Source organism: Zavarzinella sp., from assembly GCA_041399155.1.
Lineage (GTDB): Bacteria > Planctomycetota > Planctomycetia > Gemmatales > Gemmataceae > JAWKTI01.
The window spans coordinates 115,344-173,014 of the sequence record JAWKTI010000007.1; the positions used below are offsets into that span (position 1 = coordinate 115,344).

Here is a 57,671-nt window from a genome sequence, read left to right on the forward strand (position 1 = left end):
TGTTTTTCCGGTGTTAGGAGATTCTGAGATTTTTCAGAGTTGGTAACATACCACAGATATTTTCAGAAATTGTGGTAGAAAAAATGAAAATCCTGCTGGCAACCGATGCCTGGCGGCCTCAGGTCAATGGTGTGGTCCGCACGTGGGAAACCAGCATTCACCTGCTCGAACAGCGTGGGCACGAAGTATTGGTGCTGCACCCAGGGTTGTTTCGGTCGTTCCCCGCACCCCGTTATCCGGAAATCCGTCTGGCGCTACCCAGCCGCCGCCAGATCAGTCAGGCGATTGCCAGTTTTCAGCCCGATGTCATCCATGTGGCCACCGAAGGCCCCATCGGACTGGCCGTGCGTGGCTATTGCATCCGGCGAAACCTGAAGTTCACCACCACCTACCACAGTCGCTTTCCGGAATACCTGAACCAACTGCTCCACGTGCCCCTGAAGTGGGGCTATCGCTTCATGCGCTGGTTTCATGATGCCTCTTCGACGCTGATGGTGGCCACACCCAGCCTGGAAAACGAACTTAACCAACGTGGATTCAAGAACTTACGACGATGGTCGCGTGGGGTCGATCTCAGCCTGTTTTCCCCAGGTGCCAGCATGCTGGATTACCCCAGACCGATCATGCTGTACGCGGGACGTGTTTCCAAAGAAAAAAATATCGAAGCTTTCCTGCAGGCGAATGTGCCTGGCACCAAGATCATTGTGGGGGATGGCCCCCACCGGAAGACGCTGGAAGCCAACTTTCCCAATGCCCTGTTTCTGGGTTACCGGAAAGGTGCGGCACTGGCCGACCTCTACCGTGGGGCCGATTTATTCGTCTTTCCCAGCCGCACCGATACGTTTGGCCTGGTGATGATTGAAGCAATGGCGTGCGGCACACCCGTAGCAGGCTACCCAGTCACCGGACCAGTTGATATCGTTACTCATTCCGCTGTGGGGGCCCTGCACGACGATCTGGAGCAGGCGATTTCCCAGGCACTCCGCAAGGGTGATCGCACAGCCTGCATTGCCCACGCCCAGCAGTTCAACTGGGAGCGGTGCACGGATCAATTATTAAGTAACTTTCATCTTTGTAATTCAAAAGAATGAAGGAACATTCATGGATTTATTGACGAAAACTGCCACGCACCGGCTGCAATTTCATGCTGTCAAACAGGATTTACCTGATCCGGCAGCATCACTTTCAGCAATCACGACGCTACCTGATGGCACACTCTGGCTGGCAGCAGACGAAACCTGCAGTATCGAACGGTTACTCCCACAGCACGGTGGGGGGTATGCCCAGCACATTTCCTACCCACTGACCGATCTTTTTGGCCTGCCCGGAAAGTCTGGCATCGAAATTGACATCGAAGGGCTATGTTACCACGATCCCTACCTGTGGATTGTGGGCTCCCACGCATCGAAGTTTCGCAAAAAAGCGGGTGAACTGGATTTTCGTGCGGACAAAGCCCGCCTGGAACCACGTCGGTGCTTTCTGGCACGGGTGCCGATTCATCAGGGCTGGCCGTGCCGAGTCTCACCCCACGGTGCCACGGCTGCCATGCTGAAAATCAGTCGGCAGGGGAATCGCCTGCGGGCATTGCTGGCTGAGGATCCCATTCTGCACCCTTACTGCCATCTGCCTGCCAAGGCGAACGGTCTGGACGTGGAAGGGATTGCGGTGATGGGTGATACGATCTTTTTGGGACTGCGAAGCCCCGTACTGAGCCACCAGGCGGTGGTGGTTGAAGTAAAACTGGAGACGCACCGCCACGATGCTTCCCGCCTGTCGCTGCGACGACTGAATCGCCGCCAGGTGCGTTATCGCCTGCACTTTCTGGACACCAGTGGCCTGGGAATTCGCGACTTACTGGTGCGGGATCAGGAACTGTTTTTCCTGCTGGGTCCTGCCATGTCCAGCGATGGCCCATTCCGCCTGGGGATCGCCAGCACCAGCACATTAGGGAATTATCCCGTCCGCATCATTGGCGAAATCCCTTGCAGCACCGGTGGGGACCGTCCGGAAGGGATCTGCTGGGCACCGAATGATCCCACCTCGTCGATCATGGTGGTGTACGATTCCCCCGCCCACGACCACCACCCGCAGGCATTTCAGGGCATCGCCGACCAGTTTTCGATTTGATTTATGGGGGGTGCTTGTGCAATTATTCTGATGAATTTGGCGTTTTTTCGACAGTTGCGTTTTTGGCAACAAATTACTTCTCGAAAGAACTTTTATAGTCATGAATATGGAGGTAGTGAAAAACTTAGACACTACCAAAATATTGATAACTGTCGCTAGTCTGAAACAAGTGGACTAAACTCGTCATATGTTAAGATCTTTTACATAGTTGAGTACTTTCTCCAGCAGATATTTCTGGATGTGCCCTACTGTAAGCGTGTTTTGTTTCGACTCCAACTCACCTTCAATACCTTTGCCGGTCGAGCGCCATGTCGGTTCAAGACATATCACTCGTCCCGTTGAGAAAGAGATTCGTATATCCGGTTTCAAATTACCCTGCGGGGCTTTGACTTCTGATGCAACTTGTACATCTACATTATCATCCTCAAGAATCCGTGAAAGCGCATTTCCTAGTGCCTTGTTGAACTTCTTGTCTTCCCCACGTGCTCGCGATTGCAATCTTCGGTACTCATTAGCAGTCTCTTCTTCAGTTGTACGAAGATAGGCACGGCTACTGAGGTCCTCACCCTTGATTGCACGTACGAATCCGGCATTTGAAAAAGTGCTGTCAGCGGCAGTCGGGTTGACTGTTTTCAGTTTCAGGTTCCTTTTCGCCTCATCGCTACCATGCGCCCTTACGGCGGCAAGTGCAACGTTGGGAGGAAGTTCAAATATGCGCACATCGAGCAAACGCATTAAATAAGCTAGCTCAGCTCGGCGTTTTTTCCACTCTTTCAAGTATCCTGCATCAAGTTCAGGATCGTCCAAGAATGTGAGTAGTCGGTCAATATCTACTTGCTTCTGAGTACCTTGTGTGAGCGTTGCGATCGTTAGGTTTAAGTCCCTAGCATCATCGCCTCCGACGAGAATCCAGACACTGGGGACAGTTTTGTCTTTTAGAATCTCGCGGTAATGCTCGTTAATCTCAGCTGATTTTTGTTCAAGCCTTGTGTAAAACTCTGCGATAGTTTGAGATTCTACGGCTAGAGGTTCGGCAACATCCTTTGTTAGACCAAATACTTCCAAGGAACCACCGCGAAGAGACCGGGAAGTGATGTCAGCGATATCGTAGAAATGTTGTTTGGGTACGCCAGTAAAGTTGTAAACTCCACGATCAAGATCTACGACGCTATCTCGCCCAATTGCCCATGCAATATCCGAGATCTCTCTCGCTTTATCCTCATCTGTGATTGGCCAACATAGTACAATTCGACCTGCATCCTCCCGGAATAGAACGCGAAGCGATTCGCAGAATTGGCGGATCGTGTCCTTGTCCTCTGCTGGGTTGTCACGATCGTACATCACCCAAATGACGGGCGTATTTTGCCATTGGCTATGTGCTCGTATATGATTTGCCACTTCGGTAAGCGGTACATCATTAGGGACAGAGGCAACTCGTATGCCCTCAAAGAATCGTTGCAGAGTTCGAAAAAAAGTCGTTTTACCAGATCCGGACTTTCCAAGAACGAGTTCAAATCTTCCTAGGCCACCATCCCGGACCTGCCGCAGTAGGTTTTCAATACGATTGGCCGCAGTGTCGATTCGTTGAATGATTCGTGAGAGTTCTAAATCCGAATCCCTAGCTTCACGCTCGAGTGCCTCGTAACGCTTTGGTAGCACTAATTTTTGCATCTTTCCTCGTTCTTTCAACCGAAATAATGTGTAACGCGACCATTCGCTTGCGCAATCTAACCATATTTCAAAGCGTAGATGGGACCATCCCACCTGACTACGTACATCGTCAAAATTTGCATTCAACCAATGCCTCAATTCAGCGATAGATAATCTTCTGATGAACATTTTAATAAGTTATTCAACTAAATTATCGTTAGTGTATTTTTCATTTGTTGAACCCTTAAGTTTTAATCGTCGTTGTCGGTATTGGCATGGTCTACTTCTCATTGGACAGTCAGTATTGTATCCCGCTTTTAGCACAATCGGGCAGAAACCGAACCCAAAAACGGTGGTCATTCCAAAAAATGAGACAACTCTCACAAAATCCTCGAGAGATTCTCCCAACAGTTTGTCTTGTTGCTACTGTGGGTGGCACCAACTTGCTCATATTCTTTTAATGGGTTGTAATACCGAACTTGAAAAAGGCATTTCATGGGGCCAAACGACTTAAGCATGGGTTTGCTGGGAGATTCTATACTGACAAATGATGGGTTTTTAAATTTGTTCTCGGTGAATTGAGGTTTCATCATGCCCACAGTAACAATTTCCGGTCCGGCACAGGCATTCGCCAGGAACCCACGAGCATCGAAGCCGATTTCAGATCCGAAAACACTGATGCGGTTTCACGGATTGGTGTCAGAACAATCATGTGCTGATATCTTCGAAGATCGAGTTCTTGCCAAGCTTGGTCTATCGGGCGGACAGCTAAGAATCGTTTTTGATGAGAAAACGTCGTCACTCCGGATCATCACAACGTTTCGAGTTGCGAAACGATTAACCGAGGAGCAAACCGAGCGACTTGTTGAGGCAACGAAGGAGCAATGGAGCGACGGGATTGGTAGTGGAAGTTTTGACAACTTTCATGGAACGGTTCTTTCTACTGCTCTCGCAATCGCTCTCCTGAATTCTGGCGAGTCGAAGGATAATATCGGCGAGTATTTTGTCGATGTATTTCCTTTGTTCGATGATGATGAGGAAACAACCGTTGAGTTCTCAAATGCGGATATCGAAAAAACAGACCTCGACTATTTATTGGAGGCAGCCGAATTTGGGGAATCGCAAGCACAATTCGTATTGGGTCGACAACTGGAAGAGGGCGATAGCTTCGAAAAAAATGACCGGCTTGCATTTGTAAATTACCAAAAAGCGGCTGATCAAGGTCACCTGTCGGCACTGACGTTTCTTGGCTTGTGTTATCAGGGTGGTACAGGAACTGCCCAAGACCTCAACCGCGCTTATCAGTGTTTTGCCAATGCCGCGAAGGAAGGTGTACCGCTTGCCATGCATTGTGTTGGAGATTGTTTGATCGAGGGACGCGGTGTTGAGGCCAATTCCGCAGAGGGCGTGAAATGGTTTCGCCGTGGTGTCAAACTGGGTGACATGGGCTGTACTGCTCAATTAGGCGATTGCTACGAGTTCGGGAAAGGTGTCTCAAAGGATCTTCACAAGGCACTGGAGCTTTACGAACTGTGTATGGAAGGCGGCTTCGATGTCGTTGCACCCGCCATCAAACGAGTTAAAAAGCAGTTGAAGAACTCAGGCGATGATTAGAGCTGGTTTCGAGTAATGGTGATTGGGCAGTTTAAAGGTTCATTGTCTCGAATTTGAACGGCCCATTCAGGGCCGAAGATTTTTTGTATCACTTACCCAGGGCTCGCTTCGCTCACCCTGGGCTGACAGAATGGCCCCTTCAGGGCCAAAAGTCAATAAGCATTAAACAGCCATGATCACAACTATTCGAAACTCACTTTAAAATCACTGGCTGTACTTCAATACTATGGGCGGTTCAACTGGATCAGATCAACGATGAATCGGTGTTGCGGAATACCTCGAATGATGCCCGATGAATCTGTGTTGCGGAATACCTCGAATGATGCCCAATGAATCGGTGTTGCGGAATACCTCGAATGATGCCCGAAACTTCGCCACGTTAGTTACTCCGGTCAGTTATCTTCCTGATTTGCCACTTATCGGAAAGTAAGTAGTAAATCCCACTGTCAAACCCACAACCAATCCCAGGTATACCACAGGCAAAGGTGGGCCCCAGCCACCGATCACTAGCCACACAACGACACACAATATTCCGCCGATTGTAAGACTACAACCTGTGGCAGTTGCCTGGTGCAGGATAAAATCTCTCTTCCCTTGTTTATCTGCTGTATAAAAGAGCCCAGCTACAACAGTCACAGGCCAGAGATACAGAGTCAAATCATTCAGCATCCATTCTACCTTCATGACGCGGCGAATAGTGTAGTTGCCTGAGTTCTCATCCGGAAAATCTTCTGACCCCTTGAAAGCCACTAAAAATTGCGAATAGGTGGGCAATTCAGGTGGTGCCCAAACAGGTGATCGTTTCAGGTCGAGTATAAAGCAATGGTTCCGAAGCCTAAGTTGGCCTTCCCACTGACCGTTGCTGGCTACGATAATGACGCAGCCAAGACACAACAACAAAAAAATCCTTCGGGACATGTTCGTTACTCAAATGTTGCCCAAGCGACACATCTGAAGCAGAGCCTTGAGTAGACAAGTAACGGTGCAGATGAGTCCCAATCGTTCAGTGACAGTCGATTCCAAAGAAATCTTGAAGTATAACCGTGCCCTTCAACACTCTGCAACCTGGCAAAATACCTTGATTTGACTTTTCTCTTTGCGATCACCTGGCCTTGGTCGTTCAGAAAACCGAAACCCCAAAAAATTAAGAAGCCTTCACTTTTATCTTTTTTCAAATTTTTCCGATTTTCCTGTTTGACTTTTTCTGTACACTCGTTTACTATACAGAAGTATATTTTAGTGGTTCTTTGTTTAGGAGACAGATCATGAAGCCCGAAAGTACCACCTCACTTGGTGTGGGGGAGAGCAAACCAGTCGAAGCAACCCTTGAATCGAGTGCGGAAAAACGCCGTAAATCATTACAGGAAAATAACTTAGATCGAACGCTCACGCCGGCTGGGCAGGCGTTGGCTGCGGCACATTTCGATTTCTGTACCCGCATTGCCATCGACTATTATCGCAGGCACCGTCGCTGGGCTCCGTTTGACGATGTGCTCAGCGAAGCACTGATGGCACTCTGCCACGCGGTGTGCCATTTCGATGCCGATCGTGGGCTGGCATTTGCCACGTTTGCCCAGGTGGTCATCCGGCGACGCCTGCTGAAACAATCTCGGCAACTGGCGATCGACCGCAAACAACTTGCTGCATACCGCAAGGAAATGCGTGCGGCACCGATCAAAACTTCGGCAGTGCGAACCGAACTGGATCTGCTGCCCGTGCGTCGTCTGTTGCCGCCCAGGTGGTATCGGGTGCTCTGTCTGCACCATTGCGACCAGCACCCCAAGCGAGCAATTGCCCGCCAGTTGGGCATTTCCCCATGCCAGGTGGCACGGATGATCGATGAATCGACGAAGATTATCCGCAGGCACTACCCCGATTGGCAGGGTCTGGCAGTGTAGTGCCAGAACTTTTTCAAAAAATTGTCGCTTTGTTCAAAAATCCTGTCCCCCACGTGGGGTGCTGTTCGTCAACATGGCGAAATGACAGCACAAATTGATAACAAAGTGAGGTGAACTGGCGTAAGATGTTTGCAGGATAAAGCAGAGAACAAGACAAACAGTAGAAGATTTCGCACGGATGATGTTGCCATTGCCACGCACATCATTCCGGCAGGTGCCCCACGTACTACAGGGCAGAAAATGTGGCACAACATTCATTAATAATTGAAAAAAGGAAACGATCATGAACAAGTATTTATTCGTTTATCGCAGTAAAGCAGCAGATGAAGCGGCAATTTCGCCAGAGCAGATGCAGGAAATCCTGAAAATCTGGACCGACTGGATTAATACTGGCTTCCAGCAGGGCTGGATGGTGGATCCCGGCGATGCCCTGCATCCCGATGGCCATGTGGTGCATCCTGATAAGACGGTTACCGATGGTCCATTCATGGAAGCCCACGAAATTGTGGGTGGCTATTCGGTGATTCAGTGTGAATCGTACGAAGCAGCAGTGAAGATTGCCAAGGATTGCCCTGGGCTGCTGCACGGAACCGTTGAGATTCGCCATCTGGCTGGAGTTGGTGGCCCTCCCAGCGAATCGTAAGGTCTGATCTAACCCCCCAGCCCCCTTCCCTCGCAAGTAAGGGGGAGAAGAAAAGAGTTTTCTGAATCTTTCCCCTCTCCTGCGAGGAGAGGGGTGGCGAAGCCGGGGTGAGGTTAAAAATTCCCTCGCATGTTGGGGTGGCGAAGCCGGGGTGAGGTATTTGTCATGAAGGATGATACGCACGCACATGGTTCGGCGCGGGGAGAGCACCAGCAATTGGTGGAGCACTTTTTCCGCCACGAATCATCACGATTGAATGCGGCACTGGTGCGTGTATTCGGCTGGTCTCGCCTGGAGCTGGTGGAAGACATGGTGCAGTCTGCGTTGCTGGAAGCGATGCAGCACTGGAAACAACGTGGCATTCCAGATAACCCACTGGCATGGATTCGCACGGTGGCCCACAGAAAGGTAATTGATTACCTGCGACGAGAAGCCAGATCGGTATCCCTGGAGAATCCGGCAACAGATGTGTCCGCCCCAGACCACATGGGAGAACTGTTTGCCGATGAAGTGATTCAGGATAGCCAGCTTCGATTGATGTTTGCGTGCTGTCATCCCGCACTGTCCAGCGAATTTCAAATTGTGCTGGTGCTGAAAACATTGTGCGGTTTTTCGTTGAAGGAAATTGCCCGCGGACTACTCAGCACGGAAGAGGCAATGAAGAAACGCTTCCAGCGTGCGAAAAAACTGCTGGTGGATCAACAGATCGAATTGAGTGTGCCCGTACCGGAAGAATTGCCCGCACGGTGCGTGCCCATTCAACGAATTCTGTATCTGCTGTTCCATGAAGGTTATCGTCCCAGCCAGGGTGGGGAAGGCTTCCGCCTGGAATGTTGCGAAGAAGCGATTCGCCTGGGCACGTTATTGCTGCAATTACCGGGAATCGATTCGCCATCCACCAAGGCGTTAGTGGCGTTGATGTTGCTGCACCAGGCCCGCCTGCCAGGACGCACCGATCCCAGTGGCAGGTTGTTATTTCTGGAAGAACAGAACCGCGAACGCTGGGATTGGCCATTGATCTGTCGGGCGACTGATTTGCTGATGCAATCAATGAATGATCGTTCGATTTCCCGCTACCATCTTGAGGCGGGAATTATTATGCTGCACTGCCACCAGACCGATTGGCACCAGACCAACTGGCAGGAGATTCTGAACCACTATGATCTGTTGATGCAGCTTGCACCATCGCCAATTTATGGCTTGAATCGGGCGATTGTGGTGGCTCAGTTACATGGCCCCCAGGCGGGATTGAACGCAGTGGCCCAGATAGACGATCTGCACACATTAACCAAATACCACCTGCTGGATGCCACACTGGGTGAGCTGCACCGCAAACTGGGACAAAATGAAATTGCCCGGTGCTACTTTCAACAAGCGATTACCAAGACTGATTCGCCGGATGAAAAGGAGATGCTGCACCGCAGAGTGGCTATGTGCGGTGGGTAATGGTTAGAAACTGCCCACCGTTCAACGTTGTTTTCAATTACAATGTGTGAATGAGTTCCCAATTGGATGGACAATATGCGAGCCTGTATCAAACGATTCCTGATGCGATTTCAGTTGCTGGGTTTCTTGTTCGCGATTGGATCGGTGATCGGCTTTGTTCTTTTCTTTTCAGTCGATGAACTCAGTTTAAGAAGATTGGCAGAAGGAATTCTGGCTGGAATCGGCGGTCCTATTTGGTTGAGTTTGATGGTTACAAACTCCTCCCCGGTCATTTTTGAGCTTGCGTGCATACTTGGCTGGCTTGGGTTTCCAGCAATGTTCGCACACCCAATATTTCAGAACACTGCATCCAAAGTAGTGACAGTTATTGGCACAATCTGTTGGTTCATCAGTGGCTTTATGGCGCTTGTGTATGCAAACGCCGGATGAAAAGGAGATGCTGCACCGCAGAGTGGCCATGTGCGGTGGGTAAGTAGGTGAGACTGTTTTCGACAATCTCGTAAAAAACAGCTATCTTCCCATGCTGAAGTAATCATGAATCAGGCTTTTGAACAGGAATTGCACCACTTTGGGCCAGATGGGACAGCACCAACAATGACGGTGCAGGCCGCAACAGCCTACTGTCGGCAGTTTACCGCCCAACAATACGAAAACTTTACGGTGGTCTCCTGGTTGCTGCCCAGGAAGCTCGCCCAGCGATTTTATCCTGTCTATGCCTGGTGCCGCTGGGCAGATAATCTGGGCGATGAAGCCAGTTCGCCGGAAGAGGCACTGCACCTGCTTTCCTGGTGGGAACAGGAATTGGCCGCGTGTTATGAAGGTCGACCGCGTCATCCGGTGACCATTGCCCTGCAAAAAGTGGTGGAAGACTGTCTGATCCCACCGCAACCATTTCTGCAATTGATCGATGCGTTTCGCCAGGATCAGCACGTGCGGGAATACGATCATTACCCACAACTGCTGAGATACTGCCAGCGTTCTGCCAATCCGGTGGGGCAACTGGTGCTCTATCTGGCGGAACAGTACAACGCAGAGAATGCCGCACTGTCGAACAATGTGTGCACCGCACTGCAATTGACGAATTTCTGGCAGGATATCCGCCGCGATTGGGAGAACCTCCAGCGCAGGTATCTTCCAACGGCAGATTGTCAGCAATTTGGCTATTCCCTGGACGATTTTCAGCAAAAACGCTTTACTCCACAGTTTCAGCAGTTGCTTACCTTCCAGGTGGATCGTGCCCAACGGCTGTTCGATGCTGGCAAACCACTGGTGGGGCGGTTAACAGGTCCAATTCGCCACGATGTGGCGTTGTTTATCCGTGGTGGGGAAGCAATTCTGGCAAAAATCCGCCAGCAGAACTACGATGTTTGGAAATCCCGCCCAAAATTGTCCAAGTGGGGCAAAATTTCCCTTTTATTGGGGCATCTGTTCGGTCGGTGGCGTTAACATGCGCCTAAAATAAGGCCATGGTTCCGCTAAAAACTTGGGCCAACTTAACACATCAGATTCAACTGTAATCGCATTGGAAAACTAATGAATAATAGTAACCATGAAGATAAAAAGAATGAATTAAAGTATCGGCACAAGCAAAGTGAATTCGTGAACTTTATGATCATGCAAGGACTTGTAGCCGCAAGTGCCGATTTTTCCTGGCTCCCTATGGTACAGGATGACCAAATGCGCCGTCATCTCATATCGGAACATCGATCTGTAGAAAGGCAGACATTTATGAGCATTATTCAAGTTTGCCAGATTGTTCATGAGTGGATTTATCAACATGATTCTCCTCTCATTTGTTTTATCCCAAATGTTGGTGCGCTATTAGCTGAATACTCTAAATTCGTCGACGCGATTGATTTTTTTAGTGAGCTAATAAATGACGTTCTTCTTCTATCTGATTTGGCAATGACATCTTCGATTCGTGCCGAAGAATTTGATGGAATGTACTATGTTTCTATTGTCACACCATAAATATATGATTCTGTCTTTACTTCTGGTATCTCAATTTTTTCTAAAAAACTTAGCGTCATACAAGAGTCGCACTGCTTCAGTCATCACGCTACTTCAGGCCCATACAAGGGGAAGGTAGTAGGCGAAACCGATGAATTCATTATTGCACGTTGGTAGATCCGGTAACCCATTCCCGCCATTTTTGCTCCAGATAGCACAATCCCAGCTATGTGCCACTTCGTGTATCAATGGGTATACGGTAATGCTGTACTTCTTGCACAAAGCTGCTACTTGCATTCCAGGTGAATCGTGCCCAACAGCTGTTCGATGCTGGCAAACCACTGGTGGGGCGGTTAACAGGTCCCATTCGCCACGATGTGGCGTTGTTTATCCGTGGTGGGGAAGCAATTCTGGCAAAAATTCGCCAGCAGAACTACGATGTCTGGAAATCCCGCCCAAAATTGTCCAAGTGGGGCAAAATTTCCCTTTTATTGGGGCATCTGTTCGGTCGGTGGCGTTAACATGCGCCTAAAATAACGCCATGGTTCCGCTAAGTCAATCGTACCGACATTGCAAATTGCTCACCCAGCGTACGGCAAAAAACTTTGGGCCGGCGTTCTGGTTGCTGCCACGCCAACAACGTTATGGCATGTACGCGTTGTATGCGTTTATGCGTCGCACCGATGATCTGGCCGATGGTGATGGCACCATTGCGGAACGGCAGCAACAACTGGAACGGTGGCGGCAACAACTTTCAGATGCAGAACAGGGTAATTTTTCCGACCCCATCCTGCCCGCACTGCTGGATGTGGTGCTGCGGCACGGCATTCCTTTGCAGCACTTCCACGAAGTAATCACGGGCGTGGCGATGGATCTGACGGGAGTGAGTATTCATGATTTTGCCGATCTGGAGCGATATTGCTACCACGTGGCATCGGCAGTGGGGCTGGCGTGCATCCACCTGTGGGGTTTTCGCCAGCCGGAAGCCCGCGAACAGGCGATTGCCACCGGGATTGCTTTCCAACTGACGAACATTCTCCGCGACCTGCGGGAGGATGCGGAACAGGGACGGCTTTACCTGCCCACCGTAGAGTTGCAGCAATTTGACTGCCCACCTACCACCTGGAATTGCGATAATCCGAAGTTTCTGGAATTGATGCGGTTTCAGGTGGATCGTGCGGAACAGTATTACCAGCAAGGCTGGCTGTTGCATGCGAATTTGTATCCCCACGGTCAGGCGATTTTTCAGGCAATGTACCAGACCTATCACACCATCCTGAAAACGATTCGCCTGCGAAATTACGATGTTTTTACCGAACGGGTACGTGTTCGAAAGCGAATGAAATTGCGGTATTTGCTGCAGGCCGTCCCCACCCGCTTTGGCTGGTAGGGGGAATGTAGTTCATTATTCCAGGCGTTTGCCATCGACGGCGGTTACGGGATCGCGTTCTTCCATGCTTGCCCAGCATGTTACCGGTGGGAAGGCAGCCCGCAGGCGATCTGCCAGCATTTCTACTGCGGGGCGTTCTGTGGCATAGTGGCCAGGCAGCACCAGGGCCAAACCCAGTGCGTTTGCAGCCAGATAATCGTGGAACCGCATCTCACCAGTCAAAAACAGATCCGCACCCGTGCGGTGGGCATCGCGCATGAATTCACCCGCAGCACCGCACGCAATGGCTACTTTCTGGACCGTGCGGTCGGCCTGGCCCACAATTTGGACCAGTTGGGCGTGCAGCACCTGCCGCACGTGGGCCGCAAACTGCCCCAACAGCACACCTGTGGGCAATTCCCCCACGCGGCCTTCCCCCACGCTGGTGCTGGAAATCTCTGCCAGTGGGTAAACATCATACGCCACCTCTTCATAGGGATGGGCAGTAATCATCGCACGTAACGCCTTGTCCAGCAAGTGTTTCGGACAAACCACTTCCAGACGGGTTTCCGATACACGTTCCAATTGGCCTTTGGTGCCAATCACGGGTGACGTGCTTTCTGTCCCAAAGAACGTACCAGTTCCGGACAGTTGAAAACTGCACTGTTCATAATCGCCAATGACCCCCGCACCTGCCTGAAAGAGGGCTTTGGCTACCAATTCCAGGTGATCGGTGGGCACAAAAACCACAATTTTGTATCCCGCAGATCGCTTTGCTGGTCGAAGTGGGCGAATATTCTGCAGCTGGAGCTGCGTGGCAATCCAGTCGTTGATCCCACCGGTGGCATTATCAAAGCGAGTGTGGGGTGAATACACCGCAATGCCTGCCTTTGCCAGCGGCCATAACAATTTTCCTTCCGAATTGTTTGTGCTGAGGTTTTTGGTGCCACGAAACAGCACCGGGTGGTGCGTCACGATCAACTGCACGGGTGCCTCAAGAGCTTCCCGCACCACTTCGGGCGTGATGGTCAAGCAGGTAATACAGGATGATACTTGATCGTTGGGGTCGCCCATCAACAGACCGGTATTATCCCACTCCGCTGCCAGCTCACGTGGGGCAAATTGGTCCAGCCAGGTGGAAATTTCTCCAACAGTCGCCATATTTTTACTCGGTTATATAGCTGATTATTGATGCTTGCGGGAAGGAGTGCATACAATCGCCAGTGCACCACCTGTCAGTGCCAGCGAGAAGAGAATCGCACCCGCGTACGTGGGCTTTTCTGGTTCAGCAGGCTGATCTGATTGGGGGATATTGAACGCACCCTCTTTCAGGCCGGGCCGCAAGTCGTTCGGATTGTCCTGTGCCGCACCTGATACGACGTAAATAACTAGCAGAAAAGCACTTAGAGCAAATTTTCTCATTCGTCTTTCTTTTCCAGTTTGGCCAGGGCATCCCGCAGCGCTTTCAGTTCTTTCTCCATTTTACTGGTCTTTTCCTCCACGGGGGGCGAAACCACTACCGGTGGTAATTTTTCTGTCGTCTGGATCTGCTGCAATAATTTATACGCACGCACCCGGGCACGCCAGCGGTGCCAGAAAATCTGAAATAGAAAGCCGATCAGCGTGATCACGGAAATACCGATGCTGAGAATGGTGCGGTGATTTCCTGCCCACACCGCCATATTTTTTTCAAACAGGTGGCCCATCATGGTCAGGCCTGCGTGAAAAAAGAGCATCGTTCCGATGAAACTAGTCAGAATCATTGTCCAGAAGCGATAAAGAAGCAGTCCTGCAAGCCCACCAGCCAGAAAAACTACCCACAGATCGTGCCACGCGGGGAACAGACGATGAAAAATGAGCCACATAGTTGAACCAGCGGCCAGAAATGCGAAAATGCGGGCAAATTCCAGTGCCAGCATCCCTGCAGAAACGGACAGGAGCAACGCCAGAACCAACGCACTGCGCCCATCAGCATGACCAGCGGTCAGTCCAAAAATGCCCCCTGCGACGGTGACTCCAGCAACCGTCCAGACTCGGTGAAACTTCCAGCCAAACAAAAGCAAAGCCAGGCCCACCGCGACACCGGTGCCAGTGACACCCATGGTCAGCCCACGTGCTTCGGCAAGAATATCAACCGCAATCAGGTTCATTACTTGACGATAGCCCCAGTTGGGAAATCATTCAAGCCGATCTGCAACTAATCGCCCACAACAGGCATGGCGGGAGAGCAAATTGCCTGAATTACCCAAACAACCCAAACTTCCAGATGGGGTTGCCGATAGTATTCAATTGGCCTTTGAAAATACGATTGTTAACTCAGTTTACGTCCGAATGGACGGGTAGGGTTTGCCCACAGTGATCTCGCACCCTCGGTTTGGTAAGGTTCACTACTCCAGTAATCCCAGAGTGGTTTGCGGAACACTCTCCGCGAACAAGTACATGGCTTTCGCGAGCCCCCTACGCTGATGATTCTGCTCAACTAGCACATTCTGGCAGTGGGCGCCCCGTCGCCGAACGTGGTCCGCGATTGAGCAGAGTCGCGGAGTGAATACTAAGCGATTCCTGCTCCAATCGCTCACTAAAACATTTTCACCAGTTGGCTGGGATTGTGCCCCAACTTCAAGAAAACCGGCGGAAAAGTGCAGTCCAGCAAGACGCGACGTGGGAAAGGGCGCGCGGCCCACGCCTTGCGGCTGGCTGCGTGGGGGTTGATGCGGAGCACCAGTTACCTGGGTGGCTATTTAAGAAGACAGCGTTCTCGCCTGGGAGCACCGAAAGCGATCACGGCAACCGCCCACAAGCTGGCCAGGATTATCTACCATTTGATGCGGTATGGCGGGGATTACACGAAGCAGCAGGAAGAAGCGTATGTGGCAGAAGTAATTGCCCGGCAGGAGAGACAGTTGCATCGCCGGGCCAAAGAGCTGGGGTATGAGTTAAAGAAAGTGGAACCCACCGTTGCGTGAATGGAAAGAGCAGGTTTTTGACAATTTGATGAAGAAGGGCTTGTGTGAAATTTATTAAAAAGATACCCACGGCAGACGCTATCGTTACGCGGAATATGCACTTTAGCTTTCATTGATGAAATAATTCAAGCGAGTTGAATTGAAAAGTTAGTCTTCAGCTGGGGAAGTTCCTGGGGGCGGCGTGCCTTTGCTGCACAGCGGCTACCCCCGCCACGGCTCCATGAGGTTACCGTTCCAGGGCAGGAACAGATACCCCTTCGAGGCGTCCTGCAACGCGCCCTGGACCTCCATGAGCGTGTTGATCTCGTCCAGAGCCGCGTCCAGGTCGTCGATGCTGATCTCGAATCGGGCGGAGCACTCTCGCAGGGCGGCCTCGTGCGGGGTGCCCTCACCGACCTCGGCGGCTTCGGCCGCGACGTGCGGGCCGGAGGCCAGACGGACGCGGAACCAGCGATTCGGAAAGCCTGGGATGTCCGGTCGGCCGGCGGTGAGTTCCTCGCCGCGGCGTGTGACGGTCAGCCCGTACCCGGCCAGCGTCTTGGCGGCGGCGTCGAGATCACATGCGTCGGGCCGGAAGAACACCATGCAGCCGTCAGCCACCCGGAAGCCCTCCGCCGCCGAACGGGTCCGCGATTGAGCAGAGTCGCGGAGTGAATACGAAGCGATTCCTGCTCCAATCGCTAGTTAGGCCGCCTGCGGCCGTCACTTTTACTATATGCTCAATCGCGGACTGACATTCACTGGCCGGGGCCGACGACCAGTGTTCGAATTACAAGGACCGTCGTGGCCCCGGTCCAGTGCAGTGTTTGGTTAGCTGACGGCCTCCTCGCCGTGCTCGTAACGCGTAGACGCTTCCTCCCGCCCTTCGCGATCCCAGTGACGCCAGAGGCCATGTTCTTTGCCGGCGACATATTCGCCCTCGGCAGCAAGTTGGCCGTTGTCGTGAAAGTCACGCCAAAGGCCCGTCTCCAACCCATGCTCGTAGAGTCCTTCACTCGCCCGCTGACCGTTCTCATGGTACGCGGTAAACAATCCGTGCCGGATCCAACGGCTCCCGTCTTCCGAAAGCTCGCGACTGTACCGGAAGCGCAGCACGCCGGACTCGTAGGGGATCTCCGCGATGTGTAGCACGTCGTCGATCGGCGTTCCTCATCCAACTAACTAGTTATTAGCCTGCGTATCATGCACAATAACATGCCGAGTGTTAGTGAGCAATTCAGGCAAACAATCGGCAGGACGTTGAACACCCCGGCCGTTGGCGTTTAACACATGCGTGTATATCATCGTTATCGTCACATCGGCATGTCCCAACAATTCTTGCACCGTCCTAATTTCAAAGTACAGCATGAAGAACACCATCATTGCAAAGAATTTTAGTCGGTAGATCTAAGGGGTGCAAGAAAAAAACATACTGCGCTACAGAAGCACATAGTACATGGGCAAAACTGGATTCCCGCCTTCGCGGGAATGACGGTTCTGGCTTGCCAGTTGGTGGTCTTCCCGCTAACGGACTAATCCATTCGCATGGGCAGTTCCAGACTGAACAACCCTCGTTCATGAAAGAAACTGTTTGTGGTTGAATGTGCCCAGGACTGCGGGTATGATGAAAAGTCGGTTATCCAAATAAGTACTTGGTACTGAAGTTGCTTCGAATCAACATCCGCTATATTGCATCATCGTGGACTTCTGATTCGAAAGAGTAAATCGTGTGATGAATTCGATACTCGTTATTCACCCTTACAAATCTGAAGGCATGTGGGTATTTGATGATGCCCACGTTGGGCTGGTGCGGGAACCATTCGTTGCTGGCGCGGATACAATCATCGACCGGATGGTTGAGGGTATTCCGAACGCTGCCTCTGGAGTGACCATCCTGTTTTCGGCGACCCAGTTTCCAGGTAGCCAGTACGAGTTCTTATGGCGGCGGGAGGAAATGGGCGGCAACTGGTATTTTGCTCCCAAATTCGATATGGAAGGCTGGCTGTGCCCAGCGCTGTTCAAGTATTTCGATTCCGCTCCAGAGCGTATCTTCGCTCAGATAAAGCAAAAAAGCTAAAACCTGGCTTTTCCTGCCTGCGACGGTATCAATTAAATCAAGTAGTTCAGGCTTTCCGTTCTTTCGCTTGGTCATCATGATTAGAGAAGGGGGTTGGCGTGCGGAAATCTCTGTTCAGACTTGGCATTGTACTGTTTGCTTCATTGATTGGTTTTGCGGTTAGAGGTTGCTCGATCTTTTCGTGGCCCGTGACCGTCACCAGTCTTTCCCCTGACGATCAATTTCGTGTCACTGTAGTTGAGTTGCCGAAGTGGATCGACCGCAACTTCGAGGTACGGTTGGAAAAACTTGGATCACGGCAAGTTCGCACTTTGTTTTATTCGCCAGACGAAGGTGGGCCAGTCGGATCAGAGCGGGTGGTTTGGTCCGTAGATGGTTCTCGTTTTCTGCTGCTCGGCAGACACTTCTATATCAGCGACAAAGGCAAGCTCGCAGGTGGTGAGCAGGCGTACTTGATGGTGGATGTGCTGTCGGGACAGGTGTGGTGCAACGCAACACAGCAGCGCCATTATTCGGAGTTTGGCGTCGCAGAACTCCAGGCCGTCCTTTGGCTGGGGTGGGCACCGCAGGCCGCTTCAGAAGTTTCCCCAGACGAAGACTGACTCAAAATCGGCAATCATTCCATCAACTATTTATCCCATTCGATGGCTTTTCAGCGGTGTGCAGCGGTTTCACTTCTCCATGAATGGTGGGCAGGGCCAGAATGGTAAGGATGCCGATTCCAGCCAACACTCCAATGCCAATCTTACCCACGGTGGGGAGGGTTGTCAGGGCGATACTGCAACTCACCACAATAACTGTGGTGGTTATCGCGACGATTTTTACCGGTTTCCGTATCCCCCGGTGGGAGTGCCAGTCCCGCAGCAGTTTGCCAAATACTGGCGAACGCAGCAGCCAACGGTGGAGTTTTGGCGAAGATCGCACGAAGCAAAAACTTGCCAGCAATAAAAAAGGGGTGGTGGGTACGCCAGGCAGAAGCACGCCGATGTAGGCACAGCCCACGAAGAGGCACCCAAACAGGATAAGAATCAACCGTTTCCAGAGCACCAGTGGTGCCACAGAAGAATCGAGCCGATTTGGCGGAAGTTCTTGCAAGGGAAGAGGTTACATTACTTAGGTGCGTATTTCTGCAACAGGGGGCTGGCCCAGTCGGCCAATGGGTCCAACATGCGAATGGCTGTATCGCGGTTATGCTTTCCATTCGGAACCATAATCACTTTCATATCTATTTGATGATCGTTTTTGGCAATGTGTTGAAAAGCAAGTGTCTGGGCATCAAAGTTCAGTTCATCGCACTCCCCAAAACCTGCAAACATTTGCTGTTCACCAGGTTTGACACCGTATAGCTTCAGCATTTCAGCGGGATTATCAGTGGCAATTTTCGCAATCACGTCGCGATCCTCACCAAACACAGGGGCAATCACTCGTCGCTGGCGTATCGTCAGAATGGTGCTGTCCAGACGCCCAATCGGTGCCAGTGGGCGATACGTGTCGTTAATTCCCAGGTTGTAAGGGTCAAAGTTTGTATCGGTATTGCCCTGACAGTCGGCATAACGCAGGTGCAGTGGGGACATAATGCCGATCAGCATCCCTATATCGTTGCGGTATTTAATGCCCAGGTTGTACGCACCGAAACCTCCCATCGACACACCGGCAAAAACGTGGGCCTCTTTATTCGGTTGCAGGCTGTAATTCGCAAAAACGAACGCCCACACATCCTTCATGATAAAATCTTCATATTTCCCGAGGCGAGAGTTCAGATAGAGGGTGCCCGCATCCAGAAAGGATGCCCGGCCACGGGAACTGCCATCGGGACAGGCGATGACGCACTTCGGCAGTTTGCCATCGTTCATTGCTTTGTCGAAGTGGTGCACCACTTCCAGGAAATCTTTTTCGTCCTGAGCAAAGCCATGGAACCAGAATACCACGGGATATTTGTTTTTGGGGTCGTAGCCAACTGGTTTGTAGACATAGAGGTCGCGTTTTTCGCCTAAAGCATTACTGCATATGCGGTTATCGCGGCCATGGTTCGCAGTGTAGTCGTCGATTTGCCCTTTCAGCACGTGCTGATTCAGGTAATCAAGATCGAGGGGTGCAGGATTGGCATTCAGAAAATTCTTCGCCCACGTGCAGCCAACTCCAAAAGTTAAAACCACCAAAGTAAGTGCTGCGCGCAAAACCATGACGAGGAATCTCCTCAGTAAACACGAATCGAATAAAACATGATGTAAGTTTATCATTTCGGCTGACACTGAAAACGCCTAGATGCTGGTTCGCAAAAGTTTTCCTGTGGAACAAGAATCCCACCCATTTAATTCATACAGCCACGATCAACCCTGTAACTGTTTCCGCAAGCAGATATATATTGGATATCGAATATGCTTTAGCAGATATATAATTCATAAGTTATTCAATCTGGCCTAATAAGCATTTCTGGCACAATCGCTACAGGCGTTACCTCACTTCTCCCTTTTTGCCACAATCGGCATCTTCCGGTTATTGCGCATTTTCCAATTCTTCGATACTTACCCAGGTTGCCTGCCGCCCGCAGGAACGTGGGGTCTTGTCATGCGATTTTTCACCAGTTTTGGAATCATCGGTGCGGTGTTGCTTGCTGGATGTCATGCACTAACGCCAATGCATCTGCGGGAAATTCGCTTTCAGAACGAAGAAGAAACGGAAATGGCCGCGGAATCCAGTTCTGTACGCTCGCTGGATGCCGCTATCGATGCCATTTCTACTGGTAACGATCAGGCGGCAATCACCCACTTGGAAGAGTATCTGCAATTGAAGCCAGACCAGATACAGTTTCGTAAACTCTTAATTGGCTGTTACTTACGAACCAATAACGACCAGCAGACGTTTCGCCATTACGAATTTCTCCTCGCTGATCTACAGTCGAAAGAAGATACCCTGGCCGACCGGATTGCTCTGCACACCAGTGCGATGGAACTGGCAATTTCGCTGGAACAGTCCCACGCCGAAGAGTTTCACCGTGGGCTGGGGTTTTATTGCATCTCCCAGCGATTGAGGCAGGTCGATTCGGAGAACGAAGAAGCGGAAGCTCTTCTGTTCAAAGCACTTACGGCATTAAAAGGCGTTTCTGAAGGCACCCACCCATATCGTGCACGTGCCTGGTGGTACACCTATTTGATTTACGAAATGCTGGAACAACCAATGCCTGCACGTGATGCGTATCGGAAAGCGAGAGAATTCGAACCGTTCTCTCCATTGACGCCCACAGAAACAGTGGAGATGCGCTTAAGAGAAGAAATTGTGCAGTAACATTCAATTCATGAATAAGCCTTAATCAAATTACTTTTTCGCTGGCTCATAAATGAAAGACTTATCATCTGTGGGCACCACCCAGACGTTGCGGAATTTGACCGGATTGTTGTGGTCCTGAAGAAAGACTGGCCCGGTCATGGTTTTCTTTTGCTGAGCCCAAATTGTCTGCAGATAAGGCGTTGTGCCATAGCGAAATGGGTGAAAAGTCGACTTCGGCTCCGCAAAGCTGGCATTTTCCTGCACCTTCTTGCCGTTGTACCAGACAGTCATGGTTCCTTTTTCGATAATCTTTTCATTTTCATCCCGCCGTGGGGCCCGGTAGCGAATATCAAACACCTGCCACTCGCCTGGTTTGCGGCACGCATTCACAGAAGGTGGGGAGAAGCCATAAACAGCACCGGCATCGTCCTGGGTTACCTTTTCTTTCCCGAACGAGTTGAAAATCTGCACTTCGTAGTTTCCATGCACATAGACACCACTGTTCCCGGGGCCTTTTTCTGGCAGCATAAACTCCACATGGATGTCGGCGTCGCGAAAATGCAGCTTGGAGACGATATGGTTCTTGTTCCCTTTTGCCTGCGTGGATACCAGCGTGCCATCCTGGACCGGCCAGTTGATTTTTTCCCCACTCATGCTGAGGAAAGAATGATTGCCCTTGGTATCCAGCAAAACAATGGCATTGGCGGGCGGCTTTGCCGGCAACATGCTCTGATCGGGCTGAAAATCGCCATCAGCCACAAAAAAGAAACAGGACAGAATCGATACAGGGATCATTCGCAACCTCGTCAGATACCATCTCAGGTGGGTAATGTTCACAATATAAACCTGACGAACCGACAATGCAAAAGAAACTTTGGCGATTACCTGACATATCAACTAATTGCCCCACGGAAAAGGAGGCTGAAAGCACTGAAATTAAAGGAATCTTCGTGAAATGCACCGCGAATTCGCAAATCTGAACGAAAAAAATACTGCTGATCAATCTGAAACAGAGAGATCAGCAGCATTTCTATGTTGTCATCAAATATGAATAACCGATGGTGCGGTTATTTTTTGTCCGTCTTCGGAATGTCCGCCAGTTCAATCGGTACTTCAGCGTAGTGGCTGAATTCCATCGAGAAGCTGGCTGTACCACCGGTGGCACCACGCAGGTCGCTGGTATAACCAAAGACGCTGGCCAGTGGCACCTTGGCACGGATCATCCCGCGGCCTTTGTCGCTGGAGATTTCTTCAATAATCCCACGACGTCGGCTGATGTCGCCCGTAATGGCCCCCTGGTGGGTTTCCGGGCTGACCACCACGACGGTCATAATCGGTTCCAGCAGCTTAATACCGGCAATTTCCTGTACTTCACGGAAACTTTCTTTGGCAGCCAGGTAGAACGCATCCTGCGATGAGTCCACCGGGTGGGTCTTGCCGTCGAACAGTTCTGCCGACAAATCCACAAACTGGAACGGATATTTCTGTCCTTTCCGTGTGGTTTCGCGGTAGCCTTTTTCTACAGATGGAATGAATTCTTTTGGAACCACCCCACCGAAGATCGTTTCTTCGAAGTAGATGTTGTTGGGATCTGGCTTATCGCCTTCTTCCACAGCTCTCTTCTGCCAGGCAACAATTTCATCGCCAGTTAATGGCTTGTAGCGCATGTGAATCACAGCGAACTTACCACTACCACCCGTCTGCTTAATGTAGCGGGTCTGGTATTCAATTGGCTTGGCCAGAGTCTGGCGATAGGCCACCCGTGGCTTACCTGTGGTTACTTTTACCCCAGGGAAGCGGTGCAGCTTATCTACAGAAACTTCCAGGTGCAATTCACCCATCCCCGAAAGGATCAGGTCCTTGGTCTCTTCATCCGTGTGGAACCGCAGCGTCGGGTCATCCCGTGTCAGACGGTTGATTGCCTGACCCAGTTTGTCCGAATCGGTGCTCTTATCGGGATAGATTGCCACCGAAATCACCGGTTTCGGGAAGGTAATCGATTCCAGAGCAACCGGATTCTTCTCATCGCACAGTGTGTGACCAGTGTAGGTCTCTTTCAAGCCCAGCACTGCCACAATGGTACCAGGATACGCTTCTGCCAGTTCCTGACGAGTGTTACCCATCATCCGATACAGACGAGCAATCCGTTCCGTTTTCCGAACCGTGGTGTTCAGCACAGCATCGCCCTGACGCAGTGTGCCAGAGTAAACCCGCACGTACACCAGGTCGCCAGAAGGTTCTGCCACAGTTTTGAATGCCAAACCAGCGAATTTTTCACTGGGATCAGGCTTCAAGATCGTCTTTTCGTTGGTCTTGGTGTTAACGCTTTCAATCGTCCCACGGTCCAGTGGGCTGGGTAAAAAGCTTACCACCGCATCCAGCAAAGTCTGCACCCCATGGAAGTTCTTGGAAGAACCACAGTAGATGGGGGTAAATTTCCCTTCCAGGGTGCCTTTCCGTAAAGCAGAGATCAGCTTGGCTTTCGGAATTTCCTGACCTTCCAGGAGCATTCCCATCAGTTCATCGTCGGCCAGCGAAGCTGCTTCCAGCAGTGCTTCACGGGCAGCAGTCGCCTGATCCAGCATTTCTTCCGGAATGTCTACCAGTTCGTACTTCTGGTTCGTCTTGTCGGTTTTGTCCCGCAGGATGAATTTGAAGTCAATCAGGTCGATCACGCCTTTGAAGTCGTTCGAAGCACCCCAGGGGATCGCACAAATTGCAGGAGTTACCTTCAATTTTTCGACCATCTGGCCAACACAATCCTTGAAATCTGCACCAAGGCGGTCCATTTTGTTCACGTAGGCAATCCGTGGGACGCCGTACTTGTTCGATTGGAACCAGACGGTTTCCGATTGCACTTCCACGCCACCCACCGCGCAGAACACACCCACCGCACCGTCGAGGACACGCAGCGAGCGTTCCACTTCAGCGGTGAAGTCCACGTGGCCGGGGGTATCAATAATATTGATGGTGGTGTCGCCCCAGTCGATGGAAACGGCAGCACTGTTGATGGTGATCCCTTTTTGCCGTTCGAGTGGGTCGAAGTCGGTGGTGGTATCACCATCGTCCACGTCACCCACTTTGTGTTTGGTACCACTGTAGTAAAGAATCCGCTCAGTGGTCGTGGTTTTCCCTGCGTCTACGTGAGCAATAATCCCGATGTTTCTGACTTTCTCAAGCATGAAAAGACGGCCGGAAGATGGCCTGCCGGCTCCTGGTAAGGACAATAAAGCGCTCGACCGACACCCCGCGTGTCGGCCCATGGTCTGGAAGTGAATCCAGCAAACGCTTATGATATTTACTTTGGCACTTTCGTCGCGGGTGGGCAGTAACAAAGACCACCCATCATCAAACATTCATTTAATCATACAAAAAACTGGGTGGGTTGCCATCGAAGCAACTCACCAAATGTTCGAAATGGTGCGACAAAAATGTGCCCACCTGATAGACGACGCTGGTGCCAAATGGGTTCAATCCCAGCCACAAAGTGGTGGGTCCGAATGCAAAAATGGAGCAAAATTCCCAAAAATGAGAAAGTGAAGATTTGATGAGGAAAAAATAAGGTGTCCGCGCGAGCTGCCCAACCGCATTATGATGATGCCAGTGTCATCACAGTAAGGAACCACCTGCAATGAATAGTTCCATAATCCACAGCCGCACCCTGTGGCAACGAATGTACGAACAACCCGACAATAACCAGATCTGGACTCGATTTCATCAGCACTACAGCGAACGGATTTACAATTGGGCGAAAAGGATCCTCCGCAGTGACGAATTAGCCGATATGGTGACGCTGGATGTCTTCCAGCACCTGCACAAAATCATTACTGATCCAGAACGGAAGCGGGTGGAGGCAATCAATGGCACCTGCGCTGGTTTTATCCACGGTGCGGTGAAATTTGTCTGCAACAGTTACCTGCGGAAAGAAAATAGGGAGCGGGCCAAACTGCGGGAACTGGCCCACGTGCTTGCGAACGATGAAAGCACCATGCGTCTGGAGCAGAGTATCCAGGAAGCCGAGGTGGAAGAGCAGAAAATCTTTGTGCTGGAACACTTTGCGGAATTGAGCGATTTGTACAAACTGGCCGTGTTGCGCTACAAAGCCAGCCAGGCTACCCTGAAGGAACAAGGGCAATCGTGGGAGATTTTCCTGGCGGCGTACTCCCGCGACCCCGAGCATGGCATGGGCAAGTTACTGGATGCTCAATTTAAGATTGAAACTCGTGGTTATGCGCTCAAAGCAGCGAACCGTGTGGCGAAGTCGCTGTTCAAATTGATGCAATTGCCTTCAGAAACAGATGCGGAATGGAATCAGTCGGAAACAATCCTGCGGGAACTGGTGAAAAAAAATGGTGACCCATCCAAGTAAAGCAGAATTGCAGTGCTATCTGCGAGATTTGCTGCCAGAAACCCAAAGTTCGGAAATCGGCCTGCATTTGCAGACCTGCGAAGAGTGCAACCACCTGCTGGACGAGCTGGAAGGTGGCAGCGCCTCCGTCAGTACGGAACAAGTTTCGCTCCCACCGGACCTGGCAGAGCGTATTCAGGCGATGGCCTTCCCACGGATCGAGGGGTATGAAATTGAAAAGGAAGTGGGGCGGGGCGGGATGGCACGGGTGGTGAAAGCGATTGACCGCAATCAACGCACGGTAGCTATCAAAATCCCGATCAATCTTCACGATCAGGAGTTGATGCGGTTGTTTGTGAAGGAAGCCACCACCATTCATCACATTTCCCGCAGTGAAATGGCCGATCATCGGCGGCTGATCGAAGTTTATGACATCCGGCTGATGCCGGTTCCCTGTATCGTGATGGCGTACACTCCCCACGGCACGCTGGCAGAGTTCATGCAGGCCCACGGTGGGGAACTGGTGCAGAATCCACAGGCGATTGTCCCATTGATGATGCAAATGGCAGAGGCACTGCACACCATCCACCATGCCACGCCGCAAATTATCCATCGCGATGTGAAACCGGCCAATTTTCTGTTACTGAACAGCCCACTGAATGAAGATGGCGAATTGAATGTTGATCGGATTCAACTGGCGCTGACAGATCTGGGGCTGGCGAAGGCCGCCAACAGCACCACCCACACCCGCATGGGCGATCTGCGTGGTACCCCCCAATACATGGCACCCGAAGTGCTGGAAAACCCACAGCACGCCACGGTGCAGTCCGATTTATACTCGTTGGGGGTAGTTTTTTACGAATTATTGACCGCAAGTCGGCCGTTTCCCGAAGCCAGCCCACCAGTCATGCTGCAACGGATGAAAAATGACCTGCCCACCCGGCCAGGCGAAATCCAGCCGATGTCGAAGATTCCGAAAAATATCGAAGCAATCTGCCTGAAATGCCTCGAAGTGAATCCCCGGCATCGGTACCGCACTGCGAATGAGCTGATTCACGATCTGCAGCACTGGCAGGATGGGAAAATCACCGCCCGGCTGCCAGGTTTTCAGCGTCGGCTCTGGCGCTGGGGCAGACGCAATACTGTTGCGGTGGGCACGATTTTCAGCCTGCTGATTCTGGTGGTAATTGGGCTGGTAGCCACACTGTACAGTATATCGCAGGCGGATCTTCGATTACAGGAAAGAAATGCCGCTGATTTACGGGCAGCACTTGCCATCAATCAGGCAGATCTGGCGAACAAAGAAGCCGATCTTGTCCGGCAGGAACTGACCGAACAACGGCGGTTGGATTCGCAGGAAAGCATTGCAATGCGTGCATTTGATGAGATGTACGCAGCACTGAATCAGGGGGACTTTGCTGCCGCCAAAACCAGTCTGGAGCGGGTGCGTGGTGCTCTGGGTAGTGATGCCCCACCAGCACTGCAGGCAAAATTTTCACAAGCGGAACAGCACTTTCAAGTAGCACAGGCACTGGATGATAACCGCCAGCGACGTGGGGTATTGAAACTGGATCCTAAGTTGCCGGAAACATCAGTGCTGCTGGAATATGAGAAACTTTTCACAAAGCTTGGTCACTTCCCATTGAATGACCAGAGTGCCGAACAGTTGGCAGCATCCCCGATCTGCATGGCGCTGACGAATGCTTTGGATGACTGGGCCAGCGCCTGCCGCGATACCAGGGAAAAACAGCAACTTTATGCGCTGGCCAAAAAAGCCAGCCCCGACCCACAGTGGGGCGACAAGATCCGCGACCTCGCCAGTAGCAATGACCTGCCAGCACTGAGACAATTGGTACAATCGCAGCCACTCAGTCGTCTTACCCAGCCGCAAATTGCCCAGTTGGCTTCCACCTTACCGATCAGCGATCCAATAGTAGGAGAGTTGTTGAAAGAAGGCATTACTTCGCACCCCCACGATTTCTGGTTCAATATGCTTGCTGCCAAACGCGCCATCAGCATGTTAAACGGTGATTTCGGCCACGACCGCCGCCAGCAGAATCTGGCGATTGCCCACCTGCATACGGCTCAAGCAGTTCGGCCTGATAGTCTGGGTGCGTTGTTCATGCTGGCATATATTTCCAGTCAGGAAAATTATCCCGAACAGTTGGATCTGCTTGCAAAACAGGCGGGCAAGTTTGATCGGGAACACTGGATCCCCCACTATATTCTGACAATGGCAGCAGTGCGTCGCATGAATCTTCGAGAAGCGATGCAGCACATCGATCGTGCAATTCAGTTAGAGCCAAATGTCATCAATCTGGGCTATGCCAAAATTCAGATCCACTACATGCTGGGCGAAATCACCGAAGGGGTTAGCGTGTGTCAAGCACTGAAAAAGCAATTCTCGCATATTCCGGAAGTGAACTTTTATTTATGTGCTGGTTTACTTTATCAGAACAAATATTCCGAAACGCAAAAGCTTGCTCTGGAATATCTGACACTGAACCCGAATCAGCCAGAAATGCGATTAATCCTGAGTGTTTGTCTGCTAGTACAGGGAAGGCTGATCGATGCCAAGCCACTGATCGATTCAATCACTTCCAGCGACATGGAACTGGCGATGCAACTGGTACCAGTACGTGCCATGCTTCACTACCTGACTGGTGATCTGGATCGGGCCCAACATTTGCTGAAACAATCAGATTCACTAACGAAAGATTATCAGACAATGCTCATGTCCGCATTCGTAGCCACATCAAAAGGCAATTTTCAGGAGGCAAAAGAAGCCATTATCCGCGGCAGAACAATAGTGAATGATAATCGGGTGAATCTCTCTCAAATCGCAGGCAGTATGATTCAAATACAGTTAACCGCCTTCACCAATCACCTGAAAATGTATCAAGGCTTTTCAGATGCACTTGGTGATCGACTTCCGGGGGTGGTGGATTCCAGTACCGCCACACTGAGAAATCGGCTTGAAGCGATGAATGCTGCAGAATTTTTGTATGCCAGACAGTTTTATTCAACTGCAACGCAGTTCTACGAACTGGCAGTTTCCACCAGCGCGGGCAGAATAGGAAGTTATGTCCTCAACGTTCAGTGTGGGACGCGGGTAATGGCAGCCCGCTCTGCCACCCTGGCCTGGTCGGGTGCTGGGCGGGAAGCGTTTCGAACCAAAGATGCCGACCGCGAACGTTACCTGCGATTTGCGATCCAGTGCCTGCAGGATGAACTCAAGGAGATTCGCCAACAGACCAAACCAGCCACTGGTTTACTGGATCGGATGAATCAAGCCCTTTCTTCACGTGGTAAATCGGATTATTCAACGCGGTTGGGGATCATTCGCCTGCACCGCGATCTGGAACCACTGCGGGATGAACGCTACCTGCAACAAATGCCGGCAGAACAGGCAGACACCCTCCGCAAATATTGGAAGGATGTCGATGAGCTGTATGCTTCAATCCATCCCCCACTGAATATTCCGGGTATAAAGCCAGTGTGGATGTTTGAATAATCCCCTACCTCACGGACCGTCTACGGCCTCCTGCTACGTCGAGCCGACTAGGATTAGTCTGGTCCATCACGGCCAGGGGTTCTGAAACACAATTCAGTCAACTGCTCAATGAATGTGTCGCGGAACACCAGTGGGTGACTAATTCCAGATATTCCTGCCATAATTCTGGAAAGCATTTCACGCTGGGGATATGGTTTACTTCCAGCAAAAATGGCCCACTTGGCGACAGCATATAATCGTTGGCGATGATATCTAACCCCAAACCACGCTGGATTGCCTGTGTGTCAGCAACCAACTCGGAATCGGTGGGCATCAGCGCTGCACCTGCCCCGTGAACAGATTTCAGCCAACTGGTGCCTGCCAGGCGGATCTGTCGCGGTTCTTTCAAGTTGACAATCCGAACTGCTTCGCCATTGATAAACGGTTCAAATAATGTTGCTTCTGCGGCAGTCCAGGTGCCATGAAACCGTTCTTTGTTTTCGCCACAATGCCAGTTGCCCCACTTAGCAACACTTTCCGATGTCGCCTGATACTGGGCTTTGTTTGTGGCAAATCCTCGACGTTCATTGGCAAAACGGGTGTGCTGAAGTGCTTTCACCAAACATGGCAAGCGGAGTCTGCAGTCCATCATCGCTGTGGGATTCGGAAAACAAGGTCCACCCCACAATGCAAGTCCTGCCAGGAAATCCAGGTCATGCTCGAATATGCCATGAAAAATGACGTACGAAACGGGCAGATATCGTTCACTATATGGAGGTGATTCAACTTAAAGTTGCTCTCCCTGCACAACGATTTTGGGAAGCATTTCACTGGCAATGCACTCTGTGCAAAGGTGGGAAGCAAGTTCTGCCGAATCAGCTTCATCGAATCCAATCAGTAAAGTCCGGGCTTCCATTGAAGAGCTCCATCAAATGTTGTCGCACAGTAAGTGCCAGTTCTCTCAATTTAGGGGGACGTAAAGCGGAACCCCGGGCTAACGAATTCCAGGAAAATCCAACCCTGATGGGGTTTTGGTCCCATTGAGTAAATGTGCCCCCACAGGGCAAAAAAAATGAGCTGGAGTGTTTACCAAAGGTTCACTTCGTTCACCCTGGACTGGTCGATTTGACACCCACAGTGTTGAAAACAATTCACTGCAAGTGCAAGAGTTGCACGATGAAAATATGAAAAATGCACCCGACAATGAAACTGTGACAGGGAATTCCAAAATACTACGGCGTTTGCACGCACGTATTATTTCGTGGTGCCGATCTGCTCTACCAGTTGTTCTTCGTTGGGGAACTTACCCGTGGCAATTTTGGAATAGATTAAATTGCCATTGATCGTTAATTCAAAACAACCCCCGCTGGCGGGGATCAGTTTCAGCGATCGGATTCGTTGTTTGTACTTTGCAAGCACCTTTGCTGCCAAACTGACAGCTTGTGGCTCGTAGTTTCACATCGAACAGTATTTTAATTCCAGCTCCATCTCTTCAACCTCCACTATATACGGAAGACCACAGTTAATTAACTGTAGTACACCGTTTTGATAGTTGGAGTGAAAAAGAGATTCCAGCAAAATCTGGAGATTTTGGGCAAGCTGGGGGATTTTAGTGTCGCAACGTATCTGATGTGGGGTTCGGTTCGGTGCTTTCACCCAGCAGCACTTCTTCGTCTGCAGAAGCATGCACAGGAACAACGACATCAAACTGAACTCGGCGTTCGTGCACTTCTGCACGATCCACCGCTACATTCTTGGGTGCTGCCACCCCGATACGAACACGATCCCCTTTTACAGACACAATGGTGATGCGGATGTTGTTGTCGATGACAATTTCTTCACCAACTCTGCGAGATAATACCAACATGACCAACCCTCCTTGGAAGTAACACTCATGAAGTAAACGCACCAAACTAATAGAACATAATTTTTAAGTAGCAAGCGCTGTGCCAAAAAATTATTTATTGGCAGAATTCACAAAAAATCTCCCCCTGCCTTCCGTCCTAACCCATATTACCAGAAGAATCTGAACGTGTCTACATGAGGTTGGTAGAAAAAAATTGCAGAATCGAACAGTCGTTCGTGCAAATGTACAATAATTGTACAGTTCACAATGGGACAAGTTCATAATCTGGACAGTCTGGAAATCAAAAAAAGGAATAAATCCAGCCATTTTTTTCAAAACGGTAATATGAAATTGTAACTTTGTTGGTAGGTGGTGCGAGAATCTCCTAATCGCCCGCAATCTTCCTACCCTGTATACGGTGGGGCATTTTTTGCCCACATCGTTATTAATGAACTGTCTATGGCCGCAGCAACGCAGCAAAAATACCCCGATCCTTCGCTCAAGGACCTTTATTGGGGTGGTTACAGTGGGTGGGCATTGTGGCCACTCGCACTGCTCTGTGCGGTGCTGGCACCGGTCATTTTCTATCTGGTCCCATGGCTTTTCGAACGGTGGGGCTTCAACCACGCCAATGTCGCCTGGATTTGCATCAATGTCGATATTGTGCTGCTCAGCGGGTGTGCTGCCCTCTGGCTTTACCGCAGCATTTACTATGTCTACCGCCTGACCCCTGAGTATTTGTTCATAGATCGAGGCTATTTTCATCGTCCGGTGCCAAAATTGCCACTCAAAACGATCAGCGAAATTTGCATTACCAGCCCACGCTGGTACCAAATTGCGGGCACGGGCACGATCCGAATTACCTGCACCGGTGGGCGAATCGAGTATCTCACAGGTGTTTTCAATCCCCACGCGTGCGTGCAGCGACTCAATTCGTTGATCTGTAATTAGTTGATATGCAAGATATCTGTTGGCGATATTGTGGCGATTTCCTGACGTATAATTAATTGACATGTAGCCTATTCAGCATCGGGCTTCGGTGTCGACTGCATCCCTTTCCCACGTGGGGCGATATCGCATAAACGCATTTCCCCTGTATAATGCCTTACCAACAGAGCAGAGGAGCAGGCGGGGATGCTGGAACGTATTGCCTATCAGGGAATCACATTTGACGATGTCTTGTTAGAACCGGGTTATTCGGAGGTTGTCCCACGGGATGCCGATGTGCGAACTCAACTGACCCGAAACATCAAACTGAACATCCCCATTATCTCTTCACCCATGGATACTGTGACCGAAAGCGAACTGGCCATCGCACTGGCACAGGAAGGTGGGCTGGGGATTATTCACAAAAATTTGTCGATTTCTGCCCAGACTCGGGAAGTAGATAAGGTAAAGCGTTCTGAAAACGGGGTGATCAGCGATCCCGTGACCCTCCCACCGGACGAATCGGTGGCAAATGCCAAGCGGATTATGGAGCAGCACCACATCAGTGGGGTGCCGATTACGGTGGATGGCTTTTTGAAAGGCATTCTGACCCGCCGCGATCTGCGATTTTTAAGCGATTCGGACCAGACAATTGCCGATGTGATGACCAAAGACGGGCTGGTTACTGCAAAAGAGAACACCACCCTGGAAGAGGCCGAGCGGATCCTGACCGAAAATAAAGTGGAGAAACTTCTCCTGGTAGACGATCTATATCGACTGAAGGGATTAATTACGATCAAAGACATCGATAAGATCCTGAATTTTCCCAACGGCTGTAAAGATAGTCGTGGTCGGCTCCGAGTGGGTGCCGCGATTGGTGTACACGATTTCGAGCGGGCAGCATCGCTGATTGAAGCGGGTGTGGATCTGCTGGTGGTCGATTCTGCCCACGGTCACTCGAAAAATGTGATCGAAACAGTGCGGGAACTGAAAAGACAGTTCGCGATTGAAATTATTGCTGGCAACATTGCCACCCAGGAAGGAGCCCGTGCCCTGGTTGAGGCTGGTGCCGATGCAGTGAAGGTGGGGATCGGGCCTGGTTCGATCTGTACCACACGGATTGTGTCTGGCGTGGGTGTCCCCCAGCTTTCGGCGATTTCGGAAGCAGCAAAAGGGGTGGGCGATCCTGCCATCCCACTGATTGCGGATGGTGGCATCCGCTATTCGGGCGACATTACCAAAGCATTGGCTGTTGGTGCCCATTGTGTGATGATTGGCGGACTGTTTGCGGGGCTGGCAGAAAGCCCAGGGCAAACCATCATCTACAAAGGAAGAACATTTAAAGCCTACCGCGGCATGGGCTCGCTGGGTGCAATGATGGCCGGCTCCGGCGATCGTTACCAGCAGGGCAAAGATGCGGTGAATAATGGCAAACTGGTACCCGAAGGGGTGGAAGGTCGGGTGCCCTACAAAGGCCCACTGGCACCATTCCTGTTTCAGTTGATCGGTGGATTGCGTGCTGGCATGGGGTATTGCGGCACACAGAATTTAATGGAATTACGCACAAAAGCCCGATTTATTCAGGTAAGTGCGGCTTCGGTGCAGGAGAGTCACCCTCATGATATTCTCATTACTCAAGAAGCTCCCAACTACAGTACGCGGGAGGAAGGCACCAAATCGGATAACTTATAGCTTGGTGGTGCTGGCTGGAGGGCTTTGCAGCCCGCTGGCCACAGCACAAACCATGCCTGGGGTCATTCGTTCCAATTATGTCCCGTTGGGCAGTGCACCAGTGGCACCCACCATCACGGCACCGGCGGATTTACCGATCCCATCAACCTCTGCTCTGCAGTCACCCAAAGATGTGGAACCACCCGCACCACCGAAAAATGTAGAGCCACCGGTTCCGCCGCAACCGCAGCCCAAAGATCTGTTGGATCCGGTTGATCCTGCAACACAATTGCCTCCCGGTTTGAAACTGGACGTGGCGGTGCTGGACCTGCCTTCAAGCGATCGGATTTTCCGCGATCTCGAAAATGAAGATGAATTGCGGGTTCGTCTGAAACAAGTGGCAGATTCGAAACGGCTGGGTATTCGCCTCGATAAACTGGACCCACCCAGTACCGAACCGTTTAAGACCCGAGCCTTTCCACCGAATATGATGGTGGTGGAGCCTGCATATGTGGTGTACCGTCCGCTGTTCTTTGAAGAAGTCAATTCAGAACGCTACGGCTGGGAACTGGGCGGTCTGCAGCCGATCGTTTCGACGTTGCATTTCTACAAGGAAGTGTTGTTCCTGCCCCACAATGCCGCACGGGAAGCGTGCCGCTGCTTTGACACCAACGCAGGATGGTATCTCCCTGGGGATCCAGTGCCTTACACGATCTACCCACCTGATTTCAGTTGGTATGGTGGGCTGGCACAGGCAGGTGTCGTCGCTGGACTGTTCCTCGCTATTCCATAACTCAATCCTAATATAAGCAACCACTTCTACTGAGTTGATCCATGCTGAAGTTTGTCAAGAAAGTGATCAAAAAGCTGATTCGTTATCAACCAGTATCCCAACAATCTGACCCAACGCCACCGCCAATCGTGCCACAATTGAAGCTGGCACAATTGCGAGACTTTCGACTCCATGGCAGCAGTCGCTGGGACGATACTGGTGCGGTGCTGATCACCTCTCCAAACATCTGGGATTACGGTCTTGAAGCCGATTTTGACCTGACAACCACTTCCACTACTGTGATGTTGTCTGTGGAAGGGGAAATCCTGCATGGGGAAATCGCGTTTTGTCTGATCCGGGCAGACAATGAAATCGATTCGATGGCGATGATCCCCCACGGTGTTCGCAATCCTCGCGTCCTGTTTCACAAACCAGCCGATGCAAAATCGATTTTGGTTCGCAACGTGTCTTCCAGTGGGGAATCTCACATCCGCCTGACACAGATGAAACTGGAGCCATTTTCGCTGGATTTGAACACAGGCAACGCGTTTGATCTTCAGCAAACACAGCTCAGTCGAGATGAAGCCCGTTTCTGGAATCGTTTTTATGGCACAGAATCACCCCCACGGTTAGAGCAATATCGTCGCCACCGAATCTTCGATCATCTGCAGCAGGCAACGTGGGTCACCTGGCGTGAGGGAGTGCAGATTAAAATTGCCCCCGGCAACGAGACAAGCAGGGCGTTATTTGTCTCCGGCAACTACGAACCAGTCGAACTGGCGGTGCTTGAATCGCTGGTCAGTACAGGGATGATGGTCGTCGACATTGGTGCGAATCAGGGGATTTACACTACCCGTGCTGCCAGTCTGGTGGGAGCCACTGGCAAGGTGGTGGCTATTGAGCCTTCAGAACGGGAATTTCAGCGGTTGACCGAAAACATTCAAAAAAATCAATTTTCACAAGTCTCTCCGTTCGCAGTGGCACTCAGCAATCAGGAAGGTGAGGCGACTCTGCTGATCAGCCAGGAAAATCACTCTGGCCACAATACCCTGGCGGGCTCCTTTTCATATGTCACCACCCACTCCGACGGTCTGCAGGTGGTGCCACTGAAGCGACTGGATGACCTGCTTCCCACGGCCGGGGTAGGGAAAGTCGATTTCATTAAAATCGATGTCGAGGGTGCAGAACTGAGTGCTTTCCAGGGTGGTCGAGCCGTCCTGGAAAGGGATCACCCAGTCATTCTGTTTGAAGCAACCGCCCAGCACCTTGGGAAAATGGGTGTCACCACCGATCAGTTATTTGGCTTTCTGGCCGAACTGGGTTACCGTTTCCTGCGGTTTGACCCCACCACCTTTACCTGGGTGCCCGTGCCTGGCTATCAAAGCGGGTCTGAAGCCTACGTGGCAGTACCGGCGAAGAACTCCGAGCAGGTTGCTTCACAGATAAACAATTATCTGCAAAAGACTTACGTCGATTCAGCCACAGACAATCTGGTCATTGCCAAATCGATGAATTCCTCCGATGGTCTGGATATTGGTGTCTTTTTCTCTTCTGATGCGATTGCAATTAACGAGGCCCGTCTGGAGCATCTGGCCAGCCTGAAGCTCGATCTGCGGGGCAAAACAGTGCTGGAAGTTGGTGGTGGACCAGGTCACCACACCTGTCTGCTGGAAGATCTGGGCGGAAATGTCCTGCTGACGGACGCACGTGCGGACAATCTGGAAGACGCAGTGGCACGCCACCCCCACCGGAAAACGGCAATCCTGGATTTGAACGACTGCCCGAATATTGAACAGTTGGGCAAGTTTGATGCCATTTACTGCTACGGCACCCTCTACCACCTGGAAAAGCCCCAGTACGCCATTGAACAATTGGCGAAAGTGGGCGACATGATCATGATGGAAACGTGCCTCTGCACCGCCCACGATAATGTGGTAGAGATTGTGGGTGAAAACAAAGATAATCCCAACCAGGCTTCCAGTGGGCTGGGTTGTCGGCCCGCCCGTGCCTGGGTGATGGATCAACTTCGGAAGAACTTTGGTTACAGCTACATCGCCATCGATCAGCCGAACCACATCGACTTTAATCTGGAATGGGAAACCCCACCGGAAGCGAAAAATTATCGGGCAATTTTCGTGGGATCCCGCACCCCGATTCAATTGCCGAAACTGGTGACCGACCTGCCCATGCACCAGCAGTTTTACAGATATCTTAATGTTAAGTATCTTGAGGTTGAGACAACTGCTCAGGCCGAGGCAGCACTGCCGGCTTGGTTTGCGGAAAAAGCAAAGATCAAGCTGGTGTTTCCCAATAATGCGGACGCACCTGCCAAGCGCAGTCGAATCCTGGAACTGGCGAAAGATTCGGGATATGTCCGCATTGCCGATTACCACTGGAAAGGCCGCTATTTCCTGACCCTGGTCCCCACGGTCAGCAACGAATAAATCGCCAAATTTCGGGCAAACCAGATTGAACTACCTTGATATTCGAAAAAAGGTGAGTTTTTGCCTTATTTTCTTTCGGGGGCACGCATCACAAAAAATGCATAGCCAAAGTAATCCGAATATTGCCGAAAAATTGCGATCTCTTGTGTTGCTTCATCCAGAACCGCCATTGCTTCGGGTATTCCCTTCCATTCCAATGATTTTTCAGCGATTCGTTGTTCCATTGGAGTATAGTAATTCTCAGTCCAGGCGCTGACTGGCAATAGAAATGACCCCACAGGCTGATAACCTAATCGTTCAATGACCGTCAGCTTGTTAGCTACGGTATCAATCTCCGGGTATTGCTGCCAATATTCCCGAAGTGGTGCCGGTGGGTTATTCTTCAGCCAGACAACTTCACTGACAGCAACATATCCACCAGGTCGGACAATATTGAAGATTTTCCTTAAACCGTTTTCAAACCCCATGTTGTAAATGGCAGCTTCAGACCAGACAACATCAAAGGTCCCTGGTGGGAAATCAATCAGGTTCATGTCCTTGTCAAGCACTGTCAACCGACTGTCAACCCCCGCTTCGATCGCAAGAGTTTTTGTCCTTTCAATCATTTCGGGAAGAAAATCCAGTGCTACGACGGTCCCGCCAGATAGGCGTAACAAGTCAACTGTTTGCACCCCTGGCCCACAACCAATGTCCAGAATATGTGGTGCGGTGGGTAATTCTGTCATCATGGCATAGGCACGTTGGGTGCATTCCGAAGACCCAGGTCCAGCACGCCGTAACGTGCCAAAAATTTCGAGAAAGTAATCCATCATTGTCCCGGTAAGATGAGAGAAAATGAGGAAATTTGGTCCTCATTAATCCATTTTTAGCCATTGCTGCATTTTGGCCAGCATTTTCGACCAGTCCCCACCAAAGCGGACAATACAGAATTGTTCGTACAACAGATCAAATGTTTCCACCAGGTGGCGTAACTGGTCGGAACGTGCGGCAACGCGGGCCAATTCGGTCTCCGGATCGTCTTCCGGTGGAGGAATCTTGGCCGCACTGATGACGTACGGTTCGGCCAGCAGGCTGATTTCGTACGGAATCTGGTGCCTGACGATCGTAATACCGGCTTTGCGTGGTAGTTTCCCACCTTGCAGCCCACGCAGAGCCTCTGGCAGGATGGTGGGGGCTTCGTGCGTAAACGTTTCGCTGCCTGTCATCCCACGTGGGCATTCCAGGGTCAGCGAACGAGTCATCATCACCGTAATTTCGCTGCCATCGCTGCCTTTGAAGGTCTCCTCATCATCGTGGCACATAAACCACAGCCAGATCAGAAATTCGTTTCCGGCAAAGTCGCGGTTCGCCTCATCTGCGATCCAACTGACCTCTTTGGGTGCGACACTGGGCACAAATGGCGACAAGGAGGCATCATCCACCGCGCGAGTTTGCTGATAGGCTTCCGCAATCTGGTACGCACGCCGACCACTGGAAACCAGCTCCAGGTGGTAGCCAAAGGTATTTTTGAACAGCACCCCCAGCCGATCGATTGCGGTGCTGGACGATGTGCCGAACCACAATTCGTTACTCTGGCGTTCCCACACGCACTCAATCGCTTTGCGTTTGGTAAATCGCCCATCTTTGGCTTCCTGTTCCAGTCGGTCGCGGGCAGATTCGCGGGCCTCTTTCTTCTGGCGTGTGGAGGCAAAACCACTCGGATTGCTCTTGATCAGTGCGGCAAGATCGATTTCGTAATAGGCTCGCAGCAAATCCCCAGGCAGTTTGGTGGTATCCATCCGCATGCTGAAAAACAGCATGTCATTAATGATATTTTTCTCATATTCAAACTGTGTATCCAGAATATGCCCCGCAGCACACCAGCCGGTATCGACGCCATCGGCGGAAAGCAGACGCTGCCTGCCAATACTGTTTTCTGCCAGCATCGCGAGGTGCGATTCTTCGAAAAGTTCAGGCGGCTGACCAAGTACCGTAAATCGCGTAATGGTTGCCCTGCCGGAGAAAAATCCCATGCAAATCCTTCATAACACGGCGGTCCAGCCCAATCCAACTGCACCCGCCCAAGTTTCGAATGGGTAATTCTATATGTTCTGGGGCACTTTTTGCCCGACTGGTGCCGGAGAAATTACCCGCACCTGAAAGTATGGTGAATACCCCGTGGGAATGACGAACGATTGATCAGTTCAGGCATTTGGAATGACCAGTTACCCACTCCAATTCTTGACTTCTTGGCATCCTGGCGGCTTGGCGGTCAATTTTGCATCCCAAGGGACATGAAACCACCCTTCCAGGTGCTGCGGGCGATGAAGGCGAAAGAAAAACAAACCGGCTAACAATGCAGGAGTTTCGAATTGCCAATCCTATCGGTCTGCTCTGGATTCCCGCCTTCGCGGGAATGACGGTTGGTTATGAACAACCGTCTGACGGCAAACTACGGCCAATGCCATCGGCTCACAAGCAAGCGGACAAGATGTCGGCGGTCCCAGAGAAAACTAACCACATGTGGGCGATTGGCATTCAGCTCGATTTCTCATCCAGCTTTTCTCGCACGGAAATCGCCCTTAAAACTCCGTGGTGACGCGTTTTTTCGCATGTTCCAGTGGCAGGCCAGTACAGTCGGTAATCGTCTGCATGATTTCCTGGGCTTTCGCCTGTTTTGGACCTCGGTAAACATACGTTTCGCTGGCACCGTGGCCTTTCGTCAGACTGACTGCGAAGCGTTCTGGAAAAATCACCAGAAAATACCACAGTGCGGCACTGCCCAGCGTGAATACCAGCCAGATCAGTTTTCCCCAGCCCGCCAACGCAAACGCGGTGGGTGCGGCAGAGAGAAAAATGAGAAAAATTAACCAATCCGTGATCCCTGTGGTGCTGTAGGGCCCAATCGCAACCGATTCGTGGTCCTGCCAGCGAATCCGGTTTTCCCACACCGGGTACAGGCAGATGAAAAAGTAGCTGGTAATCCGACTGCGACCACGGGAATCTCGCCTGACCTGCAACGCAGGATAGGAACCGAGCAAAAATGCCTGCAGGAAAATCGTAAACAGCAGTGTGCCATATTCGACAGGGTCAAGCGACAGCACCAGATAGCGGGCACCGTAGAAGAACAGATCGATCCCCACGGCAATGCCAAACCAGCGCCAACGCCACTTGCGAGACATCCCCGTATCCCAATAGCGATTCACCACCGGGAAGGTGCGTTTGATTACTTCGCCTGTTTCGTGGTTGTACCCACAGTGGGTGCAGAGCAGGTCAGTGTCCGGAATCCGCTTCCCACAATTCCTGCACGGAATCGAATTTTCGACAATTTCTTCCACGATGTAGGGGTTGGCGTTTTCTTCATCGTCCTCTTCTTCAAACACCGGACGTGGGGGCGGCTTCGTTTCTTTTGCTGCCAGATCCTCTGTCACCGCCCAGGTGCTGCCGCGATTGCGTTGCCGCACCGGTCGTTCTTCTGTGGGTGGGGCTTCTTTGGGTGGAGGTGCCGCTTTCTTCGGCACACGTGGTGGCTGCTTTTCTGCTACTGGCTTGGGTGCGGGCTCGTCTTCGAGACTGTCCCAATCGATTTCCTGCGTTCTGGATGCAGTTTTTCTGGCAATCTGCGGGGGCTGGGGCGTCTGCGGGGCTTCACTGGCTGTCTGACCGATGATATTGCCGCACCACATGCATTCGAGGTCGGATTTGGGTATGCCTTCCGGTGGGATCCCCAGCACCGTTTGACAACTGGGACAGGAAATCGACTGTGCCATGGCTTCCGTGGTGGTGAAAGAAGAACGCTTTATCTTAACGTGTTGGTGGGCGATATAAAAGCCAGCCACCAAACAATAGTGCGATTGCCCACTGTGCGGTGCTGACGCACAGATAGCCTGCGTGCCACGGGCGAAACTGTTTCCGCGATATCATTTTTTGGTTTTCCAGATCGATGAACAGGTCCATTTTGATGTGTACCATCACCTGAGCAATCAGGGTGGCCAGCAAAATTGCCCAGATTGCCGTGGCCCATGCCTTTTTTCTTCTGGAAATGGGCAGCACCGCCAGATAGAGCAGCGCGACAAGCAACGTCATTCCGCCTGACAGGTTCAAATAGTGCGTAACCTGTTGTGTAATCAGACCTTGCTGAAAATCTGATCCCGTGATTTCGGCTCCGATGGGCACCACGATCAGGCCGTAAAACATGAAGCCACCTTGCCAGAAGATCAGCAGAAAAAACAGCACTCCCCGCACCACGTGGGGTGTAGGAAAAGTGCGTTGATCGTTCTGTGCTTTTTCCATAACAATCTATTTATATAATCAAGTGAATATAAAAACAGAAAAGCGTTCGTATATTGAACCTCATGCGGGTCTGGGGGCTCTAATTATTACCTACTTCGTGTGGTGTGAACGCCAGTGCCGACCCACCAATATTTGGTGTGAAATCTCTGAACAGCCCACCACATGAAGTACTTATGTTCTACTATCTGGTGCTTTTTCGCACAAAACGTATTTACCACCAGAACATCATCATTCGTGCGACCATTTTGCGTGGGTACAGATTACCTGTTTTTACAATATTTCATGATTTTGCCACTTCTTACCGATGATTAGCGGAAGTACTGCCACTTTTTCGGAACTTTAGGCATGATGCGTTTAGCCATTACTTTCCTTTTCCTTGCAGCCACCGTTGGTGCGACGGAACCTGTTCGTTTTCAACGCAATCCTGCTGGCAAAGAAGTTCATGTTGAAATTTCCACCAAACTGCAGGGTTATTTTCAGATCATTCGTGGTGGTAAACCTGTCAAGCTGGCAGTTTCAGCCAACAATCAGCACCGCTTCGAGCAAATCTCATTAAAATTCAATGAGAAACAAGTCCCCACGCAGGCGGTCCGGTGGTATGAAACTGCAGAATCGAAAGCCACGATCGATGGGGAAAGCAATAGTCGCACGTTATCGGACAAGCGAAGGCAGATTGTGGTCGACCGCACGCTGCAACAGTTAATTTGTTACAGTCTGGAAGGCCCACTGACCCAGCAGGATCTGGAAATGGTGGCAGAGCATTATGACACCTTGCCGATTGTTGGATTATTGCCCGAAAAACCAGTGGCACTGAACGATACCTGGAAAATCGACCCGGGTGTTGTGCAGTCGCTGTGCCTGTTTGATGCCCTGACCGAACAGGATTTGCAGGCAACCTTCAAAAGCCAGACGGACACCACCGCAACGATTGCAGTATCCGGCACCGCCAAGGGGATAGAACGCGGTGCGTTAGCCACCTTAACAATCACAGCTGCAGTAACTTACGACAAATCGACAGAGCAAATTTCGGCCATCCAGTGGCAGCAACGTGATGTACGCCAGGCGGGGCCGATGACACCCGCAGCCAATCTGGAAAGCGAAACGAATGTGGTCGTGAAACCACAGGCAGCCACGCACGTGCCAGCAGGGATTGCCAGCAAGATTCCTGCCGTGGACCGATTGCCTCAGGCAATGGCGTCCTTATTCGTGCGGGAACCTGCCCAGCGTTACGAATTGATGCACCACCGCGAATGGCAAATGATTGCCGCCAACCAATACACCATGATCATGCGGCTGATGCAGCGTGGGGATTTCATTGCCCAACTGAGCATTACTTATTGGAAGAAGCTGGAGGCGGGCAAAAATCTGGGAGCTGACCAGTTTGTGAAGGAAATCTCATCTTTGCCCGGCTGGGAGATGCTGTCAATCACCGAACGAGGGGAAATTCCGAACGAAGAGAAACGCTGGACATACCGCGTTGTGGCCACAGGCAAGTTGAATGGTCAGCCGGTGACGCAACATTTTTATTGTGTTGCCGCACCAAATGGGCAGCACGTGCTGTTGACCTTCACAGGCACCGCAGACAACATGGTGCGTCTCAGCACCCGCGACCTGGAAATAGTGAACTCACTTGTGATTAATAAATGAGTAAATGGTGAGAGAGAAAGTCGGGTGCCACTGGGGGAAAATTACTTCACTAATTCTGGATCACTCAGCTTCCACGTTTTGTCGTAGAAAGGCTTTAGAGGACCGTACAGTCGGAAAATAGTGTTCCATCCCTTCCCAGGTACGGTCTGGACCCAGTTATTTTCAAAACCTTTCGGTGGCTCCGGCGCAAAGTAAATGTCGTAGGAACCATCCCGATTTTGCTTCATGTTCTTCTGGCTGAGATTGTCGATGCCTGGGAAACGTTGATCGGTTTGCAGCATTGATCGCGTCTGATTATCATAAAGCGTAAACGACCAGAAGTCCTTTGCAGGTACGTTCGGAGGCAAATGGATCTTGTACGTTTTGCTGCCATCCAGTGCATTGCCATCCTTATCTAGATAGGCAATCAGATATTGTGAACCCTTGCCGACATTCCTGGCTGCCATGGCCGGTGTAATCCCTGTTGCATAGAAGTGCATGTATACGCGACCATCGTAAAGTCGCCTGCCTTCGAGAATGAAATCGTAGCGGTTGGCAAAAAACGGGTTCGTCCACTTCAATTCGCCAGGATACACATATGCAAGATCATCCTTCGGGCGGGCTGTGAGAGCCCGAGCGGTCACAGCACCGATCTTGGCCACATCCTCCAGGATTTTCTTCTGCTCTGGAGTAGGATCGAACTTCTTGCCCTTCTCGATCCCTACCTCGGCAAGCAAACCACGGATGTCCGGGTCAAGACCCATGAGCGTTTCGTCCTGGATCTGAGCATTCAGCTCTTCCCAGTAACCATAGTCCATCCGGTGGATGGTGTTGTTGGACTTACCAGAGACATTAATAAATGTCAGCTTCGGCTGGTTATTCTTTTGGGAAAGCGGGTAGGCTTTGAAGAGCTTCTGTGTCGCCTCCACCGCGGGCTTGGTCGAGCCTTCCACTGGGAAGCCCCTCCAAACAACCCAGTTGCCGGTCGTCGGTGTTCGAGCGATGTGATAGCCATCTGGGAGCTCTCCTTTGTAGTCCTCGCGGACAAGTAAGAATTTACCGCCCTGACCATTGTCCGGGCCCGCGTTGCCGAAATCAGCCACGTACTGGAACCAGGCATCGTCGATGATTCCTAGGACGTTCGGCGGCGTTTCGAGCACCATCGGCTCATCGCCCAGTTCCACCCAAATTGCCTGGTAGATCGATACCGTATTGGGGGTCAGCCAGCGTGCTTTGGAATCCATCTGATCGGCGAACTGGATCACCGTGGTGTTCGGCGGACCGAACTCACGAATGCCCTGTTCCATAGCGTACATTGATGCGATCTGAATAGAGTTCAGATAAGCACTCAACGCCCGCTGCCGAAACAAGTTTTCATAGACCAGTTGGGTGGTTTTGACATCGGGCACACCGTCAAATCCTGTCAAAGTGCCAATCGAAGTTTCCAGCTTGTCCGGTGTGGCGATTCCTGGCGGTACTGGTGTGGTCATCTTCATCTTGGGTGGTTGCATTATTTGCTGCTGTTGTATAGCAGCAAGCCAGCCAATCGATGCAGTAGTGACGAGTAAAGTCACAATCAGAATACGGGTGTACTTCATGGAAAATATCCTTGGTCAGGGTACAATTTGATATCGGTTAATTGGTCAGCGATATCATGGATCAACGAATGGGGCATTGACGATGATTGTTCTTTATGAGCGGTTTTTATTTCTCTTTCTTCGTAGGCACTTTCATCATGGGAAGGTGCCTCGAATTGCATCACCTATTCATCAGGTTTCCTGAACAGCGATTCTATTGAGCTGTCCTCATTGCTCCTGAATAGGGTCAGACCCTGTTCGATTCGGGTATAGGGTGGAACTCCAGATCCGTATCATCGTTTCGAGGACAGGTCTGGGTTCTGCCTGTGGGCGGCGACCAAAGCTCTGGATGACAAGGGCTGCGTCCATCCGGTTAAGTGCAACAGCTACTGGATGTGGGTCAAACATTGGTATCAGCCCAGCATCCTGATGTTGTTTAATTCGCGCGGCAACAATGTCATCGAATCCTGAGAGAAAATTAGACCATGACTTCTCAAGACGTTCGTCGGATGGTGCCGCGTCCGAAACTGCACGCACGATAGGTCCTCGTTCGTAACAAACCTGGACCAGGGCCCCAAGAGATACTTTGAGGAGCGGCAAAGGATCGCCTTCACCGTGGAACCATGGTGCAGAAACTTCCAGGATGTCATGCCCTAAGCCACGTAACAATACTTCCATCAAATCGTGCAGATCGTTGAAGTATTGGTAAAACGCTGAGCGACTAATTCCGGTCCGCGACGTAATGGAAGCAACAGTCATGTCACGGAAAGGGTGATCCCAGACAAATTCCAGTGCAGCCTCAAGAATTGCAGTCCTGGTTTTCTCAGATTTCCTTGGTAATGAAGCCGGTTGAGTAACGGAGGTAGCAAATCGTTTCAGTGGCAAATTTTCTGACATAACGTTAGTTATTACTGACATTGCGTCAGTTGGCAATGGTAAAAGTTGTTTAGAGGTGCAAATTTCATTGGTTACATGGATCCAAGGTACGTGCTACCAACAAAGTGTGCTATTGTGTTCGGCAGCCTGGCTGTGCACGTGGAGGATTCAGAAAATGACCCGAGGATCATGCCTGATCGGTTGAAACTGCCTTTTACTTTTGATACCCACCTGCTATCAGAAGACCTTGATCAACTTGGCCAGCAGTGGACTCAGCATTACAATCGAGAAAACTATTCAGGTAGCTGGCAGGCAATTCCACTACGGTCCCCTTGTGGTGAAACCGATGCATCCCGCATGATTCAAGCAGACCCCACTCAAAAAATATTTGTCGATACCACCTGCCTGCAAAACACCCTCTATTTTCAACAAGTTCTTTCCAGTTTCGAAAGCACGATATTTGCAGCACGTTTGATGCGTCTCACTGCAGGATCTGTGATTAAGGAACATACGGACGATGGCTTGCGTTTCGAAGATGGAGTGGTACGCATTCACATACCAATTCGAACCAACTCTGAAGTGGACTTCTTTCTCAATGGTTCGCGTGTAGAGATGATGCCAGGAAACTGTTGGTACTTACGACTGTCCGACCCTCATCAAGTCAGAAACCGTGGGAAAACCGATCGCATTCATCTTGTCATCGATATGAAGGTGAACGGATGGCTGACGAAATTGTTTCGGGCGGCAAAAAACAGTCGAAATAGCAACGGCACGTAAAAGCCTCTCAGAATGTTTCGGACTTAGGGTGAGCGGTAAACCAATCAAACGGAAATCGTCAACTCACTGGCAATCAATAAATGAGGAAATGGTGAGCAGTGAAGAGGGCTGGGAATCCCAAGTTCCTTGCTTCCTTCAGGCACGAAGTGCCGTCTAGGCCAAGCCCAGTCCGTGAGGGCCATTGGTGTGAAGGTCTTGAACTGCTGGGAGGATTTGGCTAAGTTCTTTAAGAGTAAGGTTTTATGTTTTGTCAAGGATTGACAGATGACTTCAAATTCATTCGCTTCAGAGGCTTTATCACGCCTACCTTTAGCCGAAGCCGCTTTCCTCATGCTTGATGACATTTTCCAAAATAATACGCTTGAAGCGATCTATCAATCAAATCGTGGACGCACCTACACTCGTATTTTGACATTCTCTTCATTTTTCCAATTGTTGCGAGATTCACTGATTTCTCCCGATCACTCTGCCAGGGCTCGTCTGATCGATGCATCTGAAAACGGTGAATTGCCTACATCGCTCAAAGCGTTTTATGACAAATTAGCGCATATGCCGCCAGAGGTTGGGGCGGGGCTCCTTTCGCATTCCTATCGGGCTATTTCAAAGCTTTTGCCAAGAAAAATGACTTCTAAATTACCAAAATCTCTTTGCAAACTTACTGTTGTCGCCGTTGATGGCAAAGTAATTAAGCATACGATGCGGCGCCTTCTTCCTTTAAGAATAAGCAAGCAAAATGCATCAAAATTGCTTGGAGGAAAGCACTTGTTGCAGTGAATCTGAGTACTGGTCTGGTAATGGAAATGGCTTCGGAATTGGATGGAGAAGCAAGTGAAACACGCTTGTTAGCTCCACTTTTGCAACAGCTGAAAGACCATTGCGGCGAGAAATTAATTGTGGCGGATCGATGCTATGGTTTCTACAAGCATATTGCAATGATCAAGGATGACGGGTGCCATTTTGTTTTACGAGTTGCAAGCATTACCCAATTTATTCAAGATCCGGAAAAACCAGCGAGAATTGGCAAAGACCGATATGGCCGAAAACTTATCGAAGAACATGGCTGGATCACAAGTCAAAAGAATACGAAATTGATCGCAGTACGCCGACTGAGCATTATCCGCGATAAAGTGCAGATACAACTACTAACAGACCTGACCGATTCGAAACGATACCCTGCAGACGACATCGCAGAGATATATCGCTATCGTTGGGATATTGAGCGTGTATACGCGACGATTACAAAAGTGTTTCAGTTGCGTCACTTGATAGGTACCAGTCCAGAGGCTGGTTTAATACAAGCATCGCTTTGCCTCATTTTATTTAACATTACAGAAGCAATCAAATGGCATATTTCGGTCGGAAACGGAAAGAAAATAGATGAAGTATCTGGCGAAATGCTCTGGCGAGATATCCGAGATGAGGTGATGGCCGCAACGCGATTGCTTCGAACGCGCGATGTGCAGATGCTGCTTCAAGGGATCAAACAAGAAGTGGGGATATTAGAAAGACTAACTGAATTATTGGGCAATCTGTGGAAAAAGAAGTGGGCAAAAAGCAAAGTAGGGCGTACAGATCCTACAAAAATTCCAAATCCAAAACCCCAAAAACTGAAACAGACAACTTGCCACGATTCAGTCTTTAGGGTGATGAAGCGAGCAAAAAAATGATGTCCAAGACCTTCACATCAATGGTCCGTGAGGGCTGGGTACAAGATGCTCCCAATGTTGAAGGCCTGTAAGGCCGTCTCATTTCGCTGTTTTTCTTGAAAACAAGTATTTGTAGGGCGAACTTAGGCATGGGATAGTTGTTGATGTATTCTTTAGATGGCCTTACAGGCCTGAATTGATGATGTATTGATTTCCCGGCCCTCACGGACCGGGCTAGGCCTAGACGGCACTTTGTGCCTGAAGCCTATTTCTTCATCACCGGTTTTTCCTTCTCTTCTTTCAAATACTTAATCGCTTCTTCGGCTGCTTTTTTCACATTCTCATCAGAATGCTTCGTCAGTGGCTCCAGGCCACGCAGCACGGTGGGTTTCAACGACTTCATTGTGGTGGCGGCACCGATGGCAGCAATAATCACCTGGGGCTTCTCCTGGGCATCACTCATCACCGCAATCAAGTCCTGCAGCCGGGCTTTGGCATCTTCACCCAGATAGGCCAGTGCGGAGCAGGCTTCCACACGCAGTTCGACATCGTCCGCCACGGCCAGGTTTTTGGAAATCGCCAGTAGACGAGTGGGGGCCATTTTGGCACCATCCGGATCGTATTTAATCAGAAACACATCAGCCCAGATGCGTATCGCCATCGAGCGATCCTGTTGGGAAACACGCCCCAGGATATCGCGACTGTCTTTCAGGTAGATCACCGGCACCGGCCCAATGGTCAACAGAGAATTAATTGCCTGACGACGCACTGGTTCACAGCCATCATCACGAAGTGAATACAAAATCGCCTGTACGGCACGTGCATCAACTTCAATCGGTGCCGCACCTTTTTTCAAATCTTCTTCTGAAGGCTGCCACCCCTGACCCACCTGACCGAGTGCGAAAACCGCATTCCTCCGGACCTGCCACGATTGCAGATCTTTGGTTCTGGCGATCAGTTGTGTCATTAGTTTCCGTGCTTCCGGGTGGGGGCCCATCGCGGCCAGCGTCGATACCCCTTCATAACGGAGATGCACTGAAGATGGAGAATTCAGAAAGTTGCGTTCAACGACCCCCATGCCTGTCTTGGTTTGCTGGACAGTTTTGAAACCAAACAGGGGTACCAGGGCCAGTGCGGCAATCCGCACGTTGAAATCAGGATCGACTGTCATTGTCTGGATGATCTGGGGGCCTAATTTGTCCGATTCCCCAGCTTTCGGGCCAAACTGTGGGATCATGAAGCAGGCACGCTCGCGTGCCGAGGGATCTCGCTGTAGGCCGGCATTCATTTCGGCAATCCACTGGTCGACAGTTTTGCCTTCAATAATACTGGGCCACTCGTCCTTCTTTTCTTCTTTCTTCGGAGGCACCTTCGGATCGGCACCCTGTGCCAACAGTTTCTGGGTACCACAACCATACAAAAGCAGTCCTGCAATCAGTAAACGAAACACCGGCATACTTTTTCCTCCCAATGGTGCCTTATCATTCAGGATACCAGTAAGAACGGTGAAAACGCAACTGCAACAGGCTTCACCGTTATGGTGGAAGACGCACATGTCGGCAGTACTTGCCCTAAAATTGTCCCCCACTGCTCATAAAACGGGGAAGTCAGGAAAAAGTTTGCAGAAAAATGAAATTTTGTACAGTTTTTTGTAATTTTGTATTTTTTCTCAAGTTTTGCAGAAGTTGCCCGTTTATTCTGTGTTGGGTAGTATGCACCCACGAATCACCAGCAGATGTGAAGGAATTTTCATGAGAATTATTTCATCAATTCGCCGTTCACTGCATCTATGGTAGCACGATGCAAAATCCTGTCTTGTTTCTTCACTTCTCAGGGATAGTTGCTGGGGGGTTAGGTTGCCGACAGCAACAAAACGAGGTCAGCACGTCTCATCTCGACTGTTCTTCGCAGTGATTTCACGAAAAAAGATTGCTCTTCGATTGGTGAAATTGTAACCTTGTTGGAAACCACCCGCGCGGTGGGCTGATCATCCAGGATTCTAACAGGAGTTTGACCATGTCGGTAATGTATGTCGGCGAATCACTTGTCATTCAGGGCAGCGACCTCGCCAATGTGTCGCACATCGATTTGTTGATTGGACCAAAAGATGGCCCCGTGGGTGTGGCTTTCGCCAACGCACTGGCCAATCAGTCGGCTGGCCATACCAACCTGCTGGCAGTGGTCACCCCGAACCTGGCCTGCAAGCCATCCACAGCCATCATCACCAAAGTAACCCTGAAAGGTTCCAAGCAGGTCATTCAGATGTTTGGCCCCGCACAAGCCGCCGTTGCACGTGCCGTGACCGACAGCGTCATCGAAGGCGTGATTCCTAAAGACAAAGCCGAAGAATGGGTGATCGTGTGCGGTGTGTTCATCTCTGGCGATGCCAATGATAACGCCGTAATTTACAAGAACAATTACGAAGCCACCAAAGAAGCAATCGCACGGGCCTTGAAGAACCTGCCTTCCGTTGACGAAGTGATTGCTGGCAAAGACCAAAAACACCCATTCGAGTAATCGACTGGTGGTTTTTCCTGTCTGAATGGATCTCGCACGTACGAGTGCTCTCATGTCTGAAAAACGCAAGATTCTTATCCACCTTGATACCGATATCCATGCGTCCGTGTTCGATCGCGTGGTAGCGGTGGATTCCGGAATTGATTTTCTGTTTACCCACTCCGGTGTGCGACCAGAACATGTGGTCCCGATGGTGCATGGTGCCATCTTCACTCGTGGGAACAAAGATCTTCATCGTACCGCCATTTTTTTGGGTGGCTCCGATGTCGCCCATGGCGAAGCTGTGCTGAAAGCCGTTCAGCAGGCAATGATCCCGAAGGCAGGGCTGCAGGTCTCGACCATGCTGGATTCCAATGGGTGCAATACCACCGCAGTGGCGGCAGTGCTGGCGGCAGAACAGCACCTGAAACTCAGCACCACCACCGCACTGGTACTGGGTGGGACAGGGCCCGTCGGCCAGCGGGTCGCACGGATTCTGGCACGACAGGGTTCTAAAGTGCTGGTGGGCTCCCGCGATCTCTCCAAAGCCCAGCAGGCGTGCGACGCTATTTTGCGGAAAGTGCCCACTGGTAAGGTAACTGCGGTTGCGACAGCAAGTTCCAGCGATGCCCCACTGGCACTGCAACAGGCCCAGTTAGTGGTTGCTGCTGGTGCTGCTGGCGTGGTGCTGTTACCCGAAAAAATGAGAAAAGATTATAAAAATCTGAAAGTCGTGATCGATCTGAATGCCGTCCCACCGGTGGGGATAGAGGGTGTCGATCCGATGGATCGCGGCCAGGAACGGGATGGGGCGATCTGTTACGGGGCGATTGGTGTGGGCAACACAAAAATGAAAATCCACCGCCTCGCGGTCGCAAAACTCTTTGAAGCCAACAACACCCACCTGGATGCAGAAGAAATCTACGACCTGGGCAAATCACTCGGCAAATTGTAGATGGGTTTTCTTCTTGCCAATCCATCGTGATGATTGGCAGTCGTTCTTGGTAGAAAAACTGCATGGAGACAGAATGCGGCTAGCGATTGTGCCATGGCAAACCGCATCAGACGGCCTGACAAGCCTTATTAAATCGGCAAACTAAACCCAGTTACCAGCGATTCAGAGGTTGAACTGCTCCGCGGCAAACAATCTGGGTAAGTGGGAGGGTCACGAGAAAAAGTAGTTCCGGTTTTCTGAAGCAGACCGCACCATGCACACGATAAGTGGGTAAAGATGCGCCCTGTGGCACCGGCTTCCAGCCAGTGAAAAGTAAATCCAGCTCCAGGATGCTATATTCCAGTTATTTTTTCGTAGCTGCAGGCAGGCTTTCAATAAATTTGGCAAACTCCGGTTGTTTCTTCATGTAGTCGTTGTGCCAGCCAAGTTCCTTGGCAAACGTTTCTTTGGTAAATGGCTGCTGGCTGTGGGCTCTTTTTAGATAGTAAATCGCGCGCTGAAGTAATTCCTGGGCTTTTTCGTCCAGTTTCTCTGCAGCAAACCATTCCGTGGCCAAGGCATAGTTTTTTGCCAGATTATAGGTCTGGGCAAATACCGTGGGTGGCTCTCCCAGATCTTCCAACATCTGCAGGCTTTTTGCAAACTCAGGCAGATCCTTCTTCATGCGACTCATTTCAATTCGGTAATTGATCATCACCGATTCAACATTCCGTGGGTAACTGAAATTCTTTGCCTGCTTTGTCTTAGCAACTACCTGTAGTAGTGGGTCAATATGTTCCCACGCCTCGTCATCCAGTTTTAGTTTTCGTAGTGCCACGATCAGGTTTGCCAGTGGCAGAATGATTCTGGGATCTTCCGGACCATATACCTTCCTCACAATCTGCAGTGTACGAACAAGTAACCCTTTGGCTTCATCAAGTCGATCAGCTTTCGTATAACTGTTTGCCAGATTCCCCATGGTCGTAAGCAAATCGGGGTGTTCCTCTCCCAACTTTTCCTGTTGCAGTTTCAGTGTCTTTTCACGTAGTTCCAGTGCATCATCGTATCGTTGTAATGAATAATACACATTACTTAGCGCATTCATCGAACCTAAAGTACTAGGGTGAAGCTCGCCAAGTTTTTCCTTGCGTAGTGTTAGTGTTTTTTCCAGTATTTCGAGCGCATCCTGCATGCGATTCTTCTTGTAGTAATACCCACCCAGAGCTTCCATGCTCAACAGCGTATCTGGGTGGTCGATTCCCAGAATTTCCTGCCGTAGCTTCAACGTCTTTTCCAGCAACGTAATCGCATCATCCAATCGTTGAAAGGATTCATAACTAATAGCAAGGTTATGCATGCTCATTAAAGTATCGGGATGATCCGGCCCGAGAATTGCCTTTCGGCGTTGCAATGTTTCATCTCGTAGTTCCAGTGCCAATTCTCGCTTGTTCGCACTGGCGTAACAATTGGCAAGATTATTCATTGTCCACAGAGTATCCGGATGATCAGGTCCCAGCACTTTCTGGCGAAGCTCTAATATTGTTTTGAATATCTCCATCGCTTCGTGTCTGCTACCAAGATAGAAGAGATTGATTGCCACGTGGTTGGCACTGTGCAAGGTATCTGGATGTTCCGGCCCCTTCGAATCAGCCAATAGCACTTGTAAACGTTTGAAGTGCTTCACAGCTAGGTCAGATCGACCCACGGATTCCAAGGCACTGCCCAGGGTTTTCCGTAGTTCCGCTTCAATTTCAGGTCGATCATCGAACTTCCCTTCAATTTTGTCAGAAGCACGCACCAAAACTTCGCGCAGTTTTACATCGGCTGCATAACGAATAGAGCTGTCCTTCAGTTGGGTCTTGGGATCTGCCAAATCCAGAACATCCAGTTGCAGAAACCGACGCACCTCATCGGCAAGTTCTGTTTTTTCTTCGGCGTTGTGCTTTGCATGCAAAGCTTCGATGCGGCGTTGTTCTGTTTGTTGTTCGGCCAGCTCTGCTTTTTTGCGAGACTGATTCGCCCAGATTGCAAGACCAGTTGAAAGCACTACCCCCACTGCCAGCGTGGCAGCTAGCCCGATCCAGATTTTGCGGCGTTTCCTGCCTTCCACCAGTTGCATTGCGGTGGCTGCATTTTGGAGTTCTGCCTGTCGGGCACGCTCTTCCGAATCCATTCTTAGCCGTGCGACCAACTGTGCAACTTCCGCTGCTCCTGCGGGGCGATCCGACTTTTCGATTGACAGGCACTTTTTGCACAACAAAACCAGTTCCGGATCTGCTCCGCATTGATCGAGTGCCGCGAAACAGTCGGCCAGTTTGCCCATAGCCGCCAGTTGGCGGGTCGTTTCGGATGACTTGCTCTGGTATGGCGGGCGACCAGTCAAAATGGCAGCCAGAATTCCTCCCAGGCCAAATACATCAGTTTGCTGGTCAATTCTGTCAACCGCACCGATTGCCTGTTCTGGTGCCATGTAACTTGGGGTGCCCAGCACGCTGCCGGCCTGGGTAAACAAGTCGTCACTGTCCCGCGTCGAGCGTATTTCTGTTGCAGCAGAGGTCGATTCCGGATCGATGAGTGTCTCTGCTTTGGCATTCCGCAGCACCTTTGCCAGACCCCAGTCCATCACCTGCACTTCACCAAAATTGCCCACCATGATGTTGCGTGGTTTCAGATCGCGGTGGATCACATCGTGGGCATGGGCATATGCCACAGCGTTGCAGATATCTTCAAAAACAGCCACCAATCGAGATCGATCATGGGTAGTATCGGTGCGGGATTTCAGGATTTCATCCAGCGTTTCGCCTTTAATGAGTTTCATTGCCAGAAACGGTCGACCATCCGCCAGCGTGCCCAGATCATGGATCGGGGGGATGCCGGGGTGCTGCAACTGACCAGTAATTCGGGCTTCATCCAGAAATCGATAGGCAGTGCTCGAAGCTACTTCGTACTTACTATGCAAGACTTTAACGGCAATTTCGCGGTTCAGAACCCTGTCTGTTGCTCTGCGAACTTCCCCCATGCCACCTGCGGCAATTGGTTCGCCAATTTCATACCGAGTGGAATGGGTAATTTCAAGAATTGTTGCAGCTTGTTGTGAATCCTGCGTTGTGGCGTTGGCACTGACGAGACTGGAAGCCTCTGTCCGGTTCGGGTCCATGTGGGATCTCCTCCAGAGGAATGTCGCCATTGTAACCCAGATCTGCAGTCAGATGTGCGGTTTTTTAGGATTTTTTACCAGTTATCTCTTGCGGACTTGGCATCGAATTTTCAGTAGATGATTTTGTGCAGCCAAATTAGAAGTGCCAGTATTGCAATATTGTAATATTGGAACCCGATTTCCCAGCAACTTCTTGGGTAGGATTGGGTTAGTGGATGAAATCTTGATCACAATTTTTTGGACAATCGTCTAACGCTTCATCAACCTGCGGATCAGCACAAGCGAACTGATCAACAGAAAAATGTTCGCAGCCCAAGGGCCATATGGTGGGATACTCCCTTCCTTGGACATATTTGCACCTGCCAATAGCAGTGGGTAATAAGCAAATACCGCAGGCAGGAAACAGATAATGAAAATGCTCAAATAGTCGGAGCGGTTCGCCCAGATTCCCACCGGGCAGCCGATCAGCACGAAGCAAAGACAGCCCACTGCAGTGGCTGGTCGCATGTGGCGTTCTGTGCGGACTTTGTTCAGCAGATTGTCCACATGCTTCAGTTTGTGCTTGTACTCTTCGGCGATTTCTCTGGCATTCATCGTCGCCGAAATCTGCGTTTCTCCCTGGCTTTTCAAGTCTGCTACAATCGCTTCCACTTCCCGCAACTCTTTCAGTATTTCATTTTCACGCACCGTTAGCTCTTTCCAGGTCAGTGAACTGGGGCGTTCTTTGGCCGTTTTGCCGAAAATCGACACTGGCAGAGTGGTGGAATAGCGTTCGGAGGTCACTTCCGAACTGTCGCCGGAGCCATGATCGACGACGCACCGCCCCATCACCACAGTTAACTTGGGCAGTGCGTCCGGATTATCGTCCCACTGCACAATCAAGCGGGCGGTCTGGGCACGGGCAACCAGATCGTAGCCATCGCGGTTCTTGTTCCGCTTTTTGACCACCACATCGATCAGGTCTTTCCCCTGCACGTCCTTCACATAGACCACAAAGTCGAGGCTGCTCTGCTTCAGACTACCTTCCCGCTTCAACAAGCCGTACAGCACCTCTTCAGCATCCTCCAGGAACTGCTTTTGCAGTTTTCGCTGGGACATTGGTATTACATCGTAATACAGATATCCCGTCACTCCGGTGGTCAGCACCCCCAGCAGCAGTGCGGGCCACAATAAGTGGTAAATGTTGACGCCAGCAGACTTTAAGACAATTACTTCGTTATCAGCAGACATCCGCCCATAGACGATACACACCGAAAACAACGTGGTGGAAGGAATCGTAAATGGCAGAGTATTGGGAATGATGTACGGGATGGCCAGCAGCACCTGCACCGGCGAGAGGCCTTTCTGGGAGGCTTCCTGCACCAGACCAGCGAGTAGAAACATTCCTGTCAGAGCGGTTAAAGTAATGAGAAATACTTTCACCAGCTCCAGAAATATCATGCGGTTAATCGCACCGAAATACATGGCAAATCCTTCGCAGCCACCAGATGAAGAGGAAATCGCAACCGTTTACGGGTTCGGACGGACATATTGAAACAGCCGTCGAACGGGATCGGTTAATGCGGGCAAGGCTTCCTGTTCAGTCCGGATTTTTCCTTCTTTCAATTCACCTTTCACTTTAATTTTATAGAGCAGGCTGCTGAGACGCGAAGAAAGATTGCCAGAAACACCAAACAGATTGCGAAGATCGGTCCAGACCGTATAGAATTCCAGGTCGAGGTCAGTGCCATCAAGGTTCATTTCCCCTTCCCCACCCAGACTGACAGCATTGCCCAGCAAGTCAAGCTGGCCAAAGCGAACGCGGTTGCCACGGATGCGAAAGACGGCGTGTGCCTCTTCAAACATCGTGTGGTCCATCGGTCGCAGGCGAACCAGCTTGATAATATCCAGCATGAATGGCAGGTCGAGGATTTTGCCTTTGGGGATATCCACTGCCCCACTGCCCTGAATGACTGGCATTCGGCTTTGGGGATCGATTGGATTGGCCAGCCGCAGTTGCAGGGTGGCATCACCCGCGAGTTGCGTTTTGGGCCCCAGGTGGTTGATTTTGGCAAATTCTTCCAGTTTCAGCTTCGCACCATCGAGCGACAGCGAAAACAGCATCGGACTGCCCATGCGGATGCGGGCTTCCCCGCCAATTTCCCCACCGTAAATCTGAGCGCGAATCGTTTCAATCGCCAGAATATCTGGCTTTTGTGGGTAAATCTTCATTGCAGCGGTGAGTTGGCTGACTGGCTGCTTTAACACCGCTGCCTGATCGATTGCCAGATCGCTGACCACCCGATCCAACTGGTTATTTTTGAACAGGCCCCACGATGAGATTCGCCCACGGACGCCCGTCCAGGGCACGCCGGTATTGAAGCGGGTATTGGTAAACTGGGCGGTACCGTTCCAATAAATCGACAAATGATCTTCTTCAGGTGCCTGATCTCCCACCAGCATCGGATTGGCCCCTTCTGCCTCCGGTGGGTAGTTGCTGACCACTAATTGCTTGGCGTGGAGCTGAAAATCCCCATTCAGTTCCAGCGACTTACAGGTATCCTGGATCCCACGTGGGAGAGAGTGGAGAAAATCGTCGTCGATCGTCAGATGTTCCGCACGGACATCGCGAATATCCGCATAATAGCCCCCACGCAGGGGTAATTGAATTGTGGCACTGGCCACTTTCAGGCTTGTCCGCTGGTGGCTTCCCGAAATTTCGCCCATCGTGACGGTGCCATCGGCATACTTCAGCCGTCCAGTCACCTGATTCAGTGCGTACGGCCAGAAAACAGGCCGAATGGTGATTCCGTTAAACGATAAGCCGAGTTCCAGATCACGTGCGGGGATAAATTCGGCTGCCTTTAACTGTTCATCCACCCGATCGTGCAGCACAATGCGGATTTCACAATTCATCCGTCCCGTGGGATCGAAAGAATCCCAGGCACTATTCAACTTGATATCACCAATGGCTTTGTGCAGCGAACCATCCAGTGGGACTGATTCGCCACTGATATTGAGGCGAAAGACCGCGCCCAGGTCTTCTGGTGTGCGGGAGCCACTGATTTTCAAAAATGCCCCACCGGTGCCACGGGCGGTGAAATCTTTGATCTGCAGCGAGCCGATTTCCCCACGAAACGGCTGCACTGGCTGACCAGGTGCAATGGGCTGCACCGCAGTGGGTTCATCCTGGGCAGTGCGGATCACCAATTTACCCGCCAGTTCGGTCAGTGGGTAGCGAAATCGCTGGTAATTCAGGGAGCCCTTCTTAATTGTGATGTCGAATTCATTGTCAAATGCATCCGGCCCGTGCTTCTGGCGGATCGATTCATTATGGCGAATCCGTGCGGTAAAATCGCCCACCGCTTCTGGCTGCAGCGAGCGGATGACCGTGGGATAGTGATCCGGCAGAGCATCAATCAGCGTATCATCCAGCAGAATATCGGAACCCGTCAGCACCAGATCGACAGAACCGTCCAGCCCACTGACTATTGTACCCTTCAAGGTCACAGGTTTCTGTTTCCCCTCACCGACAAGGTCCAGTTCGAACTGGTTGGGGCGGTTTTCCTGAACGGTCAGCACAATATTGCCGCGAATCTGATCGACGGGATAACGAAAACCCCGATACATTGCAGACATCCCACGTGGCTGGAAGGTAATGCGGGTTTTAGGCTCTTCTTTGGTAAACGTGCGTTCCACAATAATGTCCGCTTTCCCTTTGGGTGCGAACATATCCTGAATTTCTTTGTATTTTGGTGGCAGGCGATCAAACAATGCCTGATTCAGCTCCAGATTGACCAACGACACTTCCACGTGCTGCAATAAATTAGGAATTTGTGAGAAA

At 50.8% G+C, this 57,671-nt stretch carries 53 protein-coding genes and 2 pseudogenes (1 of these 55 only partly in view); 28 read left to right on the forward strand and 27 right to left on the reverse strand.

What is annotated here, in order from left to right; translation table 11 throughout:
* Positions 1-83: 83 nt before the first annotated feature.
* Complete coding sequence (locus R3B84_23835) at positions 84-1,091, forward strand: glycosyltransferase family 1 protein (protein ID MEZ6143607.1); 1,008 nt, start codon at positions 84-86, stop codon at positions 1,089-1,091.
* Positions 1,092-1,101: 10 nt separating this feature from the next.
* Positions 1,102-2,127: a DUF3616 domain-containing protein gene (locus R3B84_23840; GenBank protein ID MEZ6143608.1), complete on the forward strand. Its 1,026-nt coding sequence runs from the start codon at positions 1,102-1,104 to the stop codon at positions 2,125-2,127.
* 183 nt (positions 2,128-2,310) lie between these two features.
* Here R3B84_23840 and R3B84_23845 read toward each other — a convergent pair whose 3' ends face one another.
* Positions 2,311-3,798: a hypothetical protein gene (locus R3B84_23845; GenBank protein ID MEZ6143609.1), complete on the reverse strand. Its 1,488-nt coding sequence runs from the start codon at positions 3,796-3,798 to the stop codon at positions 2,311-2,313.
* A gap of 570 nt (positions 3,799-4,368) precedes the next feature.
* Between R3B84_23845 and R3B84_23850 the strand changes: the two genes are divergently transcribed.
* Positions 4,369-5,391, forward strand: coding sequence for a tetratricopeptide repeat protein (locus R3B84_23850; GenBank protein MEZ6143610.1), 1,023 nt, complete (start codon positions 4,369-4,371; stop codon positions 5,389-5,391).
* A gap of 396 nt (positions 5,392-5,787) precedes the next feature.
* On the opposite strand, the gene R3B84_23855 is transcribed toward R3B84_23850, so the two are convergent.
* Complete coding sequence (locus R3B84_23855) at positions 5,788-6,309, reverse strand: hypothetical protein (protein MEZ6143611.1); 522 nt, start codon at positions 6,307-6,309, stop codon at positions 5,788-5,790.
* A gap of 347 nt (positions 6,310-6,656) precedes the next feature.
* On the opposite strand from R3B84_23855, the gene R3B84_23860 reads away from it, so the two are divergent.
* Positions 6,657-7,289, forward strand: coding sequence for a sigma-70 family RNA polymerase sigma factor (locus R3B84_23860; protein MEZ6143612.1), 633 nt, complete (start codon positions 6,657-6,659; stop codon positions 7,287-7,289).
* A gap of 33 nt (positions 7,290-7,322) precedes the next feature.
* Here the strand turns inward: R3B84_23860 and R3B84_23865 are convergent, their stop codons facing one another.
* Positions 7,323-7,574 carry a hypothetical protein gene (locus R3B84_23865; GenBank protein MEZ6143613.1) on the reverse strand — a complete coding sequence of 84 codons (252 nt, stop codon included), beginning with the start codon at positions 7,572-7,574 and terminating at the stop codon, positions 7,323-7,325.
* Here R3B84_23865 and R3B84_23870 point away from each other — a divergent pair.
* The 7 genes from R3B84_23870 to R3B84_23900 all read left to right on the forward strand — a co-directional run bounded on the left by R3B84_23870 (position 7,573) and on the right by R3B84_23900 (position 12,718).
* Complete coding sequence (locus tag R3B84_23870; protein MEZ6143614.1) at positions 7,573-7,932, forward strand: YciI family protein; 360 nt, start codon at positions 7,573-7,575, stop codon at positions 7,930-7,932. The two genes, R3B84_23865 and R3B84_23870, sit on opposite strands and share 2 nt — an antisense overlap.
* Before the next feature lie 165 nt (positions 7,933-8,097).
* On the forward strand, positions 8,098-9,378 hold the full coding sequence (locus tag R3B84_23875) for a sigma-70 family RNA polymerase sigma factor (GenBank protein MEZ6143615.1): 1,281 nt from the start codon (positions 8,098-8,100) through the stop codon (positions 9,376-9,378).
* A 102-nt stretch (positions 9,379-9,480) separates the two neighbouring features.
* Positions 9,481-9,807: a hypothetical protein gene (locus R3B84_23880; protein ID MEZ6143616.1), complete on the forward strand. Its 327-nt coding sequence runs from the start codon at positions 9,481-9,483 to the stop codon at positions 9,805-9,807.
* Between the two features lie 105 nt (positions 9,808-9,912).
* On the forward strand, positions 9,913-10,824 hold the full coding sequence (gene hpnC / locus R3B84_23885; GenBank protein MEZ6143617.1) for a squalene synthase HpnC: 912 nt from the start codon (positions 9,913-9,915) through the stop codon (positions 10,822-10,824).
* A gap of 87 nt (positions 10,825-10,911) precedes the next feature.
* A complete protein-coding gene (locus R3B84_23890) occupies positions 10,912-11,349 on the forward strand; it encodes a hypothetical protein (protein MEZ6143618.1) in 438 nt (145 codons plus the stop codon).
* Positions 11,350-11,612: 263 nt separating this feature from the next.
* Complete coding sequence (locus tag R3B84_23895) at positions 11,613-11,849, forward strand: squalene/phytoene synthase family protein (protein ID MEZ6143619.1); 237 nt, start codon at positions 11,613-11,615, stop codon at positions 11,847-11,849.
* 20 nt (positions 11,850-11,869) lie between these two features.
* The gene (locus R3B84_23900) at positions 11,870-12,718 is read left to right on the forward strand and encodes a phytoene/squalene synthase family protein (protein MEZ6143620.1); all 849 of its coding nucleotides are present in this window, start codon (positions 11,870-11,872) and stop codon (positions 12,716-12,718) included.
* A gap of 15 nt (positions 12,719-12,733) precedes the next feature.
* Here R3B84_23900 and R3B84_23905 read toward each other — a convergent pair whose 3' ends face one another.
* The 3 genes from R3B84_23905 to R3B84_23915 are packed head-to-tail and all read right to left on the reverse strand — an operon-like array spanning position 12,734 to position 14,847.
* Positions 12,734-13,858, reverse strand: coding sequence for a Nif3-like dinuclear metal center hexameric protein (locus R3B84_23905; protein MEZ6143621.1), 1,125 nt, complete (start codon positions 13,856-13,858; stop codon positions 12,734-12,736).
* 24 nt (positions 13,859-13,882) lie between these two features.
* Positions 13,883-14,119 carry a hypothetical protein gene (locus tag R3B84_23910; GenBank protein ID MEZ6143622.1) on the reverse strand — a complete coding sequence of 79 codons (237 nt, stop codon included), beginning with the start codon at positions 14,117-14,119 and terminating at the stop codon, positions 13,883-13,885.
* Positions 14,116-14,847 (reverse strand): hypothetical protein, encoded by a 732-nt coding sequence (locus R3B84_23915; GenBank protein ID MEZ6143623.1) that lies wholly within the window; start codon positions 14,845-14,847, stop codon positions 14,116-14,118. Before R3B84_23915 ends, R3B84_23910 begins: the two co-directional genes overlap by 4 nt.
* A gap of 489 nt (positions 14,848-15,336) precedes the next feature.
* Here R3B84_23915 and R3B84_23920 point away from each other — a divergent pair, with 489 nt between their 5' ends.
* A complete protein-coding gene (locus R3B84_23920; GenBank protein ID MEZ6143624.1) occupies positions 15,337-15,663 on the forward strand; it encodes a hypothetical protein in 327 nt (108 codons plus the stop codon).
* A gap of 201 nt (positions 15,664-15,864) precedes the next feature.
* Here R3B84_23920 and R3B84_23925 read toward each other — a convergent pair whose 3' ends face one another.
* The 3 genes and pseudogenes from R3B84_23925 to R3B84_23935 form a co-directional block, all read right to left on the reverse strand.
* Positions 15,865-16,263 carry a hypothetical protein gene (locus R3B84_23925; GenBank protein MEZ6143625.1) on the reverse strand — a complete coding sequence of 133 codons (399 nt, stop codon included), beginning with the start codon at positions 16,261-16,263 and terminating at the stop codon, positions 15,865-15,867.
* 210 nt (positions 16,264-16,473) lie between these two features.
* Complete coding sequence (locus R3B84_23930; GenBank protein MEZ6143626.1) at positions 16,474-16,794, reverse strand: hypothetical protein; 321 nt, start codon at positions 16,792-16,794, stop codon at positions 16,474-16,476.
* 30 nt (positions 16,795-16,824) lie between these two features.
* Positions 16,825-17,001 (reverse strand): annotated as a pseudogene (locus tag R3B84_23935) (tyrosine-type recombinase/integrase).
* A 373-nt stretch (positions 17,002-17,374) separates the two neighbouring features.
* On the opposite strand from R3B84_23935, the gene R3B84_23940 reads away from it, so the two are divergent.
* Positions 17,375-17,719: a DUF6717 family protein gene (locus tag R3B84_23940; GenBank protein MEZ6143627.1), complete on the forward strand. Its 345-nt coding sequence runs from the start codon at positions 17,375-17,377 to the stop codon at positions 17,717-17,719.
* A 98-nt stretch (positions 17,720-17,817) separates the two neighbouring features.
* Positions 17,818-18,321 carry a hypothetical protein gene (locus R3B84_23945; protein ID MEZ6143628.1) on the forward strand — a complete coding sequence of 168 codons (504 nt, stop codon included), beginning with the start codon at positions 17,818-17,820 and terminating at the stop codon, positions 18,319-18,321.
* Positions 18,322-18,343: 22 nt separating this feature from the next.
* On the opposite strand, the gene R3B84_23950 is transcribed toward R3B84_23945, so the two are convergent.
* Both R3B84_23950 and R3B84_23955 read right to left on the reverse strand, forming a co-directional pair.
* Positions 18,344-18,814 (reverse strand): YbaN family protein, encoded by a 471-nt coding sequence (locus R3B84_23950; GenBank protein ID MEZ6143629.1) that lies wholly within the window; start codon positions 18,812-18,814, stop codon positions 18,344-18,346.
* 14 nt (positions 18,815-18,828) lie between these two features.
* Positions 18,829-19,902 carry an alpha/beta hydrolase-fold protein gene (locus tag R3B84_23955; protein ID MEZ6143630.1) on the reverse strand — a complete coding sequence of 358 codons (1,074 nt, stop codon included), beginning with the start codon at positions 19,900-19,902 and terminating at the stop codon, positions 18,829-18,831.
* A 385-nt stretch (positions 19,903-20,287) separates the two neighbouring features.
* Here R3B84_23955 and R3B84_23960 point away from each other — a divergent pair, with 385 nt between their 5' ends.
* The gene (locus R3B84_23960) at positions 20,288-21,004 is read left to right on the forward strand and encodes a hypothetical protein (GenBank protein MEZ6143631.1); all 717 of its coding nucleotides are present in this window, start codon (positions 20,288-20,290) and stop codon (positions 21,002-21,004) included.
* A gap of 30 nt (positions 21,005-21,034) precedes the next feature.
* On the opposite strand, the gene R3B84_23965 is transcribed toward R3B84_23960, so the two are convergent.
* Positions 21,035-21,781, reverse strand: coding sequence for a DUF1080 domain-containing protein (locus R3B84_23965; protein ID MEZ6143632.1), 747 nt, complete (start codon positions 21,779-21,781; stop codon positions 21,035-21,037).
* 272 nt (positions 21,782-22,053) lie between these two features.
* Positions 22,054-24,342: an elongation factor G gene (gene fusA / locus R3B84_23970; protein ID MEZ6143633.1), complete on the reverse strand. Its 2,289-nt coding sequence runs from the start codon at positions 24,340-24,342 to the stop codon at positions 22,054-22,056.
* A gap of 275 nt (positions 24,343-24,617) precedes the next feature.
* Between fusA and R3B84_23975 the strand changes: the two genes are divergently transcribed.
* Positions 24,618-25,355 carry a hypothetical protein gene (locus R3B84_23975; GenBank protein MEZ6143634.1) on the forward strand — a complete coding sequence of 246 codons (738 nt, stop codon included), beginning with the start codon at positions 24,618-24,620 and terminating at the stop codon, positions 25,353-25,355.
* Positions 25,336-28,848 (forward strand): protein kinase, encoded by a 3,513-nt coding sequence (locus tag R3B84_23980; protein ID MEZ6143635.1) that lies wholly within the window; start codon positions 25,336-25,338, stop codon positions 28,846-28,848. The genes R3B84_23975 and R3B84_23980 overlap by 20 nt, the downstream gene beginning before the upstream one ends.
* 97 nt (positions 28,849-28,945) lie before the next feature.
* Here the strand turns inward: R3B84_23980 and R3B84_23985 are convergent, their stop codons facing one another.
* From R3B84_23985 to csrA, 4 genes and pseudogenes are all read right to left on the reverse strand, one after another.
* Positions 28,946-29,479 carry a hypothetical protein gene (locus R3B84_23985; GenBank protein MEZ6143636.1) on the reverse strand — a complete coding sequence of 178 codons (534 nt, stop codon included), beginning with the start codon at positions 29,477-29,479 and terminating at the stop codon, positions 28,946-28,948.
* A 135-nt stretch (positions 29,480-29,614) separates the two neighbouring features.
* A complete protein-coding gene (locus R3B84_23990) occupies positions 29,615-29,743 on the reverse strand; it encodes a hypothetical protein (GenBank protein ID MEZ6143637.1) in 129 nt (42 codons plus the stop codon).
* Between the two features lie 338 nt (positions 29,744-30,081).
* Positions 30,082-30,270: pseudogene (locus R3B84_23995) on the reverse strand (Rdx family protein).
* Between the two features lie 166 nt (positions 30,271-30,436).
* Complete coding sequence (gene csrA / locus R3B84_24000) at positions 30,437-30,694, reverse strand: carbon storage regulator CsrA (GenBank protein MEZ6143638.1); 258 nt, start codon at positions 30,692-30,694, stop codon at positions 30,437-30,439.
* Positions 30,695-31,045: 351 nt separating this feature from the next.
* Here csrA and R3B84_24005 point away from each other — a divergent pair, with 351 nt between their 5' ends.
* The 4 genes from R3B84_24005 (at position 31,046) to R3B84_24020 (ending at position 36,487) form a co-directional block, all read left to right on the forward strand.
* Complete coding sequence (locus R3B84_24005) at positions 31,046-31,624, forward strand: PH domain-containing protein (GenBank protein ID MEZ6143639.1); 579 nt, start codon at positions 31,046-31,048, stop codon at positions 31,622-31,624.
* A gap of 183 nt (positions 31,625-31,807) precedes the next feature.
* On the forward strand, positions 31,808-33,292 hold the full coding sequence (gene guaB / locus R3B84_24010) for an IMP dehydrogenase (protein ID MEZ6143640.1): 1,485 nt from the start codon (positions 31,808-31,810) through the stop codon (positions 33,290-33,292).
* A 1-nt stretch (position 33,293) separates the two neighbouring features.
* Positions 33,294-34,064, forward strand: a complete 771-nt coding sequence (locus R3B84_24015) for a hypothetical protein (GenBank protein MEZ6143641.1) — start codon at positions 33,294-33,296, stop codon at positions 34,062-34,064.
* Between the two features lie 41 nt (positions 34,065-34,105).
* Positions 34,106-36,487, forward strand: a complete 2,382-nt coding sequence (locus tag R3B84_24020) for an FkbM family methyltransferase (GenBank protein ID MEZ6143642.1) — start codon at positions 34,106-34,108, stop codon at positions 36,485-36,487.
* A gap of 65 nt (positions 36,488-36,552) precedes the next feature.
* On the opposite strand, the gene R3B84_24025 is transcribed toward R3B84_24020, so the two are convergent.
* Positions 36,553-37,299, reverse strand: coding sequence for a class I SAM-dependent methyltransferase (locus R3B84_24025; protein MEZ6143643.1), 747 nt, complete (start codon positions 37,297-37,299; stop codon positions 36,553-36,555).
* A 42-nt stretch (positions 37,300-37,341) separates the two neighbouring features.
* Positions 37,342-38,499, reverse strand: a complete 1,158-nt coding sequence (locus R3B84_24030; GenBank protein MEZ6143644.1) for a hypothetical protein — start codon at positions 38,497-38,499, stop codon at positions 37,342-37,344.
* Positions 38,500-38,744: 245 nt separating this feature from the next.
* Between R3B84_24030 and R3B84_24035 the strand changes: the two genes are divergently transcribed.
* On the forward strand, positions 38,745-39,065 hold the full coding sequence (locus R3B84_24035; GenBank protein ID MEZ6143645.1) for a hypothetical protein: 321 nt from the start codon (positions 38,745-38,747) through the stop codon (positions 39,063-39,065).
* Here the strand turns inward: R3B84_24035 and R3B84_24040 are convergent.
* Both R3B84_24040 and R3B84_24045 read right to left on the reverse strand, forming a co-directional pair.
* Entirely contained in the window at positions 39,049-40,236 is a 1,188-nt protein-coding gene (locus R3B84_24040) for a zinc ribbon domain-containing protein (protein ID MEZ6143646.1), read from the reverse strand. The two genes, R3B84_24035 and R3B84_24040, sit on opposite strands and share 17 nt — an antisense overlap.
* A 34-nt stretch (positions 40,237-40,270) precedes the next feature.
* Positions 40,271-40,759 carry a hypothetical protein gene (locus tag R3B84_24045; protein ID MEZ6143647.1) on the reverse strand — a complete coding sequence of 163 codons (489 nt, stop codon included), beginning with the start codon at positions 40,757-40,759 and terminating at the stop codon, positions 40,271-40,273.
* Positions 40,760-41,104: 345 nt separating this feature from the next.
* Between R3B84_24045 and R3B84_24050 the strand changes: the two genes are divergently transcribed.
* Entirely contained in the window at positions 41,105-42,406 is a 1,302-nt protein-coding gene (locus R3B84_24050) for a hypothetical protein (protein MEZ6143648.1), read from the forward strand.
* Between the two features lie 41 nt (positions 42,407-42,447).
* Here the strand turns inward: R3B84_24050 and R3B84_24055 are convergent, their stop codons facing one another.
* A complete protein-coding gene (locus R3B84_24055; protein MEZ6143649.1) occupies positions 42,448-43,983 on the reverse strand; it encodes a DUF1254 domain-containing protein in 1,536 nt (511 codons plus the stop codon).
* Between the two features lie 207 nt (positions 43,984-44,190).
* The gene (locus R3B84_24060) at positions 44,191-44,859 is read right to left on the reverse strand and encodes a TetR/AcrR family transcriptional regulator (GenBank protein MEZ6143650.1); all 669 of its coding nucleotides are present in this window, start codon (positions 44,857-44,859) and stop codon (positions 44,191-44,193) included.
* Between the two features lie 168 nt (positions 44,860-45,027).
* Between R3B84_24060 and R3B84_24065 the strand changes: the two genes are divergently transcribed.
* The 3 genes from R3B84_24065 (at position 45,028) to R3B84_24075 (ending at position 47,282) form a co-directional block, all read left to right on the forward strand.
* Positions 45,028-45,615 (forward strand): aspartyl/asparaginyl beta-hydroxylase domain-containing protein, encoded by a 588-nt coding sequence (locus tag R3B84_24065; protein ID MEZ6143651.1) that lies wholly within the window; start codon positions 45,028-45,030, stop codon positions 45,613-45,615.
* A gap of 264 nt (positions 45,616-45,879) precedes the next feature.
* Positions 45,880-46,389, forward strand: a complete 510-nt coding sequence (locus R3B84_24070) for a hypothetical protein (protein ID MEZ6143652.1) — start codon at positions 45,880-45,882, stop codon at positions 46,387-46,389.
* Positions 46,386-47,282 (forward strand): transposase, encoded by an 897-nt coding sequence (locus R3B84_24075; GenBank protein MEZ6143653.1) that lies wholly within the window; start codon positions 46,386-46,388, stop codon positions 47,280-47,282. Before R3B84_24070 ends, R3B84_24075 begins: the two co-directional genes overlap by 4 nt.
* Positions 47,283-47,526: 244 nt before the next feature.
* Here R3B84_24075 and R3B84_24080 read toward each other — a convergent pair whose 3' ends face one another.
* Complete coding sequence (locus tag R3B84_24080) at positions 47,527-48,717, reverse strand: hypothetical protein (protein MEZ6143654.1); 1,191 nt, start codon at positions 48,715-48,717, stop codon at positions 47,527-47,529.
* A 560-nt stretch (positions 48,718-49,277) separates the two neighbouring features.
* Here R3B84_24080 and fae point away from each other — a divergent pair.
* Both fae and R3B84_24090 read left to right on the forward strand, forming a co-directional pair.
* Positions 49,278-49,778 (forward strand): formaldehyde-activating enzyme, encoded by a 501-nt coding sequence (gene fae / locus R3B84_24085; protein MEZ6143655.1) that lies wholly within the window; start codon positions 49,278-49,280, stop codon positions 49,776-49,778.
* A 52-nt stretch (positions 49,779-49,830) separates the two neighbouring features.
* Positions 49,831-50,712: a methylene-tetrahydromethanopterin dehydrogenase N-terminal domain-containing protein gene (locus tag R3B84_24090; GenBank protein ID MEZ6143656.1), complete on the forward strand. Its 882-nt coding sequence runs from the start codon at positions 49,831-49,833 to the stop codon at positions 50,710-50,712.
* 343 nt (positions 50,713-51,055) lie between these two features.
* Here R3B84_24090 and R3B84_24095 read toward each other — a convergent pair whose 3' ends face one another.
* From R3B84_24095 to R3B84_24105, 3 genes are all read right to left on the reverse strand, one after another.
* A complete protein-coding gene (locus R3B84_24095) occupies positions 51,056-53,848 on the reverse strand; it encodes a tetratricopeptide repeat protein (GenBank protein MEZ6143657.1) in 2,793 nt (930 codons plus the stop codon).
* A gap of 249 nt (positions 53,849-54,097) precedes the next feature.
* Positions 54,098-55,312, reverse strand: coding sequence for an LptF/LptG family permease (locus R3B84_24100; protein MEZ6143658.1), 1,215 nt, complete (start codon positions 55,310-55,312; stop codon positions 54,098-54,100).
* Positions 55,313-55,357: 45 nt separating this feature from the next.
* A protein-coding gene (locus R3B84_24105; GenBank protein MEZ6143659.1) for an AsmA-like C-terminal region-containing protein crosses the window boundary here: on the reverse strand, positions 55,358-57,671 show its 3' portion. The gene runs 968 nt beyond the window's last position; only the last 2,314 of its 3,282 coding nucleotides appear in the window; its start codon lies beyond the right edge, outside the window; it ends in the stop codon at positions 55,358-55,360.

Excerpts from the sequence above, each read along its gene's own strand:
- R3B84_23835 (MEZ6143607.1), top strand. The coding sequence starts at position 84 with ATGAAAATCCTGCTGGCAACCGATGCCTGGCGGCCTCAGGTCAATGGT.
- R3B84_23840 (MEZ6143608.1), top strand. The coding sequence starts at position 1,102 with ATGGATTTATTGACGAAAACTGCCACGCACCGGCTGCAATTTCATGCT.
- R3B84_23845 (MEZ6143609.1), bottom strand. The coding sequence starts at position 3,798 with ATGCAAAAATTAGTGCTACCAAAGCGTTACGAGGCACTCGAGCGTGAA.
- R3B84_23850 (MEZ6143610.1), top strand. The coding sequence starts at position 4,369 with ATGCCCACAGTAACAATTTCCGGTCCGGCACAGGCATTCGCCAGGAAC.
- R3B84_23855 (MEZ6143611.1), bottom strand. The coding sequence starts at position 6,309 with ATGTCCCGAAGGATTTTTTTGTTGTTGTGTCTTGGCTGCGTCATTATC.
- R3B84_23860 (MEZ6143612.1), top strand. The coding sequence starts at position 6,657 with ATGAAGCCCGAAAGTACCACCTCACTTGGTGTGGGGGAGAGCAAACCA.
- R3B84_23870 (MEZ6143614.1), top strand. The coding sequence starts at position 7,573 with ATGAACAAGTATTTATTCGTTTATCGCAGTAAAGCAGCAGATGAAGCG.
- R3B84_23865 (MEZ6143613.1), bottom strand. The coding sequence starts at position 7,574 with ATGATCGTTTCCTTTTTTCAATTATTAATGAATGTTGTGCCACATTTT.
- R3B84_23875 (MEZ6143615.1), top strand. The coding sequence starts at position 8,098 with ATGAAGGATGATACGCACGCACATGGTTCGGCGCGGGGAGAGCACCAG.
- R3B84_23880 (MEZ6143616.1), top strand. The coding sequence starts at position 9,481 with ATGCGATTTCAGTTGCTGGGTTTCTTGTTCGCGATTGGATCGGTGATC.
- hpnC (MEZ6143617.1), top strand. The coding sequence starts at position 9,913 with ATGAATCAGGCTTTTGAACAGGAATTGCACCACTTTGGGCCAGATGGG.
- R3B84_23890 (MEZ6143618.1), top strand. The coding sequence starts at position 10,912 with ATGAATAATAGTAACCATGAAGATAAAAAGAATGAATTAAAGTATCGG.
- R3B84_23900 (MEZ6143620.1), top strand. The coding sequence starts at position 11,870 with ATGGTTCCGCTAAGTCAATCGTACCGACATTGCAAATTGCTCACCCAG.
- R3B84_23905 (MEZ6143621.1), bottom strand. The coding sequence starts at position 13,858 with ATGGCGACTGTTGGAGAAATTTCCACCTGGCTGGACCAATTTGCCCCA.
- R3B84_23910 (MEZ6143622.1), bottom strand. The coding sequence starts at position 14,119 with ATGAGAAAATTTGCTCTAAGTGCTTTTCTGCTAGTTATTTACGTCGTA.
- R3B84_23915 (MEZ6143623.1), bottom strand. The coding sequence starts at position 14,847 with ATGAACCTGATTGCGGTTGATATTCTTGCCGAAGCACGTGGGCTGACC.
- R3B84_23940 (MEZ6143627.1), top strand. The coding sequence starts at position 17,375 with ATGAATTCGATACTCGTTATTCACCCTTACAAATCTGAAGGCATGTGG.
- R3B84_23955 (MEZ6143630.1), bottom strand. The coding sequence starts at position 19,902 with ATGGTTTTGCGCGCAGCACTTACTTTGGTGGTTTTAACTTTTGGAGTT.
- R3B84_23960 (MEZ6143631.1), top strand. The coding sequence starts at position 20,288 with ATGCGATTTTTCACCAGTTTTGGAATCATCGGTGCGGTGTTGCTTGCT.
- R3B84_23965 (MEZ6143632.1), bottom strand. The coding sequence starts at position 21,781 with ATGATCCCTGTATCGATTCTGTCCTGTTTCTTTTTTGTGGCTGATGGC.
- fusA (MEZ6143633.1), bottom strand. The coding sequence starts at position 24,342 with ATGTTTGATGATGGGTGGTCTTTGTTACTGCCCACCCGCGACGAAAGT.
- R3B84_23975 (MEZ6143634.1), top strand. The coding sequence starts at position 24,618 with ATGAATAGTTCCATAATCCACAGCCGCACCCTGTGGCAACGAATGTAC.
- R3B84_23980 (MEZ6143635.1), top strand. The coding sequence starts at position 25,336 with ATGGTGACCCATCCAAGTAAAGCAGAATTGCAGTGCTATCTGCGAGAT.
- R3B84_23985 (MEZ6143636.1), bottom strand. The coding sequence starts at position 29,479 with ATGATGGACTGCAGACTCCGCTTGCCATGTTTGGTGAAAGCACTTCAG.
- R3B84_23990 (MEZ6143637.1), bottom strand. The coding sequence starts at position 29,743 with ATGGAAGCCCGGACTTTACTGATTGGATTCGATGAAGCTGATTCGGCA.
- csrA (MEZ6143638.1), bottom strand. The coding sequence starts at position 30,694 with ATGTTGGTATTATCTCGCAGAGTTGGTGAAGAAATTGTCATCGACAAC.
- guaB (MEZ6143640.1), top strand. The coding sequence starts at position 31,808 with ATGCTGGAACGTATTGCCTATCAGGGAATCACATTTGACGATGTCTTG.
- R3B84_24020 (MEZ6143642.1), top strand. The coding sequence starts at position 34,106 with ATGCTGAAGTTTGTCAAGAAAGTGATCAAAAAGCTGATTCGTTATCAA.
- R3B84_24025 (MEZ6143643.1), bottom strand. The coding sequence starts at position 37,299 with ATGATGGATTACTTTCTCGAAATTTTTGGCACGTTACGGCGTGCTGGA.
- R3B84_24030 (MEZ6143644.1), bottom strand. The coding sequence starts at position 38,499 with ATGGGATTTTTCTCCGGCAGGGCAACCATTACGCGATTTACGGTACTT.
- R3B84_24040 (MEZ6143646.1), bottom strand. The coding sequence starts at position 40,236 with ATGGCACAGTCGATTTCCTGTCCCAGTTGTCAAACGGTGCTGGGGATC.
- R3B84_24045 (MEZ6143647.1), bottom strand. The coding sequence starts at position 40,759 with ATGGAAAAAGCACAGAACGATCAACGCACTTTTCCTACACCCCACGTG.
- R3B84_24050 (MEZ6143648.1), top strand. The coding sequence starts at position 41,105 with ATGATGCGTTTAGCCATTACTTTCCTTTTCCTTGCAGCCACCGTTGGT.
- R3B84_24055 (MEZ6143649.1), bottom strand. The coding sequence starts at position 43,983 with ATGAAGTACACCCGTATTCTGATTGTGACTTTACTCGTCACTACTGCA.
- R3B84_24060 (MEZ6143650.1), bottom strand. The coding sequence starts at position 44,859 with ATGTCAGAAAATTTGCCACTGAAACGATTTGCTACCTCCGTTACTCAA.
- R3B84_24065 (MEZ6143651.1), top strand. The coding sequence starts at position 45,028 with ATGCCTGATCGGTTGAAACTGCCTTTTACTTTTGATACCCACCTGCTA.
- R3B84_24070 (MEZ6143652.1), top strand. The coding sequence starts at position 45,880 with ATGACTTCAAATTCATTCGCTTCAGAGGCTTTATCACGCCTACCTTTA.
- R3B84_24080 (MEZ6143654.1), bottom strand. The coding sequence starts at position 48,717 with ATGCCGGTGTTTCGTTTACTGATTGCAGGACTGCTTTTGTATGGTTGT.
- fae (MEZ6143655.1), top strand. The coding sequence starts at position 49,278 with ATGTCGGTAATGTATGTCGGCGAATCACTTGTCATTCAGGGCAGCGAC.
- R3B84_24090 (MEZ6143656.1), top strand. The coding sequence starts at position 49,831 with ATGTCTGAAAAACGCAAGATTCTTATCCACCTTGATACCGATATCCAT.
- R3B84_24095 (MEZ6143657.1), bottom strand. The coding sequence starts at position 53,848 with ATGGACCCGAACCGGACAGAGGCTTCCAGTCTCGTCAGTGCCAACGCC.
- R3B84_24100 (MEZ6143658.1), bottom strand. The coding sequence starts at position 55,312 with ATGTATTTCGGTGCGATTAACCGCATGATATTTCTGGAGCTGGTGAAA.